Genomic DNA, 45,799 nt, shown 5'->3' on the forward strand with positions numbered 1-45,799 from the left:
GCGCCCCTGGGGCGGGGTCCGTCGTCGGGAGCGGCTGCCCTCGCGCGCGCTCGGTGTGGCCTGTGGGTATTGGAAGCAGCCCGCGCAGGAAGTCGGCAGGGTCGACTTTTGGTGCCGTGGCTGGGGTGGCTGTGTGTGTACGGGCTTGCTGCTCCCGGGGGCAGCTGTCTGCGGGTGTTCGACGTGGCTGGCATGGGAAGTCGGGCGGGCCGACTTCTGGTGGCTGCCTGGGGGTGCTTGCGTGGGAAGTCGAGTGGGTCGACTTTCTGTGCAGGCGGTGGTGCTGGTTGATGCCCGGGTGGGGGAGCACCAGAAGTCGGCCTGGTCGACTTCTGTGGGGCAGTCCTCTGGGTGGGGTTTCGCGGGGGAGCGGAGTTGTGCAGGGGCTTTTGGGGTGGCTGGGGCTCGGGTGGGGAGCGCGAGAAGTCGGGCGGGTCGACTTCTGGGGTGGGCGGGGGACCGGGGGCGAGGGTGGAGCGGGCGGATTCGCTTGAGCCGGTATCTGACGAACTATCAGATGATCAAGGAATCGGGGTAGATTGCTGTCGGTCGCCCCCGTGGCGGTGCGCCTCCCCTCCCGCAATCCTGGCCCGGGTCGTCCGGCCCGGGTGTCGTGCGGAGGTGAGAGGAGACCGGGATGGAAGGCGACGAGCCGGTCCGAACGCGGACGTCGGAGAAGGTCGGGCGGTGGCTGCGGCGCAATGCCGGGGTCATCGCGGCCCTGGCGGCGGCGGTCGGGACGGTGATCACGGCGGTGAAGTAGGGCCGGTGCCCTGCCGAGGCGCCGGGCGGGGCCCGAAGGGGCGCCGGGTTTCCGGTCCCGGGCCAGTCCCGTCCGAGGTGAAGGCCCCCGACCAGTCGCAGTGGTCGGGGGCCGTTCGCTCTCACGGTAGCGCACCGGGGCGCGTCGCGGAGGCGGGCCGGGCCGCCAAGTACCGTACGGGCCAAGGCGCGTGTGTCGCGCGGCCGCCCCCCGCGGGGTCGCGAGCGCCGCGTCGGCGGGTGGACCCGGGGGCCGGGACCGCCAGCGGCACGATCGGATGAAGGCGGCCCCGGCCCCGGGTACGGTTCCGTACGGGCGGGGCATCGACCGCGGTGCCCGTACAGCTGCGGTCGGGTGCCATTCGACAACTTCAACAGGACTTGAAGTCAAGCGGGGTCCTCGCGCAGCCCGTCCCCGGGCCGCCCGTCCCCGCCGTCCCCGGCCGCCCCCGCAGTCCGTCCCCGGCCCGCCCCCGCGCGGCGGCGCCACCCCGGCGCGGGGTAGCCTCGCTCACGGCGTGGGCCTGCGGACGGGCACGGACGAGGCGGGCACGAACGAGGCAGACAGGGGCGGTCGGATGGCGGAGCAGCAGCGCGGCTACTGGCGGGTGTCGGACGGTGTGGTGGTCGGCGCCACCCAGGCGCACATCGTGTGGACCAGAGCCGCCTACCCGGCCCTGGTGGAGGTGGCAAGCCGCTACCACGCGGTGATCACCTACGCGGAGCTGGCCGAGGCGGTCCAGGAGGCGTCCGGCGTGCGCACCCGGGTCAACCAGCGGCACTGGATCGGCAAGGTGCTGTCGCTGGTGATCCTGGAGGCGCACCGGCGCGGGGATCCGCCGCTGACCTCCCTGGTGGTGAATGCGGCGGACGGCAAGGTCGGCGCCGGCTACCAGGAGGTGCTGGCGGTCGCCGGGCAGCCGCCGCTGGCCGACGAGATGGACCGCGAGCAGCACGCGGCCGCCGCCCGTCTGGCCTGCTACCGGCACTTCGGCGCGGACCTGCCCGCCGACGGCGGCACCCCCGCCCTGGCCCCGCGCCTGCGCGCCTCGGTGCAGCGCAAGGCCACCTCCTCCTCCGCCACCGCGACCAGCACCACCGTCGCCGCGGCCGCGCCGCGCCCGCCGGCGATCTGTCCGACCTGCTTCCTGGAGCTGCCGGCAACGCGGGTGTGCGACTCCTGCGGGGAGACCATCGCCCCGTGAGGCCGTGAGGCCGTGAGGCCGTGAGCGGTGCGCCCGGCAGTCGGGGCCGGGGCGATCGGGTGTCGGCTGCCTCGGCGGACGTCGTCCCGTGACCGGCCCCGGTGTCGGGAGTCGGCTCCGGGGCCCGAGGCCGTCGCGAGAACGGCGTGACACTCCCGGAGCCCTGCCGGAGGGGCCGAGGGCGAACCGTTTCCCCTTGGAAGCTGCCCGGACGTCGGCGCGGTCCCGGTGCCCGGCGCGGCAGCACGGGACCGAGCGGCCGTCACACGGCGGTGGCGGCCGGCGTCCGGCCGGGCAGTCGACCGGGCAGCCGGCCGGGCATCTGCCAGCCCTCGGCGAGGCGGGAGGGGGCCAGCCGCCGACCGTCGCCGAAGAACTCGCAGAACTTCATGATCAGCGGGTCCCAGCCGACCGGGTCGACGTAGTGGCCGCTGCCCGGCACGATCAGCTGCTCCTCGACGTGGGCGCGCACCACCTTCACCTCGAAGGCGGTGCACCGCTCGTTTCCCGCCAGCGGCGTCGCCGCCTCCAGCCGGCACTCCAGCTGCACCGGGCACTCGGCGGCGCGCGGCGCCCGGACCAGTTCGCCCGCCAGCTCCGTCATCCCGGCCGCCTCGAACTTGCGCCGCTCGTGGCGGTAGCCCTGCTCCCGCCGCATCTCGGAGATGTGCGGGTTGGCCGTCAGCAGCGCGAGGGCGTCCACGGCGTCGACCTGCGCCGAGGAGGGCAGGTTGAGCACGCACTCGCCCTCGCGCCGCAGGTTGGCGGAGGTCTGGGAGGCGTTGCCCAGGCCCAGCATGCAGGACTGCCCCAGCCACCACGCCGAGGAGATCGGCGCGAGGTTGGCGCTGCCGTCCTCGTTGCGCGAGCCGATCAGCACCACCGGGGTGCCGAAGTACAGAACCTTGAGGTCGATGACCTTGTGCACGGGATTGCCGTCCTCGGGATGGGGAACCGTTGTCGATCACCGACTCTGCCCCCGCCCGTACGGGGGCGCTGGCGGTGATCGGACATCCAGTTCCCGCAGGTCACACCGGCCCTGCCGGTCACACAGGTCCCGAGGACGGCGCTCCGCAGCGCGTCAGGCGACCGGCCCGCGGGCGGCCACCTGACGGGCCTGGCCGTCGTGCAGCCGGTAGGACAGGCCCACCACGGCCACCGAGCCCTCGGCGACCTTGGAGGCGAGCAGCTGGGAACGCTCCACCAGCAGGTCCACGGTCTGGCGGATGTGCTCGTCCACGATCGCGTCCCGGTCCTCGATGCCCGCCGCCTTGGCGGACAGCACGCTCGGGGTCACCCGCTCCACCACGTCCCGCACGAAGCCGCCCGGCAGCTGCCCCTGCTCCAGGGAGTCCAGCGCCGCCGCCACCGCACCGCAGGAGTCGTGCCCCAGCACGACCACCAGCGGGCACTCCAGCACGCTCACGCCGTACTCGATGCTGCCCAGCGCCTCCGCGCCGGTGACGTGCCCGGCGGTGCGCACCACGAACAGGTCGCCCAGGCCCTGGTCGAAGATGATCTCGGCGGCCAGGCGGGAGTCCGAGCAGCCGAACAGCACCGCGAAGGGCCGCTGCGCCGGGGCGAGCGCGGCGCGGCGCCCGGCGTCCTGGTTGGGGTGCTCGGGACTGCCCGCGACGAACCGGGCATTGCCCTCCAGCAGCACCCGCAGGGCCTCGCCGGGGTCGGATATCGGGTCGGACATCGGGTCGGACATCGGTGTGGGGATCATGCCAGCACCCTAGATCGCCGCAGGTGGGCCCCGCAGCCGGGGGTGACGGGTCTCACTGGGGCACGGCGCCCGCCGCCCGGTGCTGCGACACGCCGTCACCCGCCCTGCTGCGCCGGCGCCCGTGCCGTCCTAGGCTCGCCGGACGGAGCAATGACGGAGCAATGGGGGACGAAGCGGCCGGGCCGGAGCGGACAGGGGTGGGGCACATGTGGACGAAGCGCAACGGAGCGTCACAGGTCCGAGCGTTGCGGGTCGGAGCGTCACGGGTCCGAGCGTTACGGGCCGGAGCGTCACGGGTCGGAGCGGCCCGCCCGGCAGCGGATCGACCGGCGGCGGCCCGCCTGGCGGCGGCCCGGTCGGTGGCAGCCCGGCTGGACACCCTCGACCGCGCCCTGTTCGACCGGATCGCTGCCGCGCCGCTGCCCGGCACCCGCTCCTGGCCGCGCCTCCTGAGCCGGGCCGCCGACCACGGCCTGCTGTGGACGGGCACCGCCGCGCTCCTCGGCGCCGTCGGCGGACGCACCGGGCGGCGTGCCGCGCTGCGCGGCCTCGGCGCGCTCGCCCTCGCCTCCGCCACCGCCAACACCGTCGCCAAGCACGCCACCCGGCGCCCCCGCCCACTGCTGGACTCCGTCCCGCACGCGCGCCGGCTGCTGCGCCAGCCCGTCACCACCTCCTTCCCGTCCGGTCACTCCGCCTCCGCGGCCGCCTTCGCCACCGGTGTGGCGATCGAGTCCCCGCTGCTGGGCGCGGCCGTCGCGCCGCTCGCCGCCGCGGTGGCGTTCTCCCGCGTCCACACCGGCGTGCACTACCCCGGCGACGTGCTGGCGGGCACGGCCCTGGGTGCGGCGGCGGCCGCCGCCACCCTGCACTGGTGGCCTCGCTCCTCCACCGCGCCGGCACCGGCCGCCCCCGCCCGACGCCCGGCCCCCGCCCTGCCGCGCGGACGGGGACTGTCGGTCGTGGTCAACGCGGGCTCCGGCAACGGCTCCCCGATCGCCCCCGGGCCCGAGGACACGGCCGAGACGCTGCGCACCCTGCTGCCCGAGGCGGACGTGCGGGTGTGCGGGCCCGGGGACGACCTGACCGAACTGCTGACCGGGGCCGCCGACCGAGCCGCCCGGGCCGGCGGCGCGCTCGGGGTGTGCGGCGGCGACGGCAGCGTCAACCTGGCCGCCGCCCTCGCCGTCGAACGCGCCGTGCCGCTGGCGGTCTTCCCCGGCGGCACCCTCAACCACTTCGCCCTCGACCTCGGCACCGCCACCCACCAGGACACCGCCGAGGCCGTCGAGTCCGGCAACGCCGTCGGCGTCGACCTCGCCCTGGCCACCGACGGCACCGGACAGCGAGTCTTCGTCAACACCTTCAGCCTCGGCATCTACCCCGAACTCGTCCACCAGCGCGAGAAGTTGGAGAAGCGCCTCGGCAAGTGGCCGGCCCTCGCCGTCGCCCTCGCCACCCTCCTGCCCACGGCCGAACCCGTCACCGTCCACGCCGACGGCCGCACCCACCGGCTGTGGCTGCTGTTCGCCGGCAACGGCGTCTACGAACCGGCCGGCGTCGCCCCCACCCGCCGCGCCGCCCTGGCCGACGGCCGGCTCGACGTCCGGGTCGTCGACGGCGCCGCGCCCCTCGCCCGCACCCGCCTGGTCGCCGCCCTCCTGACCGGCACCCTGCACCGCTCCCGGGTCTACCGCACCGCCCACCTGCGCGCCCTGCACCTGGACTCCCTCGGCGACGCCGACCGCATCGCCGTCGACGGCGAATCCGTCCCCGCCCGCGGAACCCTGCGACTGTCCAAGGCCCACGCCGCGCTCACCGTCTACCGGCCGCAGGGCCCCCAATCCGTTTCCTGAACCGCTCCGAACCACCGGGGAACCGTCCGCCCGACCGCCCCTGCCGCCCTGCCGCCGCCTTGCCGCCCCCGCCCCCGCCTGCCGCCCCGCCGCCCGCCCTTCCAGACACACCGTACGAGGCCCCGATGAGCACCGCCGTCGTCCTGTTCACCCAGGACCTGCGCCTGCACGACAACCCCGCCCTGCACGCCGCCCGCACCGGCGCCGACCGGGTCCTGCCGCTGTTCGTCCTCGACCCCGCCGTCGACAAGGCCGACTTCGCCCCGCCCAACCGGCGCGCCTTCCTCGCCGACTGCCTCGCCGACCTCGACCGGGCCCTGCGCGCGGCCGGCTCCCGCCTGGTCCTGCGACACGGCGACCCCGCCGAACAGACCGCCCGCGTCGCCGCCGAATGCGACGCCACCGCCGTCCACACCGCCGCCGGCGTCTCCGCCTTCGCCACCCGCCGCGAAGCCGCCCTGCGCCGGGCCCTGGGGGAGCGGCTGCACCTCCACGACGGCCTCACCGTCGTCCCCGCCGGCACCCTCACCCCGGCCGGACGCGACCACTACGCCGTCTTCACCCCCTACCTGCGCGCCTGGCAGCAGGCCCCGCACCGCCCCGTCCTGCCCGCCCCGCGCACCCTCGCCACCCCCGACCAGCCGCACGGCGACCCGCTGCCCACCGCCCCCGCCGGCACCTCCCCGGGCCTGCCGCCCGGCGGCGAACGCGCCGCCCGGCGACGGCTGCGCGCCTGGAACCCGGCCGACTACGACCACCTGCACGACGACCTCGCCGCCGACGCCACCTCCCGCCTCTCGCCCTACCTGCACTTCGGCTGCCTGTCCGCCACCGAACTCGCCCGGCACGCCGCCGCACACGGCGGACCCGGCGCCGACGCCCTGGTCCGCCAACTCGCCTGGCGCGACTTCCACCACCAGGTCCTGGCCGCCCGCCCCGACGCCGCCCACACCGACTACCGCCCCCGCGACACCCGCTGGCACCACGACGAACAGGAACGGCAGGCCTGGCGCGACGGCCGCACCGGCTACCCGATCGTCGACGCCGGCATGCGCCAACTCGCCCACGAAGGCTGGATGCACAACCGCGCCCGCCTGATCACCGCCTCCTTCCTCACCAAGACCCTGCGCCACGACTGGCGCCCCGGCGCCGCCCACTTCCTCCACCTCCTCGTCGACGGCGACCTCGCCAACAACCAGCTCAACTGGCAGTGGATCGCCGGCACCGGCAACGACACCCGCCCCAACCGCGTCCTCAACCCCCTGCGCCAGGCCGAGCGCTACGACCCCGACGGCACCTACGTACGCCGCTGGCTGCCCGAACTCGCCCACCTCCCCGGCCGGGCCGTCCACCAGCCCTGGACGTGGGACGGGCCGCTCGACTACCCCGACCCCCTGGTGCCCCCGGACGCCCTGACGGCCCGTATGCGGGGGACGGGGTGACGGCTGCCCGGCCGTGCCGTGCGGCGGCCCCGGAAGCGGGGCGGTAGGCGGGGCGGGTGCCGGGCCCGGGCGGGGCAGGGGGCGGGGGCGGGGGCCGGGGCTGGGCTCGGCACGGCAGCCGTGCGGCTGCCGTGCCCCGGGTGCCCGCCCGGCTCCGGCCGACCGGGCCCTCCCCTGTGGGGTCCGGTCGGCCGGGCCGGCTCAGGCGGTGTAGCCGCCGTCGACGGCGAGGGCGGTGCCGGTGACGTAGCGCCCGCCGGGGCCGGCCAGGAAGGCGACGGCGGCGGCGACGTCCTCGGCCCGGCCGTAGTGGCCCAGGGCGGTGAGGGAGCGCTGGAAGTCGGCGCTGTCGCCGTCGGCCGGGTTCATGTCGGTGTCGATCGGGCCCGGGTCCACGACGGTCGCGGTGATGCCGCGCGGGCCGAGCTCGCGCGCCAGGGCCCTGGTCATCCCGGTCAGGGCGGTCTTGGCCGTGGCCTGCAGGACGAAGTTCGCGCCCGGCACCCGCCCGCTGAAGCACGAACCGATGCTGATGATCCGCCCGCCCTCGCCCATGTGCCGGGCGGCGGCCTGGGCGGCCAGGAACACCGAACGGACGTCCACCGCCAGCACCCGGTCCAGGTCCTCGGCCGTGACCTCCTCCAACGGCCCGTAGGCGAGGAAGCCCGCGTTGTTCACCAGGATGTCCAGGCCGCCGAGCTGCGCCACCGTCTGCTCCACCGCCCGCGCCGCCGCGTCCGGCCGGGCCAGGTCCGCCCGGACGACCACGGCCCGCCCGCCGTCCGCCTCGATCCGCTCCGCGACGGCGCGGGCCTCCTCCTGCGCCCGCACGTACGTCAGCGCCACCGCCGCGCCCCGCTCCGCCAGCCGCCTGGCGATCGCCGCGCCGATCCCGCGGCTGCCGCCGGTCACCAGCGCCACCTTGCCGGTCAGCTCGCCCATGGTCTCCTCCTCCGTCGCCGGTGTGTTCGTCACACCGGGACGGTAGGAGCTGACACGGGTGTCAGGTTCAAGCCACGTCGTTGCCGCTACGCCGCCGGGCCGCCGGACCGGCCGCGCCGCTACGCCGTGGCCGCACCGCGCAGGGCCAGGACCGTGACGTCATCACGGCTGCGCCCGCCGCTCCAGCGCCGGGCCCGCAGGTCGAGGGCCCCGGGCAGGGCCTCGGCCGGGGTGGCGGCGAGATCGGCCAGGCCCTGCTCGACCGGGTAGAACGTGCCGGAGGCGTCCTGCGCCTCGGTGATGCCGTCGGTGAGCAGCACCAGCACCCCGTCGGCGGGCACCACGACCCGCCGGACCGTACGCGGCTGCGCCCCGCCGGTCAGCTCCGCGAGCGAGGCCAGGCCCAGCGGGATCCCGGTCGGCAGCGCGACGGGCTCCACCCGGCCGTCGGCGCGCAGCAGGTAGGGGGCGAGGTGGCCGCAGTTGACGGCCTGCAGCTCGGTGCCAGCTCTGACCCCAGCCGTACCGCCCGCGCCGCCGCCGTCCGGGGCCGTGCCGCCGTCCGGGGCCGTGCCCAGGACGGTCGCGGTGACGAAACGTTCCTGCTCCCCGCTCTGCACCACGTACGCGTTGTGCCGCTCCACCGCCGCCTCCAGGGCGTCGGCGACCGCGGTCAGCTCCGCCTCGCGGAAGGCCGCCTCCCGGAAGGCGCTCAGCACCGCGAAGCCCGTACCGATCGCGGGCAGGCCCTTGCCCTGCACGTCGCCCACCAGCACCCGGGTGCCGTGCGGGGTCTCGGCGATGTCGTACAGGTCGCCGCCCACCATGGCGTCCTCCTCCACCGGCCGGTACAGCCCGTCCAGGCGCACGTCCGCCGTGGTCACCGGCAGCGGACGCAGCAACTGGCGCTGCAGCGCCACCGCGCTCTGGCGCATCCGCGACAGCTCCCGCTCGCGCCGCACCCGCCGCGCGCACAGCCCGATCACGGCGGCCTCCGCGCCGACCACCGCCACCAGGGTGCCCACCCGCGCCTCCAGGTCCGGCGGCGGGAACAGCACCGTGCTCACCCCCACCACCGCGGCCACCCACACCGAGACGGCCACCGTCTGCGCCACCGTGCCCCGGCCCGCCAGGAACGCGGGCAGGAACACCAGCAGCAGCACCAGCCGGGCGCTGCTGCCGCTGGCCGCCTGCCCGAGCAGCACGACGGCGGTGGCGGCCAGCACGCCCAGCACCACCGCCCGGTTGCCGGGCGCGCGCGGGACGGTTCCGTCGCTCTCCACCCCGCCACCCTCTCCGTCGTCCGTCTCGCCCGGCCGTCCCCCCAGGGTGGGCGGCACGGCGGCGCGGGCGCCAACGGGCCGCGCCGGACGGGGGAAGCCGGCGGAACCCGCAGCCGGACCGGGGAAAGCCGGGGAAAGCCGGGGGAGTGTCGGGGAAAGCCGGGGGAGTGTCGGCGGCGGTGGGTACGGTGGCTGGTGTGTCCACCCCCGAACCCCGCGAGCCCGGTACGAGCCGCGCGCCCGCCGCCGGCCGCGCCACCCGCGTACCCCTGGCCGACCTCGTCCGGCTGCGCCAGGCCCGCGACCGGATGGACCGCGACTACGACCAGCCCCTCGACGTGCCCGCGCTCGCCCGCACCGCGCTGATGTCCTCCGGCCACTTCTCGCGCAGCTTCCGCACCGCCTACGGCGAGACCCCGTACAGCTACCTCATGACCCGCCGGATCGAACGGGCCAAGGCACTGCTGCGGCGCGGGGACCTCAGCGTCACCGAGGTGTGCATGGCGGTCGGCTGTACCTCGCTGGGCTCCTTCAGCACCCGCTTCACCGAACTCGTCGGCGAGAGCCCCAGCGCCTACCGCGCCCGCGACCACGGCGACGGCGCCGCGATCCCCGCCTGCGTCGCCAAGATCCGCACCCGCCCGGTCCGGCGTACGGGGACCAAGGACGGGCCCTCTCCCGTAGCGTGACGCCATGAGCATCGAACTCGCCCAGTGCTTCATCGCCGTCGACGACCACGACCGGGCCCTCGCCTTCTACCGCGACGTCCTCGGCTTCGAGGTCCGCAACGACGTCGGCTTCGAGGGCATGCGCTGGGTCACCGTCGGCTCGCCCGACCAGCCCGGCGTCGAGATCGTCCTGGAACCCCCGCTGGCCGACCCGCACGCCTCCGAGGACGACCGCCAGGCCGCCGCCGAACTCCTCGCCAAGGGCCTGCTGCGCGGCGTCATCTTCCGCACCGACGACTGCGACGCCACCTTCGAACGCATCCGCGCCGCCGGCGCCGAAGTCCTCCAGGAACCCATGGACCAGCCCTACGGCGTCCGCGACTGCGCCTTCCGCGACCCCTCGGGCAACATGCTCCGCTTCAACCAGCCGCACACGAAGTAACCCGGCGCGCCCCGGCCTTCCGCCGGCGCCCACCGCCCTGCCCGCCCCGGTGTCCCCGGGGCGGGCAGGGCAGCGGTGGCCCCGGGCGGGCCCGGTCCGGTCCACCCCCGTGGGGCCGGGCCGGGGCCGCCCGGGGTCACGGGGTGAGCAGGCAGGCCCGGACCACCAGTGCGGCGGTGATGGCGGGCAGGGCCGGCCAGGGCAGGAGGCCGGCCGTGGCGGCGAGGGTGGCCGGGGAGAGGACGGGCAGGGCGGCGGCCAGGTGGAGGCGCAGCTGCACGTGGTGGGGCAGCCGGTCCGGGCCGGCGGGGTCCGCGGGCGCGGGGTCGGCGGGGTCCGCGGGCGCGGGGTCGGCGGGGTCCGCGGGCGTGGGGTCGGCGGGCGGGGTGGCGGTCATCATGAGCTCCGGCGGGCCTGGTCGAGGTAGGTGCGCAGCGGCGCCCAGGCGTCGGCCGGGGCGTCGGGGACGCCGGACATCGCGGCGGGTTCCTCGCGCCAGGCGGTGCGGACGGCGGCCGCGAGGGTGGTGTCGCCGCCGCTGAAGAGGCGGGAGAGTTCGTCGAGGCGCCCGGCGATGCGGCGGACCCGGGGGTCGGTGGGTTCGACCCCGGCGGTGCGCAGGGCCTCGGCGCTGCGGTAGAGCTGGGGCCATTCGACCTCCAGCAGGTAGTGGGCGGCGGGGCCGAGGGCGGCGGCGTGGTCGGCGAGGGCGTGGACCTGGTCGTCGTCGAGGTGGCGGTGCAGGACCTCCTGGGCGGCGGGGCCGGTGGGTCCGGTGGCGCCGACGGCCTGGACCAGGCGCAGCAGGTCGGCGGTGTCGGGGGTGCGTTCGGCGGTGAGTTCGGTGTGCACGTGGGCGAGGCGTTCGCGCAGCGCCTGCAGGGCGGCGAGGGAGGCCTCGGTGGCGGCCAGGTGCTCGCCCACCAGCCGGACGGGGTCGATGCCGGCGTCCAGGCAGGTGGCGATGGTGTCCAGGCCCAGGCCCAGGCGGCGCAGGGCGAGGATCTGGTAGAGGCGGACGACGTCCGGCTCGGTGTAGGCGCGGTGGCCGGAGGAGGTGCGCAGGGAGGGGCTGAGCAGGCCGATGCCGTCCCAGTGGTGCAGGGTGCGTACGGTCAGGCCGCTGGCCTCGGCGAGGGGGCCGACCTTCCACGTCTGTTCGGTGGTCATGGCACGAGCATTCCTCCTGACGTCGCGTGAGGTGCAAGCCCCCCCGTGCAAGCCCCCCGTGCAAGCCCGGTGTCCTTTCAGGCCGCGGCGGTGCGGGCCCCGGTGTTTCAGGCCGCGGCGGTGCGGGCCGGCAGCGGGTAGTCGGGTAGGTCGATGGCGTCGGCCTTGGTGAACTGGGCGGCGAGCAGGTTGCGCAGCGGTCGGCGGCTCATCCAGCGCATGGAGGCGGCGCGCAGGCGGATCATGAGGGCGCTGTCGGGGGCGTAGCCGCTCAGGCCGCCGGGCGGCAGTTCCTGGGCCCGGGCGACGTAGGGGCGCATCAGCTCCTCGTAGCGGGCGAAGGCGGTGCGGAAGTCGCCGTCGTCGGCGGCGAGTTCGCCGGCGAGCAGGTAGGCGCCGACGAGGGCGAGGCTGGTGCCGAGGCCGGTGAGGGGGCTGGGGCTGTAGCCGGCGTCGCCGAGCAGGACGACGCGGCCGCGGCTGTAGTGGTCGAGGCGGATCTGGCCGAAGGAGTCGAAGGCGAAGTCCTCGGCGGTGCGCATTCCGGCGAGCAGCCGGTCCACCTCCCAGCCGGCGCCGGCGAAGCGGTCGGCGAGCAGGCGCTTGAGGGCGGCGCTGTCGCGGCGGTCGTACGTCAGCGGGGCGGAGCGGAAGCCGAGGGAGGCCTTGACCTCGCCGGGCAGCCGGCCCGGGCGGGCGCCGGCGACCAGGCCGCCGGGGGCGTTGTACATCAGGAACCAGCTGTCGAGGTCGCGGGCGAGCGCGGGGTCGTGGACGGTGAACCAGGCGTGGTAGCCGCCGAGCGGGTGGTAGTGGCTGCCGTCGCCGTTGCCGTTGCTGTTGCTGTTGCTGGGGCCGTCGGGGGCTTCGAAGGCGAGGCGGCGTACGGCGGAGTGCAGGCCGTCCGCGCCGACGACCAGGGCGAAGCGGCGGGCGGGGGCGTTCTCGAAGGTGACGGTGACGCCGTGGGCGTCCTCGGCGAGTGCGGTGACGGTGTCGTCCCACAGGTACTCGACGCCGTCGGTGGCCTCCCGGAGCACGTCGGCGAGGTCGCCGCGCAGGATCTCGACCTCGGAGACGATGCCCTCGCCCTCGAACAGCTCGACGGGGATCCGGGCGGTCCGGCGCCCTCGCCGGTCGACCAGGGCGACGCCGCGCTGGTCGACGCACAGCGCGCGGACGCGTTCCGTCAGGCCCATCCGCTCGACGACGGTGCGCGCGGCGCCGCGCAGGTCGACGGCCTGCCCGCCGGGGCGCGGGCCGGGGGCGCGCTCGACGACGGTGGGGTTGAAGCCGTGGCGGCGCAGCCAGTGGGCGAGGGCGGGCCCGGCGATGCCGCCGCCGGAGACGAGGATGTCGGTGTTGTCCATGGAGGGGCTTCCCGTCGGTGCGTGCGTACGGTGGTGTCCGATGCCGACGAATGTACGCCGTACGCATGGGCTCAACAAGCCCTGTACTGCGGGAACTTGGCTTTGGTGTACTAGTGCAGTAGGGCACCCGGGGCCCGGTTCCGGCGGGCTGTGGCGCCCGGCTCCGGCATCCGCGCAGGCCGGAGGCCGTCAAGGACGGCCGCAGGTGCACTAGTGCGGCACGATGGCGGCATGGAGAACACTCGACAGATGGTCAGTTCCGGCTCCCCCCTCGAACCGCGGATCGGCTTCTCCCGGGCCGTGCGCAAGGGCCCGTACGTCGCGGTCGCGGGCACCGCCCCGCTCGGCGAGAACGGCACCACGGTGGGGCAGGGCGACGTCCACGCCCAGACCGCCCGCTGCCTGGACATCGCCGAAGCCGCCCTCAAGGAGGCCGGCGCCTCGCTCCGGGACGTCGTGCGCACCCGCATCATGCTCACCGACATCACGCGCTGGAAGGAGGCCGCCCGCGCCCACGGCGAACGCTTCGCGACGATCCGCCCGGCCTGCACCTTCGTGGAGGTCTCGCGCTTCCTCGACGAGCAGTGGCTGGTCGAGATCGAGGTCGACGCGGTCATCGGCTGAAGGCGGGGCGGGGCCCGGGGAGGCCAGGGCTCCCGGCCGGGGAGGGCGGGCCGGGCCTCCCGGCCGGTGGCGGGGTGCGGACCCGCCACCGGCCGTACGGCGCCCGGGACTTCGGGCCCTACCCCCGCCGCAGGGCGCCCACCACCGCCGACAGGTCCTCCTCGGCGATCGACGGGTCCGCCAGCAGCACCTCCCGGGCCGCCGCCAGGACCGGGCCGCCGCCCGCCAGGGCCAGGTCCTTCGCGGCCAGGCGCACCGGGAAGTCCGAGTCCGTGCTGTGCGCCCGGGCCACCACCCCCGCGAGCGGCCCGGCCGCCAGCACCTCCCGCGCCACCTCCGGTGGCACGCCCAACTCCCCGGCCACCGCCAGCACTTCGCCGACCACCGTGACCGAGGCCACGATCGCGCCGATCGCCACCACCTTCAGCGCCGCACCCGCCCCCGGGCCGCCGCAGCGCCGCACCCGCCCCAGCTGCTCCAGGACGGGCTGCGCGCGGTCGAGGTCGGCGTCCTCGCCGCCCGCGAGGACGGTCAGGCCGCCGGTGGCCGCCGGGCCCACACTGCCGAGCACCGGGGCGTCCACCAGGGCGACGCCGTCCGGGAGTTGCTCGCGCAGGCCGGCGGTGGCGGCCGGGCCGATCGAGGACATGTCGATCCACAGCGTGCCCGGCGTCAGCTCCGGCGTGAAGCGCCCGGCCACCTCGGCGACCGCCGCCGGGTCGGAGAGCATGGTGACGACGACGTCCGCGCCCCGCACCGCCTCCGCCGGGGTGGCGGCCTCGGTGAGGCCTCCGGCGCGGCCGGGGGAGCGGTTCCAGACGGTCAACGGGTGGCCGGCGGCGGCGAGGCGACGGGCCATCGGCAGGCCCATGCGGCCCAGCCCCAGAAAGGCGATCTTCTCCATGGCCACCACGCTAGGCAGCCCCGAGTCAGGCGACAAGCGAATGTCCGGCATGGTAACCATGCGGAATGGACATGGCTTGGCTGGACGTCTTCCGCACCGTCGCACACCTCGGCTCCTTCACCGCCGCCGGAGAGCGGCTGGGCTTCACCCAGTCCGCGATCTCCCGCCAGATCGCCACCCTGGAAAGCGAGTTGGGCACCCCGCTGTTCGACCGCCTGGCCCGCGGCGTACGGCTGACCGAGCACGGCCGCGCCCTGCTGCCGCACGCCGAAGCCATGCTCGAACGCCTCGACACCACCCGGCGCGACCTCGCCGCACTCACCGAACTCACCGCCGGACAGCTGCGGGTGGGCGCCTTCGACAGCGCCAACGCGGCCCTCGTCCCCGGCGCGCTCGCCGCCTTCCGCACCGCGCACCCCCAGGTGGCGATCAGCCTCACCGAAGGCCTCTCCGCCCACCTGCTGGAACTACTCGGCGACGGCACGATCGACCTGGCCGTCGTCGCCTCCTACGACCAGGACGCCTACGACGCGGACCAGTTCGACGTGCGGCCGCTGCTGGAGGACCCGGTGCTGGTCGCCCTGCCACGCGGACACCGCCTGGCCGGCCGGCGCCGCCTGCGGCTGGCCGAACTCGCCGACGAACCCTGGATCGCCGCCCGCCGCCACGCCGAGACCACCCTCCTCGCCGCCTGCCTGCGCAGCGGCTTCCAGCCCCGGATCGAGTACGCGGTCGCCGCCTGGACGGCCAAACTCGGCCTGGTCGCCGCCGGCCTGGGCCCCACCCTGATCCCCTCGCTGGCCGCCCGCGCCGCCCGCCCCGACATCGCCCTCATCCCGCTCCACCCCGACGACACCCCCGTCCGGCACGTCCACACGGTGACGCGCCGCGGGCAGCGGGTGGCGCCGGCGGTGGCGGCGTTCGCGGGGTTCCTGCGGGAGGGGGCGGGGGCGGGGGAGTAGGGGTGGTGGAGGGTAGGGGGTGGTGGGGGTGCGGTCCGGCACGTCCGCACGGTGACCCGCCGCGGGCAGCGGGTGGACGCCGCCGACGCTCAGCAGACGGCGTCCGCCGGCGGCAGCGCGCCCGTCGACAGGTAGGTGTCGACGGCCCGGGCGGCGCAGGGGCTGTAGCCGGTGAGGTAGACGGTGTGGACGCGGCCGGGGACGGTGAGCAGGCGGGAGGCGGGCATGCGGGCGTGGAGGGCGAGGGCGCCCTGGTAGGGGGCGTGGGTGTCGCCGGTGGCGTGCAACTGCAGGGCGGGGACGGCGGGGTGGACGTCGACGGGCGGCTCCGCCGGGGTGCGGCGCCAGGAGGCGCACGGGGTGGGGGAGTTGTAGACCGGGCCGAAGACGGGCTGGGTGGGGCGGGCGCGTTCGACGGCGTCGCGGTACCACTGCGGTGAGTGCGGCACGGTGACGTCGTCGCACAGGATGCCGATCGCGGCCGCGAGGTCGGCGCCGGCCTCCGGACTCGGGGTGAGGACGGCGGACAGCAGTTCGTGCAGGAGCGGGCCCGCCTGCACCGGCTTGCCGTCGGCGGCGTCGAGGAGGCGGCGCAGCACGTCCGCGTAGTCGGCGTCGTCGCGGTCGTCGCCCTGGCAGACGGCGAGCAGGAAGGGCAGCATCCGGTCGTCGAGGAGGAAGCCGTCGATGGCGATCGGCGCCGCCTGTGCCCGGCGGACCAGGCCCTCGACGGTGGCCCGGACGGCCGCCGGCGTGGCGCCCAGGCCGTACGTGGCGTGGCGCGGGGCGGCCCAGGCGGCGAAGTCGTCCAGGGCGCGTTCGTTGGCGCCGCCCATGTCCTGGAACAGCCGGACGCCGTAGCGGGCCGGGTCTGGGGTGCTGTCGAGGACGAGGCGGTCGACGCGCCCGGGGTACAGCTGCGCGTACACGGCGCCCAGCAGTGCGCCGTAGGACTGGCCGAAGAAGGAGGTCCGCTGCTCGCCGAGGGCGGCGCGCAGCACGTCGACGTCGCGGGCGGTGTTGCGGGTGGTCAGGTGGGGCAGGAGGTCGGGGTAGCGGGCCCAGCAGGCGTCGGCGTCGGCCTCGGCGAGGGTCCAGGCCTGCTCGAAGCCGGCCCGGTCGGTGCCCACCGAGCGCAGCCAACTGCCCCTGGTGAGGCCGCAGTCGAGGCCTCCGCTGGCGCCGACCCCGCGGGGGTCCATGCCGATGATGTCGTACGCGGCGGCCGTCGCGGGCGCCATCGCGGCCCGGACCGCCACGGGCATGTCCAGTCCGCGGTTGCCGGGGCCGCCCGGGTTGGTCTGCAGGATGCCGCGGCGCGCGGCCGGGTCGGCGGCCCTGATCCGGGAGACGGCGAGGGACAGTGTGCGGCCCCGCGGCTCGCGGTAGTCCAGCGGGACGGTCAGGCTCGCGCACTCGGCGCCGGCGGCGGCCAGTTGCCCGTCCTGGCAGGCGGCCCAGGCGAGCGGCTGGCGGCGGTAGCTCTCCAGCGGGTCGGCGGAGGCGGACGCGGGGGAGGACGCGGCCTCGGAGGAGGAGGCGGACGCCGGCGCGGCGAGGCCGACGACGGCGGTCGCGGACAGGGCGAGTGCGGCGGCGAGGGTGGCGGCGAGAGCCGGTACGGGCTTCATGTCGCCCACACTAGGCGGCAGTTGGCGAACCTCAGGCTCGGCCCCGCCCGCCCGGCGGGCGGGGAGGAAGGCCAGCCCGGCCGCGACGCCCACGGCCGCCATGACCGGCAGGCGGACCCCCGGGCAGGCGCGCCGGGCAGCCGCGCCAGGTTCGAGCCGTACGGCCGATTCGTTCAAGACCGCCGGGCCGTTCCCGGCCTACCGTCGTAGGCATGACCTGGGTGAACGACAGCATGCTCGAACGCGCCGGCCGGTACCTGTGGACCTCGGGACGCGTCCTGGAACAGCGGCGCTTCGCCTTCCACTTCGGCGCCGGCCCCGCCGCGGAGGGCCCCGCCGGGCTGCTCGCCGCCCTGGACGCCTACGCCACCGCCGACGGCGGCTACGCCTTCGGCCTCGAACCCGACGTCCGCGGCCCCGCCCCCCAGCCCATCGCGGTGCCCGCCGCCCTGCGGGTGCTGCAGGAGGCCGGCGCCCTGCACGGCGAACGGGCCCGGCGGATCTGCGACTGGCTGAGCGCCCACAGCAGCGCCGAGGGCGGCGTGCCCGCCGTCCTGCCCACCCTGCGCCCCTACCCGCACCCGCCGTTCCTGCCCGTCCCCGACGACCCCGCCGCCGACCTGCTGGCCACCGGACAGATCGCCGCCCCGCTGCTGCACGCCGGCATCGACCACCCCTGGGTGACGGCCGCCGCCGACTTCTGCCGCCGCGCCGTCGAACGGCTGGAGCACACCCACCCGTACGAGGCCGGCGCCGCCGTCACCTTCCTCGCCGCCGCCCCGGACCGCGACTGGGCCCGCCGCCAGGCCCGCCGCCTGGGCGAGCTGGTCCGCGGGCAGCGCATCGTCCTGCTCGACCCCGACCACCCCGAACAGGCCCGCACCGCCCCCGGCTACGCCCTGGGCGAGCACCACCTGCCGCACGACTACGCGCCCACCCCGGACAGCCCGGCCCGGCCCTGGTTCACCGACGCCGAGCTGCACCGCGGCCTGGCACACCTGGCCGCCCAGCAGCAGGACGACGGCGGCTGGCCGATCCGCTGGGCCCGCTGGTCGCCCACCATCGAGACCCAGGCCCGCCCCGGCGTCACCCTCGCCGCCCTGCTCACCCTGCGCGCCTACGACCGCGCCGCCGGGTAGGGCCCGAGCCGAGCAGGGCCCCGGGGCCGGGAGCGGTGAGCGATCGGGCGAGCGCTTCGGGAGGTCGGGCGGCTCGTGCACCGGGCGTGAGAGGATCGCGTCGTGACCACCCGCCTGCATGACATCGCCGGCGAGTACTCGTTGACGTTGGATGCCGGCGGCCTGGCTGCCGATGCCGCAGTAGCTGCCGCCGGGCACGAGCCGAACGGGTACTTCTGGGAAGGTCTCGTGCAGTTCGCCTGGCCTGACATCGCCGAGCGCCTGGAATTCGACAGCGAGGCCGGCATGTTCTGCGCGGTGGGTGGTCCGAGCGACCTCGCGCGGCTCAAGGCCGCCGTCGAATCCGTCATCGCCGACCCCGAAGCGGTGCGCGACCTCATCGCCCGTGCAGAGGCTTCGGGCTTCGAGTTCGACGACTGACACCGTGACCCCGCCGGGTCGGGCGAGGTCACGGCGTCAGTCGGTCAGTCGGTCAGTCGGTCAGTCGGTCAGTCGGTCGGTCAGTCGGTCCGGCGGGCGTTACAGCGGGGCCAGGCGGGTCCTGAGCAGGCAGAACTCGTTGCCCTCCGGGTCCATCAGGACGTGCCAGTGCTCGTCCCCGGTCTGGCCGATGTCGGCCGGGCGGGCACCGAGCTTCAGCAGGCGCTCCAGCTCGGCGTCCTGATCGCGATCGGTGGCGTTGACGTCGATGTGCAGCCGGGACTTGCCCGGCTCCGGCGCGTCCCGGCGGCTGAGGAAGAGCGTCGGCTGCGCACCGCCGAAGCCCTCGCGCGGCCCGATCTCCATCGAGCCGTCGTCCTCGCGGCCGAGCACGACGAAGTCCAGGACCTCGCACCAGAACCGCGCCAGCACCTCGGGTTCGCGGCAACCCAGCACGAGCTCACTGATCCGACACGCCATGTAGACAACCTGCTTTCGGTACGACATCGAGAACGGCTCGGCGACCGTACCGGACACGGCTGACCAGCGGCGACCCGATTTCCGGGCCCGCCCGCATTGACCTCAAGGAGGCTTGAAGTCCTACGGTCGGTCGCATCCTGACGATCCATGACCGGACGCGTGGAAGGACCGCGGAACATGACGATCAAGACGTACGCACCGGAGGTCATCGCCACCCAGCCCATCGGGGCGTGGAGCGGCGAGGCCTACCGCCGGGTGGTCGGCGGCCTGCGCGAGCAGCTGGCCGTGGAGGGCCTCACCCAGCCGCACTGGTGGACGCTCAACCACGTCGCCGGCAGGCCCGGCGGCTGGCACCGGACCACCCTGATCGAACGGCTCACCCCCTACGACGACCAGGACACCGCCTTCGACGCCGTCCTCGACGACCTGATCGCCCGCGGCTGGCTGACCGAGGACGCCGACACCGCCCTCACCCTCACCGACGACGGCGAAGCCGCCCGCCTGCGCGCCCGCGAACGCAACCTGCGCATCCACGAACGCACCCACGAGGGCATCGCCCCCGAGGACTTCGTGACCACCATCAACGTGCTGCGCCGCATGGTGGCCAACCTGGGCGGCAACGGGAACCTCCCCGACTGAACCGCTCCCCGACGCTCCCCGACTCTCCCCGGCCGGCCGCTCTCCGGCGGAGATCGTTTGCTGACGGAGGGTCAAATGCTGGACGTGGCGGGCACCCTGAGGAGTGAGACCGTGCCCGACCGTCCAGGGGGAGACCACCATGGGGCTGATCCACGCATGGCGCATGCAGAAGCTCGTCGCGGACGCCAGGACCGCGTTCAACGAGGGCGACGCCACCTTCGTCGCCGTCCTGGACATCGACTTCCGCCACCCCGGCGCGACGATGAAGAAGATCCGCAAGGAGCTCGACGTGATGATCCGCAACGTGGAGGCGGTCGGCTGGCAGTGCGTCGGCGTCCAGCCGTTCCTCTCCTCCGTCGAGATCGGCTTCATCCGCAGGAACTGAGCCCCCCGCCCTGCTCAGCCCCGCCCCGCGTCGGTCGTCCGGCGCGGGGCGGTGCCGTGCGGCGGCGGAAGAGCGGCTGAATTGACCCATGAAAGTCGGCTTAAATTGCCACATGATCATGGGTCGATCAGGCCGTAGATTGATCACATGACGACGACGAAGAACACCAACGCCGCGACCGCCACCGCCGCCCCGATCCTGACCCGCTGCGCCCAGGCCGAGACCTGCGCCGACCCGAGCGCCACCATGACCCTGCTCGCCGAGACCGACCCGGGCCAGGGCGGCTTCACCGTCTACCGCTCCACCTTCTCCGCGGGCGCCGCCGGAGCCCCCTCGCACTTCCACACCCGGGCCTGGGAGCTGTTCTTCGTGATCAGCGGCTCCCTGGAGGTGCTGGTCGGCGAGGACGTCACCGTCCTCGGCGCGGGCGACTTCCTCGCCGTGCCCCCGAACACCCCGCACGCCTTCGCCGCCGCACAGGGCTCCGAGGCCGACGTGCTCTTCATGTTCACCCCCGGCATGGACCGCTTCGACTACCTGCGCCTGCTGGGCAGCGTCATGCGCGGCGAGACCCCGCCGGCGGCCATCGCCGCCTCCTCCGAGCGCTTCGACAACCACTACGTCGACAGCCCCGCCTGGCGCGCCGCCCTGGAGACCCGCGCCTGAGCGGCGGGCCCGGTGGCCGGCCTGCCTGGCCGACCTGCGCCGTCGGCCCGTCGAGCGGCGGCGGGCCGGGTGTGGAACGGTGGAAGACCGGGGGTCCCCGGTTGCGAGAGGAGTGGCCATGTCGTCGAAGCGCCGCCGCAAGAAGAAGGCCAGGGCCAGGCGCGGGGCCAACCACGGCCGTCGCCCCCAGTGCTGAGCCGCGACTGAGCGCGGCCGTCGGCGGGCTCCCCGCCGGCGGCCGCGATCGCGCTCGGAACCGCAGAAGTCCGCTCGGAGCCTCCCGCTCAGGGCCTCCAGCTCAGAGCCGCCCGCGCCCCGCGAAGCCGCCGCGCGGCACCACGTGGTACGTCGCGTGGTCGCGCCCGTCCGCGCCGAGGACCAGCTCCAGGATCACGCCCCGCCCGTCCGCGCGGGCCTCGCGCAGCAGCTGCGCAGGGTCGCCGTCCGGCGGGGTCCGGTCCAGGACGTGGCGCGGGTCGTCCACGACCGGGTACGGCCGCGCCGGGTCGTGGATGCCGACGCCGGGCCGCTCCCAGTGCAGCCGGGCCCCCGGGCTGAACAGCGCGGGGGAGTCCATCGCCCAGCCCTCCGCGGTCCTGCCGCCGTCGCGGTACCAGCGCAGCGCGTGCTCGACCGTCCCGCCCGCGCTCGTCCGCTGCCCGGCGGGGGACCACGCGGCCACGTTCGCCGCCCCGATCCTGGGCAGGACGGCGGTGATGTCCTCCCGGATCACGAAGTAGGCGCGGGCGTACATCCGGCAGACCATCAGCGCGCGGCCGTCGGACGTGGTGCGGAACAGGCCGAAGGCGGACGGGGCGAGGGAGTAGTCCGAGACCAGGGTCAGCACGTGCTCGACCCCCTCCACCGCGCCCAGCGCGTCCACCACCCCCTGGATCCGCTCCCGTTCCGCGGCCCGGGCCGCCCGCGCCCGCGGCGAGGAGGCGAGGGCGCGCATCCGCCGCTCGGTGGGCCAGTGCCCGCGCGCGCCCTGCAGGGCGTCGAAGAGCTTGATCAGCGGATAGAGGAGGAGCTGCAGGAAGCCTTCCACCGGCCGGGTGTCCTCTCGGGTCGCACGCACGTTTGCCCCCACACCCTGTCCGGTCGCAGCCGTGGCCCGCAATCCGCCCCGGTACTCAACTCCCCGCCGGGCCGGGCCCCCGACGCGAGCGGGCCGCCCGGAAGAAGGCGTTCGCGGCGGGCAGGAACATCAGCACGACGGCGGAGAGCACCGAACCCACGTGCAGGGCCCGGCTGGCGCCGAAGACGAGGTCCAGCGGCCCGGCCTGCGCCAGCTCCCAGCTCAGGGAACGCCCCTGGGCCAGGGCCTGGATCGGCTGGAGCACCATCGACGCCGTGCCCAGGACACCCAGGCCCAGCGCGAGCGCGATCCGGGCCCAGTTACGGCCCCGGCGCATCTGCCGGGCAGCCAGCAGCGCGGCGGTGAAGACCGGCAGACGGATCGCGAGGCCCGCGACGATGCCGCCCCCGGAGCCGGAGGAGTCGGCGAGCATCCTGCCGACCGCCAGGACCGTCTCGAACGCGCCGGCGGCAACGGCCGTCACCCACAAGGCGAATGCGGTACGCACTGGAGCCGGCGGTAAGGCGGCGCCGAGCGGCGCGGCGGCGGTACGGGGGCGGTCGGGGTCCAGACGTGCGGAGGGGGAGTGGGGCATCGCGGGGCCTCGGTTCGGTGACGTGGGGTCAGGGACGGTCCGTTCGGACGCCCTTGATCCTCCTCGCACGACACCGCCGGGCCCCTCCGGCAGCCCGGCGGATTCCCCGGGGGGTTGTCCCTACCTCGTCTGGGTTTTGTTGAGGTGCCGGGTCAGCCCTCGACCGGGAACTCGCCCTCCCGGACGGCGGCGATGAAGGAACCCCACGCGGCCACCGGGAAGGCGAGGACGGGGCCGTCAGGGTCCTTGGAGTCACGCACGGGAACGAGGTTGGGGAGCCCGGGGGCTACCTCGATGCAGTTGCCGCCGTTGGTGCCGCTGTGGCTGCTCTTGCGCCAGGTCGGCATGCTGGCTCCTCGGGGCGGTCAGGCCGGAAGGTCGCCCGTGCGGACGGCTGTGATGAAGGCTTCCCAGGCCGCAGTAGGGAAAACGAGGACGGGGCCGTCGGGGTCCTTGGAGTCACGCACGGGGATCGCGCCGGGCAGGAATCCGGGGGCCACCTCGATGCACTCGCCCCCGTTGTCCCCGCTGTAGCTGCTCTTGCGCCAGGTCGGCATGCCGGCTCCTCGGTGGGTCCTACGCGGGAAGGTCGCCCGTGCGGACGGCCGTGAGGAAGGCTTCCCAGGCCGCGGCCGTGAAAACGAGGGCCGGGCCGTCGGGGTCCTTGGAGTCGCGCACAGGAACGAGGTTGGGGAATCCGGGGGCCACTTCGATGCAGTCGCCGCCGTCTGGGCCGCTGTGGCTGCTCTTGTGCCAGGTCGGCATGGCTGGCTCCCCGGGGCTGTTAGGCCGGAAGGTCGCCCGTGCGGACGGCTGTGAGGAAGGCTTCCCAGGCCGTGGCCGTGAAAACGAGGGCCGGGCCGTTGGGGTCCTTGGAGTCACGGACGGGGACGAGGTTGGGGAATCCGGGGGCTACCTCGATGCAGTCGCCGCCGTTGCCGCCGCTGTAGCTGCTCTTGCGCCAGGCAGTCGCGTTGAACTCGGTCCTCGTCATCTCTGAAACCCTCCAGCGCATCGGCGATCAGCGCGCGCGAGTCGGCTACCGGCAGTGCCTCCCCGAGAAGCAGATCATAGCTGCGACGATGACCTGCCACGATCACCGGATCATCGCTGGAATGCCCTCGGTCGAGACTCTCGGAGTAGACGCTGGTCCGCCCGTCCGGCATCTCCAGCAGCACCATGGACTTGTCGACGATGACTGGACGACGTGTGAACGGGACGACCTGGATGACGACGTTCGGAAGCTTCGAGATAGACAGCAGATGTTGCATCTGGCGCATCATCACCCCAGGGCCGCCGAAGACGGTCCTGATGGCGCTCTCGTCCAGAATCACCAGGAGTAGCGGTCCCTCCGGCTCCAGGAACCGCTTCTGCCTCGCCAGCCGAGCTACTGTCCGCTCCCGGATTACGTCACGTTTCCCGGCCGCATCACTGATGGCGAATACTGCTTCCGCGTATTCGCGACACTGTAGAAGCCCGTGCACCACAGCCAGCTGAAAGATCCTGGCAGCGGCAGCTTCGGACTCCATGTCGACGTGGCTCTGGAACCAATCCGGATGTTCGGCCTGTGCGTTCCAGTCGACCCGACCCCAGAGCCGGATCAGCGCCCCACCCGCGCCGAGCAGCTCATCAGCCTTCGCCACCAGCTCCGGTGGCATGCGTCGCTGGCCGCTCTCATAGCGGGTGATGATCGTTCGGCTGCAGTGCAGCAGCTTGCCCATCTCTTCCTGCGTGACCTCGGCCTGCTCCCGGTAGAACCGCAGCTCCTCGCCGAACAGTTGAGCCGAACTGGCTGTCAATTCCCGCTTGATTCGCCGGTGTGCCACAGCAGCCCCCTGACGTACCAACATGTGCCTGGTACCTGATTTCGGCCATCACCGTACCTCCGGGCGCCGATCATTGATACCGGAACGCGATCTTTTGCTTGCACAGCGTGACACCGCGCTCCTTTCGCACGCCCCCCTTCCGCCCCCCGAGGTACTTCGCCATGCCCGTGTCCCACCGCCCCCGCACGTTTGCCGCCCGGCTGGACTCCCGTACGGACTCCACCCCGTTCGCCCGCCACTTCCTGCGCGCCTACCTCGCCGCGCTGCCCCTCGGCGACTGCTACGCCGGCACCGCCGAACTGCTGCTCGGCGAGCTGTTCGCCAACGCCGTCCGGCACTCCGACGCGCCCGCCGACCGGCTGGTCGAGGTCCGCTTCTCCGTCGTCGGGGACCGGCTGCGCATCGAGGTCCACGACGCCGGCTCGGGCCGCCCCTCCCTCCGTGCCGCTTCGCCGGACGACGAGTGCGGGCGGGGCCTGTTCCTCGTCAACGAGCTGGCCGAGCGCTGGGGTTGCTGTCCGCGCTCGGGCGGGATCGGCAAGTTCGTCTGGGTGCTCGTCGCCCCCGATCCCGATCCCGGGCCCGATCCCGCCCCCGCCCTCGCGCCCGCCGCCGTCGCGGTCTGAACCGGAGGCACCCCCATGCGACTCGCCGTCACCGCCCGGCACCTCCTCACCGCCGGCCGTACCCCCGCCGAGGCCTACGCCGCCCTCGCCCGCCGCACCGGCGAGCCCGAGCGCTGCGCCCGCGCGGTCTGCGCCGCGCTCGACATCCCGGCCGTCGAAACGGCCCGCCGGCTCGACGAGTGCCGCGACGCCCTGTTCGCCCCGCCCCACCCCCGCCCGAACGCCGAGGCCGACACGGGTGAACTCCTCGAAGCCCTGGGCGTGTTCGACGTGCCCGTCGTCCTCGACTCCCGGGACCGGGCCGTCATCGACCTCTTCCTCGCCGCAATCGACGCCATGGGCGGCATCCGCAGCGGCCACCGGCACGGCCTGGCCCGCTGGTTCACCACCGGCAACCTGACCGCCGCCTACCTCTCCCTTACCGCCGCCCACCCGCTGCCCCGCACCGGCGACCCGGCCCGCTACTGGACCGTCCTGGTCTCCGCCGGTGAACTCCTCACCGCCGTTCCCCGCCCGGACACCCGCCTCAAGCTCGCCCTCTCCCACTGCCGCACCCGCGCGGCCCACGCCACCCGCCCGTGAGCCGAACCGGCCGTACGGGATTCCCAACGCGCCCCAGGTGGTAGGCACTTCCACGATCATTCCGGATCGGGAACGGGGGCCGTGGCGTGCGGTGGGTCGAGTCGCTGGTGCTGGTGTCGGTCCCGCCCTTCGTGGCGGGGGTGCTCTACCGGCCCGCCATGGGGGTGTTGGACGTCCTCGACCTGTGGAAGGGGTGGTGGATCCCGCCGCAGATCGCCGGCCGGCTGCCGCGTGCCGTCATCCCGAGCGCGGCCGACGTCGACGGGTACGGACGCGACCTGCACGCGCCGGTGGGCACGGCCCCGGCGACGCTGCAGGAGCACTGGCGTCGGGGGATCCGGCGGTCCTGGGGCATCGAGGCCTGGCTCCTGGTCTTCGTCATGCTCCCCGCAGCGCTGGTCGCGACATTCGCGCTGACCGGCCTCTTCCTCACCGTCCACCCGAGCAGTTCGGAGGACCCGGAGTTCCTCCAGAGGAACACGCTGCTGACCTTCTCCCTCTGCGCCGGCTTGGGCAGTGCGGCCGTGCTGTGGGTCTACCGTTCGATGCATCTTTACCGGCGGCGGGTCGGCGAGAGCCTTCCGCTCACCTCGGCCGTCGACCTCGCGCGGCTCCTCAGGAAGTGCCAGGAGGCCGCCGACGGGACGATCCCGCTGCTGGAACTCGACCGGCACGTCACCCGCCACACCAACCGCCTGGGCTGGTTCGCCGAGTACGGCGTGGACCGCGAGCAGCGGCGCAAGGCCCTGCGCCCGCACATCGCCGGTGTGCAGCAGGCCCTGGAGCGGGAGATGTCGAACGCCCTGCGGGACGGGCCGGAGGCGGTGCCCCGACTGGCCCGGCTGGTCGCCACCCTGCTCGACCGGTCCGTGCAGGGCCGGTGGATGGGCCTGCTGGACGAGGCGGACCTGCCCGAGACGCCGGCCGACCTGGTCACCGCCCGGGAGAGCCGGCACGACCGCGCGGTCGTCCTGGCGGGCAGCGTCGCGGCGGTGCTCATCGTCGGCGCGGCGACGGCCGCCGACCTGCCCGCCTCGGTGGTCGCGCCGGCCGCGCTGACCGCCCTCATCGGCCCCGCCGTGATGTGGGGCAGCGAGAAGCTCGGCACCCCGCGCGAACACCACGGCGCCCTACGGGCCGCGCTCGCCCCGGCCGCGGAACCGGCCGGGAGCACCGGCGAGCCGCCCGCCCCGGCCCCTGCTCCCTGACGGCCCGTTGCACGGGAAGTCGACCCCGCCGACTTCCCGTGCAAACAGCCGCCGGGAATGCAGAGAGACCGCCTCGGGCCACCAGGGGCCGGGCGGTCTCTGCTGTCCGGGCGGGCCCATGCGCCAACACGGCCCGTTGCCGATGTTCCCGAGATGTTGGAGTGAACAGCGCCCCCCGGGTTCCGGACCCGCAGGTCCGGGTGACGCCGCTGCAAATCGTCACATCCGGCCAGGACGGCTTACAAGGGGATGCTGCACGAACGCACATCAATATCCGGTTTCAAATCGCTGAACTGCCCCTTTCTGGTAGGCCGTTCCGAAGATTGCGGGCGGGGGCCGGGACCCCGGCGCATCAATCCGCGCGATGTTCACCGAACCGATTGGGAATCACCCGTATGCCTGACAGAGTGTTACGCCACCGGGCACCCCGAGCGACGCCAACCGCGCGAAGTGCCCGTCCGTTGGAGTGGACAGTGATATAGGAGGATCCTCGATGACGAGGAAACGGAACCGGCGTGCCCGCATCCACTGCGCGGCCGGCGCCCCGAAACCCGCGCGCCGCCCCCGCCCCCGCCTGCCCCGGCCGTCCGCGCTCGGCGAGCCGGCCGCGGTCGTCGTCGTGGTCGTGGTGACGGTCGTCCTGGCGGCTGCGCTGGTGGCGACCGGCATGTCCGCCGGAGCGGCGCTCGAACTGGCCACCGGAGGCTGGCTGCTGGCCGCCGGACGGCGACGGGAGCGGGCCTAGCGGAAAGCGCCCGCCTGCGATGGGACGCCCAGAGAAACCGATCGAGGCGACCGAACCGGCCCTGGGCCGGCTCGCCGCCTGGCTCCGCGAACAGCGCGAACGAGCCGACCTGACGTACCGTCAACTCGCCGATCGGACCAACTACCACGCCACCACCCTGCAGCGGGCCGCCGGCGGGCACTCCGTGCCGAGCTGGAAGGTCGTCGAGGCCGTCACCCGCGAATGCGGCGGCGACCTCAAGACCGCCCGGCGCAAGTGGGCCCAGGCCAACTACTGGGCCCACGTGCCCCGCCCCTCGGGGAGCCGCCGGCTGCGGGCACCGCGGCGGGTCGACCCCGAGCAGGTCGACACCTTCGCCGACCTGCGCCAGGCCATGCACGAGATGCGGCGCAAGGCCGACTGGCCCTCCCTGCGGGAACTGGACCGCCGGGCCCGCGGCAGGGGCAGACGCCTGCCCGCCAGCACGCTCGCCCTGGTCCTCAAGGGCGAGGCCCCGCTGCACAAACCCGTGTTCCTCGCCTACATGGAGGCCTGCGAGGTCAGGGAGGTCCGCCGCGTGCTGTGGGCGGCGGCCTGGGAGCGGACCAACAACGCCCGCACGCCCGTCCCGGTCAACTCCCGCATGCACCACAGCGAGTTCGCCCGGGCCATGCAGTCCTCCAGCGGCGGCACCTCGACGGAGATCCTGTTCCGGCTGTGGGTGACGCTGCGCAACAGCCTCGCCGCCGAACGGCCCGACGACCCCGGCCCCCGCACCGCGGCGGGCCGCGAAGGCACCGACGACAGCCCGCCGGTGCCCGTGTGACCGGGCCCGCGGACGGAGCGCGCCAACCGCGCTCCGTCCGCGGGCCCGCACCCACCCGCGCTCCGTGCGCGGGCCGTCCGCCGACCCGCACCCGCCCGCGCCGACCTCGGGACACCTCGGGACACCACCATGCCGACACCACCCCGCACAGCGGCCGCCCGCGGACCGACCCTGGGCCTGTGGGCGCTGCACGACCTCCACCTGCGCCACTACCTCGACTACACCGCCCTGATCCTGCCGGCCGCCGACGCACAACTCGTCGTGCGCGACGCCTTCGAGGAACTCGGCGGGCACTGGCTCGACGCCCTGGCCACCGCCAGCCCGGCCGCGTGCGCCTGGCAGGCGGTGCGCCGCCGGGTCCGCACCCTGGCCGGACCCCGGCCGTTCGGGCCGGTCGCCCACCTCACCGCCGCGCAGCAGGACGTCCTGCTGCTGCACCTGGTCCTCGACCTGACCGCCGTACAGGTCGCCGCCCTCACCGGCACCGAACCCGCCGCCGTCCACGTCCAGCTCCGCGCCCTCGCCGCCCGGGCGACGGCGTGACCGGGGCCGGGTGCGCACGGGGGCGGTCGGCCGCGGGACCGCGCCGGCGCCCGGTGCCTGCCCCCGGCGTCCGGCCCCGGAAACGCGGACGGGGCCCGGCACCCCGATGGGTGCCGGACCCCGTCCGACGATGGAGCGCCAGGCCCGGATCGCACGGACTCTCCCTACTGAAAGTAGGGCGTGCTCTGGTAGCACCGCTGACGCCTGGCGAGAGGTCAGTCCCCCTCGCAACAAGAGGAACACTAGCAGCTCACGACAGGTGTACGAGCCGCGGGGCCATGGCCGGCGGCCCGGCCGCCGAGGGGGCCGGAAGACCGGAGCGCGCCCGGGTGAGCCGGGCGGCGGCCCCGGGCCGTAGACGTGGACGGGCGCCACCCGCCGGAGGAGGCGCCCGACCCGGCGTCAGGAGGCGGGCATGCTCAGGTACCACGGCGCGTGGCGGATCACCGTCATCGGGCGCAACGCCGACTTCGACCAGCGGGCAGTCGTACGCGGCCCGCACGGCTCCCGGGTGCTGGCCGGGCGCGTCGGCGCGGCACTGCAGGTCGACGGGGAGAGCTGGACGCTGTCCCTGGAACACCACTCGTGGGAGCGCGGCTGGCGGCCGAACCTGCGCACCACCCCCGGGCCGGTCACCGAACGCGACGGCGTCCGCAGTCAGCTGCTCATCAGCAACGACTGCCACTGGCCGGGCAAGCCGCTGGACTACGTCAACTTCGTGCTGCGCCTGGACCAGCCGCTCGGCCCGGCAGCCGGGTCGGCAGCCGGGTCGGCAGCCGGGTCGGCAGCCGGTTCGGCGTCCGGTTCGGTGCCTGGTCTGGGGCCCGGTTCGGCGTCCGGCCCCGTGCCCGGTCTGGGGCCCGGGCGCGTCTCCTCCCCGTGGCACCCCGTGCGGTGGGCGATCTGACGGCCGACCGGACGTGGCCGCCGGCGGATGGCGACCCGACGTGATCGCCGGCGGATGATCGGGCACGACTAAAGTCCCAGGTGAGAACCCGTCGCGCCCGAGGAGACCACGCCATGCCGACCGACCCCACCGCCGGAGCCCCCGCCCGCCCGCAGGCCGCCCGTCCGCAGCCCGCGCGCCTGGGACTGGGCACCGCCGCCGTCGGCCGGCCCGGCTACATCACCCTCGGGCGCGACACGGACCTGCCCGCCGACCGCACCGTCGAGGCACTGCGCGAGCGCACCCACGCCCTGCTCGACGCCGCGTACGCCGCCGGAGTGCGCTACCTTGACACCGCCCGCTCCTACGGCCGCGGCGAGGAGTTCCTCGCCCAGTGGCTGGACGAACACCCCGAGGCGGCGGCCGAGGTGACGGTCGGCAGCAAGTGGGGCTACACCTACACGGCCGGCTGGCAGGTCGGCGGGGTGGCCGCGCACGAGGTCAAGGAGCACTCGGCGGCGGTCTTCGACCGCCAGGTCCGCGAAACCCGCGCCCTGCTCGGCGACCGCCTCGACGTCTACCTCGTCCACTCCGTCGTCCCCGGCAGCCCCGCCCTCACCGACCCCGCCCTGCACGAACGGCTGGCCGCGCTCGCCGCCGACGGCGTGCGGGTGGGCCTGTCCACCAGCGGCCCCGCCCAGGGCGACACCATCCGCGAGGCCCTCGCCGTCACCGTGGCCGGCCGCCCGCTGTTCACCGCCGTCCAGGCCACCTGGAATCTGCTGGAGACCTCCGCCGCCCCCGCCCTCGCCGAGGCCCACGCGGCCGGCTGGCTCGTCGTGGTCAAGGAAGGCATGGCCAACGGCCGCCTGGCCGGCCGCAACGCCACCGGCCCCGACACCGCCGCCCTGCGCACCCTCGCCGACCGCACCGCCGCCGCCCCCGACGCCCTCGCCCTGGCCGCGGCCGCCGCCCAGCCCTGGGCCGACGTCGTCCTGTCCGGCGCCGCCACCCTCGACCAGCTCGCCTCCAACCTCACCGCCGCCGAGGCCCGGCTGACCCCGCAGGACCTCGCGGCCCTCGACGGCATGGCCGAGCCGGCCGAGGCGTACTGGCGCACCCGCTCCGAACTGCCCTGGGCCTGATCAGCGGCCGGCGACGGCAACTGCCCGTAACGGCAGGGCGTTTCGGCCGACCGGCCTTCCCCCCTTCCCGGGACGGGGGGAAGGCCGGTCGGCCGTGCGGGGGTCAGGCCTGCGGCGCGGGCGCCCGCCCGCACCCGCCCGGATTGTCGGTGCCCGCTCCTACGGTGGGCGCCATGACGCAGCACCCGGACCTCGCCGCCGCCCTCGCCGACCTGACCGTCCCCCTGCCGCCCGGCCGCCTCGTCGGCGCCGACGACGGCCGGGAGCCGCTGCTGTGGATCAGCGACGCCCCCGCCCCCGCCGGGCTGTGGGCGCAGCTGCACCGCGCGCACCCGCAGAGCGGGCTGTGGCCGCTGCTGCTCAGCCCGCTGGACCGCGGCGACGCCGACTACCGGCCCTGGCTGTCCGGCGAGCTGTACCCCACCGACGCCGCGATACCCGGGCTGTACGACCCGGCCGCGCTGCTGCGCAGCTGGTGGGAGACCGGCGAGGCGGGCGGCTACGAGGAGGACGGGGAACTGGCCGAGGCCCTGGCCCCCTACGGGTTCACCTGGCCCGGCACCGCGCCCGCGGCCGACGTGCCCGAGGGGGCGGCGGGCGGCGAAGCTCAAGAGCTTGCCGACGTGCTGCAGTCCGTCAAGGACGTCCGCCTGGGCCTGGTGCGGGCCGGCGGCGGCGCCGAGGCGCTGGCGGTGTGCGGCTGGGGCGGGCCGGTGAACCACGTGGACGACATCGCCCAGGTCGCCGCCGTGCTCGCCGACTGGGAGCGCCGCTTCGGCGCCCGGGTCGTCGAGGTCGGCTTCGACACCCTGGAGCTGAGCGTCCCCGTACCGCCCGCCACGCTCGCCGAGGCGCTCCCGCTGGCCGCCGAGCACACCTCGCTCTGCCCCGACCTGGTCTTCCAGGGCTCCGGCAGCCTCACCGAGTACGCCGAGCAGCTGGTGGGCGCCCACCAGTGGTCCTTCTGGTGGGACTGACCCGGCCCGCGCGGGCCGGGTCCGGTGGGCGCCGCTCCGGTGGGCGCCGCGGGCTTCAGTACTCGGCGCTGGGGGCCGCCGCGGTCGGCCCGAGGTCCGGGTGGTCGCGCAACTCCATTGCCTCGCCGTGGTGTTCGAGCTCCAGCACGACCAGCTCGTTGCCGCCCGCCCGCCACAGCGGCGCCGGGGCGTAGAGGGTGCGCTGGGGGCCGGCGGCGCTGTAGCGGCCGAGCAGGAAGCCGTTGAGCCACAGCAGTCCGCGGCCCCAGCCGGGCAGGGCGACGAACGCGTCGGCGGGGGAGGGCAGCTCGGCGGTGAAGCGGTGGAACACCGGCTCGCCGTCCCGGGCCGGGGTGTCGGGCGTGCCCGGGGCCAAGCGCAGCGCGGACAGGTCCGTCAGCGGCAGCGGCCGGATCTGCCAGCCGAACAGCCGCTGGCCGCCGTGCGAGACGCCGCGCGTGATGCCCTTGCGGTCGTCCATGTTCGGGCCGTAGTTCACCCGGCCCAGCGCCTCGACCAGGATGTCCAGGGTGACCCCGTCCTCCCCGGTAGCCAGTTCCAGCGTCGTGCCGGGGGAGTTGCGGTCGAGGGTGCCCAGCGGGCGCCCGTCCGCGAAGACCTGCGCCCGGTCGGCCAACCCGTCGATGCGCAGCGGCAGTTCGGGCCGCGGGCCGGGCACCCGGGTGCGGTAGTGGATCAGGCCCAGGGACTGCCCGAGCAGCTCCATGGGCAGCGGCGCGGCCCGCTCCACCGGCTGGGACAGCGCGTCCAGCTCCGCCAGCAGCGCCGCCCGCCCCTGCGGACGCTCCAGGCGCTGCGGCGCCACCCGGGGTGCGGGGGAGGGCAGTTCGCCCTCCGGCAGCCGGACGTAGCGGCCGATGACCTCGCGTAGCGCGTGGAACTTCTCGGTCAGCTCGCCGGCCTCGCCGATCGGCGCGTCGTAGTCGTAGCTGGTGACGGTCGGCTCGTAGCCGGCGTCCAGCGGATGCGCGCCGGCGTGGTTGGCGCCGGACCACAGGCCGAAGTTGGTGCCGCCGTGCGCCATGTAGAGACTGACGGAGGCGCCGGTGGCCAGCAGTTCGTCCAGCGAGGCCGCGGTCTCCTCGGCGTCGCGCACGTGGTGGGGCAGGCCCCACTGGTCGAACCAGCCGATCCAGAACTCCATGGCGGTCAGCGGCCCTTCGGGCTGGTGGCGGCGCAGCACCGCCAGGCGCTCGGGGGCGCGAGAGCCGAAGGTCACGGTGGCCAGGTGCCCGGGCAGGGCGCCGCCCTGCTGCATGGTGTCGTGGGCGCCGTCGGTGGTGAACAGCAGGCAGTCCACGCCGCGCCGCACCAACCCGTCGCGCAGGTGCCGCAGGTACGCGGTGTCGTCGCCGTAGCTGCCGTACTCGTTCTCCACCTGCACCGCCACCACCGGCCCGCCCCGGCTCGACAGCAGCGGCAGCACCTCGGGCACCAGCGCGTCGAACCAGCCGTCCACCGCGGCCAGGTACGCCGGGTCCGCGCAGCGCAGCCGCAGCCCGTCCACCGCCAGCAGCCGGGCCGGCAGCCCGCCGAACTCCCACTCCGCGCAGATGTACGGGCCGGGGCGCAGGATCACGTCCAGCCCCATGTCCCCGGCCAGCCGCACGAACCGCGCCACGTCCCGCCAGCCGGTGAAGTCCACCCGGCCGCCGGGCAGTTCGTGGAAGTTCCACGGCACGTAGGTGTCCACGGTGTTCACCCCCAGGGCCCGCACCCGCCGCAGCCGGTCCTCCCACAGGTCGGGGTGGATGCGGAAGTAGTGCACCGCCCCGGCCACCACCCGGTGCGCCACCCCGTCCCGCACGAACCCGTCCGCGTCGTACCCGAGCATGCGCACACCCCGTTTCCCAGAAGGAGACCCCGGCCCACCCGAGCCTAGCGAGGAACCCGCCTCCCCGGCCGACCATCCCCCGGCACGTCCGGCACGTCCGGCAGGGTGGGGCTCGGCGGGTGATCGAGTCGCAGCGGTGGGGTTCAGCGGGGTGTGGGGGGCGGGTTGGTCGGGCCGAGGGGGATGGCCGGGCCGAGTGGGTGGCAGCCGTCCCAGGAGGCGGCCTGTCCGGGCGGGCAGGAGGTGGGCACGGGCGGCAGGGTGAGCACCGGTCTGGGCGGGATGGTCGAGCCGAACGGGGGTTTGGCGGCGGGGGCCGCCGGCTGCTTCCGGGTGGGCGATGGCGGGGCCGGGGCCTCGGGCGCCGGGGCGGCCGTGGTTCGGGGCCGGGCCGGCTGGGTGGCCGGGGCCTCGGGCGGGGCGGTGGCTTCGGCCACGGCCCCGGGTCCGTCCGTCGTCGGCGCGGCCGCGGGCGTCTCGGTGGGTGCCGGTGCCGCTGCCGGTGCCGCTGCCGGTGCCTCGGCCGACGGGGAAGCGGAGGGGGAGGGGACCGAGGTGGCCGCGGAGCCGGGCGCCGCCGGGGCCGGCGACTCCGTCAGCAGGAGCGTCCCGCCGATCCCGGCCGCGCCCAGTACGCACACCCCGGCCGCCAGGGCGAGGGTTCGCCGACGCCGCGTCGTCCTGTCGTTCTCGGCCCTGCCCTCGGGGCCGCCGTCGGCTGTCCTCTGCACTCTTCCTCATCCGTCCGCATGGTCACGCCTGTGAGCTGCGCGGATGCTACACGAGGCGTCAGGACCGGCAGGTACGTCACCCCTACCGATACGTGACTGATTCGGCCCCCGCCCGCCGCGGCCTACTGTCGGAGACGTCAGACGCAGACGCAGACGCGGCCCGGTGCCGCGACGAACCCCTCAGGAGCACGCCATGACCGCCTACGCGATCGCCCAGGTCCACTCGGTCGAGTTCGGCCCCGACATCGTCGAGTACCTGGAGCGCATCGACGCCACCCTCGACCCGTTCGACGGCCGCTTCATCGTCCACGGCGGCACGTACGAGACGGTGGAGGGGCGTTGGGGGACGGGCGGGACGATCGTCATCGAGTTCCCCGACTTCGAGCGGGCCCGTGCCTGGTGGGACTCGCCCGCCTACCGGGAGATCCTGCCGCTGCGCACCCGGCACATGGCCGCCGACATCATCCTCGTCGAGGGCGTGCCGGTCGGCTACCGCGGGGCGGAGGCGCTCAAGCACTGACCTGCCGTCAGGATCCCAGCCGTTCGCGCCACCACGCGACCGTGGCCTCGACCTGCTCCTTCAGCGGCGTCGCCCGGACGGTGAAGTGCGCCTCGTAGTCGGCGGAGTCCATGACGAAGGGGCGGTCGAACTGGTAGCGGGTCTCGCGCAGTTCGCGCAGCAGGGGGGAGAACAGGCCGGCCGCGCCCAGCAGGACGGGGGACAGTCGGCGTACCGCGACGGGGGCGGTGCCGGCCTCGGCGGCCAGGTGTCCGACCATCGCGCGGATCGACGCGGCGGGGGCGGTGGGCACGTGCCAGGCCCGGCCCCAGGCCCGTTCGTCGCCCGCGACCTCGGCCAGCGCCCGTGCCACGTCCGGCAGGTAGGTCCAGCTGTGCGGGGCGTCCGGGTCGCCGAGGACGGCGACGGGGCGGCCCTTGAGCAGGCCCGGCATCGCGCGCGCCGCCAGGTGGCCGCCGTCGGTGACGCCGGGGCCGAAGAAGTCGGAGGCGCGGACCTCCACCGCCCGGATCCGCCCGGCCTCGTGCAGTGCCCGTGCCTGCTCCCAGGCGGCCGCCCGCACCCGGCCCTTGGGGCCGGTCGCGGCGAGCGGCAGGTCCTCGGTCAGGGGGCGGGTGGGGTCGGGCTGCGGTCCGTAGCCGTACAGGTTGCCGAGCATGACGAGGACCGCGCCGCTGTCCTCGGCCGCCGCGCACAGCGAGGCGGACAGGGCGGGCCAGCGCGCGGCCCACTGCGGCAGCGGCGGCGCGGCGCAGCCGTGGATGGCGACGGCGCCGTGCGCGGCCCGGGCGAGCGCGGCGGGGTCGCTCGCGTCGAGGGCGAGGTGCCGGACGCCCCCGTCGCCCGTGCTGCCGGGGGCGGCCTGGGCGGGGCGTCCGGAGCGGGTGACGACCCGGACCTCGTGGCCCTGTTCGGCCAGCAGGCGGGTGGTGGCGGCCCCGGCGGGCCCGTGTCCGACGACGAGATGGAAGCTCACCGGCCCCACCCTATCCGTGCCCCCGGCGGCAGGAGACGGCGCGTCAGGTGTCCGGGGTCGTCCCTCCGTCCCGCCTCAGTCGCCGCTGTCGCCGCTGTTCTTGTTCTTCCGGCCCCAGCTGCGCAGGAGGACGGGCAGCACCTCGCCGGCGCGGACCGTGATGGTCGCGACCACGCGCGTCCACGCCGGTCCGCCCCGGTCGGCCCACACCACGCACCCGCACCCGGCGATGGCCACCACCAGGATCCCGATCAGCACCGCACCGACCATCTCGGCCACCTGCCCTTCACTCCGTACGACCGTCGTACCCTCCGATACGTCCCACGTGCGGATCCTTCCACCCGGTTCGGTCGCGAACCCCGAGGCTGTGCCAGGATGCCGTAGCCGATCCGCCCGATCGCCCCACGCGTCCACCGCACCCGAGGAGTCACCCGTGGCCACCGCCCGCTTCGCCACCCTGCACACGACGGCGGGCCCGATCCGCCTGGAGCTGTTCCCGTTCCACGCGCCGAAGACGGTCCGCAACTTCGCCGAGCTGGCCGAGGGCACCCGCGAGTACACCGACCCGCGCACCGGCGAGCCGGGCAGCGGCCCGTACTACGACGGCACGCTCTTCCACCGGGTGATCGCGGGCTTCATGATCCAGGGCGGCGACCCGACCGGCACGGGCACCGGCGGCCCGGGCTACGCCTTCGCCGACGAGTTCCACCCGGAGCTGTTCTTCACCAAGCCGTACCTGCTGGCCATGGCCAACTCCGGCCCGGGCACCAACGGTTCGCAGTTCTTCGTCACGGTGGGCACCCCCACCCACCTCAACCGCAAGCACACCATCTTCGGCCAGGTCGCCGACGCGGCGTCCAAGGCCGTGGTGGACGCGATCGCCGCCGCCCCCACCGAGGGCGAGCGCCCGGTGCAGGACGTGGTGGTCGAGTCCGTCGAGATCACCTGGTCCTGAGCCCGAGGACACCCGAGGACCCGAGGACCCGAGGACCCCGATGAGCGTCGCACCGCAGAGCTTCCCGTCGCACCCGATCCGCGGGGTGCAGGCCCGCTACGTCCGCCAGACCGGCTGCCCCTGCGACGTGGCCGTCGTCACCGTGGACTTCGAGCCGTGGGAGGAGGGCGTGCGCCTGGAGGTGGCGCCGGACGCCACGGTGCGCGGCGACTCCGACCCGCACTACCTGGCGCTGTTCCACGCGGCGCTGGCCGAGGGGGTGCGCGAGGAACTGGCCGAGCGGGCGCCGGGACGGACCGTGGCGCTGGCGGTGGTGGTGCACTTCACCGTCGTGCACGAGATCGACTCGCGTGAGCACTCCTTCCGGGTGGCCGGACGCCTGGCCGCGCGCGAGGCCCTGGCCCGGGAGGGCGGCGGTCCCGGGGAGGACGCGGACGGCCGCCGCCCGTAGTGCGGGCGGCGGCCGACGGAGGACGGGTGCGGGTCAGCTGCAGCTGGTGAACGTCGGGCTGGTGTTGGCGACGTAGAGGGTCGGCCCGGCGTTGGGGTCGGAGGTCACCGGGATGGTGATGGTGTCGTCGGCGGTCCACGGGATGCCGTGGGCGTCGAAGGTCCAGGAGCCGGTCACCTTGCGGGCGACCTCGGCGAGCGTCACCCAGCCGTACTGCTGCGTCGGGACGGTGACGTTGACGGCGTTGTTGACGCTGCGCGAGCCGTTCCAGACGTTGGTGAAGGTGATGGCGGACGTGACGGCCGCGGTGAACACGCCCGGGGTGCCGCCGGAGATGGTGGAGCTCAGCGTGCTGCCGATGGTGCTCGACCAGCCGCTGGTGTCGTTCACGGCGAAGGTCTGCTGGACGGTGCCGCTGGTGTTGTTGAACCAGACCGCGGAGGAGCACACCCGGGGCAGCGGCGCGGCCGGGGCCTCGCTCTGGACGGCCCAGGAGCAGGTGGAGGCGTCCTTCTGGCACTGCTTGGCGGCGTGGTCGACGGCCAGGGCGCGGGCGGCCTGCGGGAAGCCGGTGGCCCACTGCTGGTTGACGGTGCCGTTGCAGGCGTACTGGTCGGTCCAGGCGTCGTCGTACTGGGCGCCGCTGAGCAGGTCCAGGCAGGTGCTGTCGCCCGCGTGGCGGATGAAGAACGCGTCGCCGCCGCCGGGCGCGGGCTGCAGGAACCAGCGCTGGCTGGCCTGCCCGCCGCAGGTCTGCTGGCGCAGGACCGGGACGAACCAGGAGGCCAGGTCGATGCACTTGCCGGTGTCGTTGTTGACGATGGTGAAGGTGTAGTCGGAGGTGTCGACGTTCAGCCGCCAGGACTGGTGGTAGCCGGGCGCGGAGTTGGTGACGACGTAGACGCCGTCACCGGTGTTGCCGTTCTGGACGTCGAGCTGGCGGCCGTTGCTGAGCGACTTGATGGTCAGGCACTGCTGAGGCGTGGCACACGCGGCGGCCGGGGCCGCGGCGGGCGCGGGGGCCGGCGCGGCGGCGTGGGCGGGCGCGGCGGCCAGGCCCAGGGCGGCGCAGCAGGTCACCAGGAAGGCCGCGAGCAGGCGCAGCCAGGGCGCCGTACGGCCGGGGGTCGTGGTGGCGGGCAAGGAGGGTGTCCTTTCGTCGGGCGTGGAGACGCGGATGGAGACGCGGATGGAGACGTGAGGGGAGAAGGGGAGGGACGGGCCGGGCCTCAGGGCGCGGCGGCGAAGGCCGCCTCCAGGCGCGGGACGTAGTCCACGAGGTCCTGCGCCCAGCAGCCCGCGGTGTGGCCGCCGTGGCAGTCGGCGCCCCAGCCGGTGCCGTCGCCGTAGTCGACGTAGTGGTACGGCAGCTTGAGGGCGTCCAGGCGGTCCTTGACGCGCTTGGCGGTGCCCTCGGCCCAGAACTCCATGTCGGCGGGGTTGCCGTTGCCGTTGCCGGTGTAGACGGCGATGCCGGTGTGGGCGAGCAGGGCCAGCCGGGAGGCCGGGTCGGCGGCGTTCCAGCGCCAGTCGGCGTTGAACACCGGGTACGGGGTGCCGAAGATCGCGTCGCTGGAGACGGTGGGCCCGTAGTCGAAGCCGCAGGGGTGGCCGTCGCTGGGGCCGCACAGCACGGTGCCGGCGTTGGTCAGCATGGCGACGACGGCGCCGCGCAGGATCATCTCGTCGGTGGACAGGTCGTTGGCGCCGGACATGGTGAGGACCTGGCCGAACAGCTCGGGGCGGTCCTGGGCGTAGTGCAGGGCGCCGAAGCCGCCCATGGACAGGCCGCCGACGGCCCGGTGGGCGCGGTCGGTGCGGGTGCGCAGGTTGGCGTCGACGAAGGGGAGGACCTGGTTCAGGTGAAAGGTCTCCCAGTTCTGCGCGCCGGCGGCGGTGCCCTGGTCGAGCCAGTCGGTGTACCAGCCGCGCAGGCCGCCGTCCGGGATGACCGTGATCATGGACTGTGCGGCGGTCAGCGCGGGGTAGGCCAGCGCCGGGTCGTTCGGGCCGTCCGAGGCGCCGTGCAGGAAGTACAGCACGGGGTAGCGTCGCTCGGGGTGCTGCGCGTAGTCGGCGGGCAGCAGGATCCGGATGGCGTGCTGCCCGGAGACCTGGGGCGTGGTGACGGTGATGACGAAGTCGGTGGCGCTGCCGGTGGCGGTGCCGACCTGGGTCAGCCCGAAGCCGTCCGTCAGCGGCGGTGGCCCGGCGGGGTCCGCGGCCTGCGAGCGGGCGGCGGGATCGGCAGCACTCGGCACGGCGGCTGCCGAGGGCGCGGCGAGCAGCAGCAGGCCGGCGGCCAGGGCGGCGACGGCCGTCCGGGCGCGGTGCCGCCGGGCGGGCAGGAGCCGGGCTGGGGTCATGGGTCGTCCTCGGCCTTCGACGGTCGGTGGTGGCGGGCTGTCCTGACGGGGCGTGCCGGAGGTCGTCCTGACGGTCCGCCTCACAGGGGATGTCTGAACATCGACAACTCTCGCCACGCGGGCCGCCTCCGCGCCAGATCCCCCGGCGGCGCACCTGGGCCACTGGCGCATGTGGGCCACCCGCCCGGTAGGCTCCTCCGGCCACCCGGTACGGCCGGGCGGCAGGACACGACGACCGGGGGGTGGATCGTGCACGACGTCCTGGAACCGGACACCGAACGCGGCCGCGTCTACCGCTGCCTGGTCGGACGCCCGCGCGCCCGCGTCGCCGACCTGGCGCACGGCACCGGCCTGGACGAGGACACCGTCCTCGCCGTCCTGCGCGACCTCGCGGACGAAGGCGTCGCGGTCGCCTTCGACACCGCCGGGAGCGCCGACGACCGCGACCACGCCTGGGAGGCGCTGCCGCCCGGCCGGGTCGTCGAGACGGTGCTGCAGCGCGACGCGCTGCGCCAGGCCACCGCCCGCCGGGCCGGCGCCGAACTGGAACGCCTCTACCGCTTCGCCCGGCGCGACACCGGCAGCTACGGCGCACTGGAGGTCGTCGAGGACCCCGCCGAGGTGCTCGCCGCCAGCCGCCGCCTGCAGCTGGTGGCCCGTCACCAGGTGCGGGTCATCGACGTGCCGCCGTACTCCGGCAACAGCGCCCACTACGCCGACCAGGAGGTGCTGCAGCGCCGCCGGATGGCCGCGGGCGTCGTCTACCGCGCCATCTACCAGGGCTGCGCGTTCGAGGACCCGGTGGCCGGGCCCAACATGGCGCGCATGGTGGAGGCGGGGGAGCAGGCCCGCACCCTGGACGAGCCGCCGCTCAAGCTCGCCATCGCCGACGACGACCTCGCCATCGTCACCCTGCCCGCCGACGACCGCCCCGGCGTGGTCTCCCTGCTGATCCGCCCCTCCGGCCTGCTGCACGCCATGGCCGGCGTCTTCGAGACCCTGTGGCGCCTGGCGGTGCCGGCCAGCGTGGCCGGCGTCGACCTGCGCATCGACGAACGCGACCGGCGCATCCTCACCCTGATGGCGAGCGGCGCCACCGACGACGCCATCGCCCGCCGCCTGGGCCTGGGCCGGCGCACCGTGGTGCGCCGGGTGTCCACCCTCCTCGCCCACCTGGGCGCCACCACCCGCTTCCAGGCCGGCGTCCAGGCGGCCCGCCGGGGGTGGCTGTGAGCCGGGGCTGCAGTTCAGGCGGTTCGGTCGGATGGTTCGGGTGGTTCGGCCGGCGCGGTGGTCAACTCCGCTGCCCGCCGCGGCTCATGGGGTCGAGGAGGGTCCCGTCCGCGATCGGGGCCGCGGCCCGCCGTTCGCCCCACAGGTCCGCGTCCCTCGCCCACGCGGCCAGGTGGACGGCGAAGGCGCGCGCGGCGGCCAGGCCGGCCAGGGCCAGGACGATCCAGAACGGGACCGACAGCAGGCTCGGCCGGCCGGTGACCATCCGCCCGTCGTCCTCCAGCCGGACCCGGGTCTCGTGGCCGTCCGGGAAGGGGGCGTCGACCGGGCGCTCCTCGCCGAACTCCCGCCCGTCCGCGCTCCACCGGTAGGTGCAGCCGTACGTCCGGTCGCCCAGGCCGCCGCCCTCCACCGGCTTCTGGCCGGTGACCCGGCAGTGCGTCACCACGGCCGGCACGCTGCGCGGCTCGTGCAGCCGGGTGCGGACGGTGTCGACGGCCTGGGCCGTCGCGAACACCACGCCCCACAGCGCCAGTAGGAGCAGCACCGCGAACGCGCGGACCGGCCCGAGGCCCCGGCCCGCCGCCCGGTGCCGCAGTGGGACGGAGGCGGCCACCGCCACCGCCGACGCGACGGCGCACACCCACGGCAGGGCGGCGCCCACCGGTTCGTCCTGCGACCAGGCCCACACCGCCGCCGCGCCCGCGACGGCCGGCACCGCCAGGGCCGCCGCGGCCAGCGCCGTCCACCCGCGCCCGGGTCCGCGTTCCCCGTCCGTCATCGCGGCGTCCTCCCCCCCTCGTGCGGTCCGCCCGAGGATGCTCCTACCGCCGGGGAACCCGGCCACACCCCCGGGCCGGCTTCCGTGCCGAGCGGTGACGCGGCCGCGACATCGTCACACGCCCCGCGGCCCGTTGCGGTTGGATCACGACGTGTCCGGTTCGTCGGCCATTGGGGGAGAGTGCGGTGATTGATTGTGTTGGCAGCGCTGTCAGGTGACTCTCATAATTCCTGCTGACACGCGTGACGGACGGTCCGGAGAACCCACTGGGGGAGCGGTTCCCACGAGGGACCCCGCGCGTGGGAATCCGCATTCTTTCCCTGGGGGAGTCCCTTGTCCGAGCCCGAGAACGAGAGCGCCGCCGCCGAACCTCCGGCACCGGCCCAGCCGCCCGTGCCCGCTGAGGCGCCGGCCACTGCGCCCGCCGAGCCGCAGCCGTACGCGCCCGCCGAGGCGCAGCCGTCCGCGCGCCGGCTGCCGCGTGCCGTCGGCGTCGCGCTGGCCACCGCCGGCCTGCTCGCCGTCACCGCGGCCAGCGCCGCGGTGACCGTCGCCGTCGGCAAGCCCGACAGCCACCCGGCCGCCGCCCCCGCCGTCACCGCCGCCCCGACGGCGAGCGCGAGCGCCACCGCGAGCCCGTCGCCCACCGCCGAGCCCGTCCCGGTGCCGACCGCCGTCCCCTCGGTGCCGGCCCCGGTCAGCACCGTCAAGGGCACGGTCAGCGGCGGCAAGCACGCCGGCGACCTGCGCTACTTCCTGCTCCCGATCCCCGCCGGCGGCGAGTCGTACGGGCCCGCGGACGGGATGACCATGACCGACGAGGACGTCGCCGACATCTTCGGCAAGCAGGACGGCATCAAGGACATCCTCGCCTCCTACGGCTACAAGGAGGGCGCGACCCGGATGTACCGGACGGCCGACGGCAAGGTCGAGGTGACCGTCACCCTGCTGCACTTCGGTTCGAGCGCGATGGCGACCGACTTCGTCAAGGGCTACACGGTCAAGTCCCAGGACCCGATCGACATCGACGGCGTCCCCGACGCCCGCGGCTACCTGAAGAAGCCCAAGCAGCAGGCGTACACCGGCTCGATGACCGGCATCGCCAGCCAGGGCGACGTCCAGTACACGGTGGACGTCGACGTGAAGGGCACGCCGGACAAGGCGCTGCTGAGCGAGCTGATGAAGCGCCAGCGCGACTGGCTCGCCTCGGGCGGCTGAGCCCCGCGCGCCCCGCGCGCCACGCGCGTGCCGCCGCCCGACCTCCGACGCCACCCTCCCCTCCTCCTCTGGAGCCACTTCCGTGACCACCGAACCCGCGGAGCCGGTACCCGCCGCGCCCGCCGCGCCGCCCGTCCCGCCCGCGCCGCCCGCACCCGCGCCCGCCGTCCCGCCCGCGCCCGCCGCCGACCCGTGGGCCGCCGCGCCGCCCGCCGCCGGGCCGTTCGCCGACGATCCGTCCATGGCCGGGCCGGGCGACCTGCTGGAGACCGGCCCCGCGCGCGCACCCCGCACCCCGCGCCGCCCCCGCCCGGTGCTGCTGGCGACCTGCGCCCTGGTGCTCGGCACCCTGGCCGGCGGCGGCGTCGGCTACGCCGTGCAGGCCCAGCGCCCGCCCACGCCGCTGCCGCCGCTGCAGGTCGCGCGCCCGTCCTACCCGGCCGGGACGGTCGACCCGGCCGCCCTCGCCGCCGAGCAGCCCGCGCCGCTGGCCATCGACGGCGACCTGACCAAGCTGCTGATCACCGCCCCCGAGGGCAGCGTCCCCTGGGGCGACTACCCGGACAAGCCCAGCTGGACCTCGATCGGCGAGATCGCCGAGCACAGCGGCAACGCGGCCTTCGCGTTCCGGGACCTCGCCTCGCGCGGCTTCCGGCGCGCGGCCGAGGTGGACTGGAAGAAGGACGACGTCCGCTACCGCGTCGCGCTGATCCAGTACACGGCGGACCACGCCGACGAGGCGAAGTCCGCCAGCTGGGTGCCGTTCGCCGACGGCGCCAACGGCGGCTACAAGGTGGAGACCGCACCCCGCCACTGGGCCGAGAGCACCGACCAGTACTACTACGGCGAGGCCGTCGCCAAGCGCGGCTCCTTGCAGATGACGATCGAGGTCTTCGGCACCCAGCAGGTGAGCGCCGACGTCCTCAAGGACCTCGCCAAGCGGCAGTGGGAGCGCCTCGCATGAACGACGACACCGTGACCGCGAACCCGGCCGAGCCCGAGCAGCCGCCCGCGGCCGGGCGGCCGCCCGCCGCTGCGCCGACCGCTGAGGCCCCGAGCCCCGCCGCCGCGCCGACTGACGAAGCGCCGGCCGCCGAAGTGCCGGCCCCCGCCGCTGCGCCGGCCCCCGCCGCCCGTCTGCTGCTGCGCGCCGGCGCCGCGACGGTCGCGGCCGCGCTGGTCGGCGTGGCCATCGGCGTCGGCATCATCAAGACCCAGTACGACGACCCGGCCCCGGCCACCGCCGCCGCGCCGTCCACCGCTCCCACCCCGAGCGCGACCGCCACCCCGTACGGCGCCAAGTCCAACGGCAGCCACTTCGGCTCGCTGCGCGACCTGCTGCTGCCCGTCCCGGCCGGCTACGAACCCGGGCCGGACGACGGCGTCTACGGCAACGACACCGAGCTGAACGGCGAGCAGCTGGCCGCCCAGCTGGACGCCGAGCTCCAGCAGGTCCCCAAGGAGAAGCGCGACAAGCTGCGCTCCTACTGGGAGGGGCTGCACGTCAAGGCCACCGGCGTGCGCTCCTACCTCGCCCACGGGGACGACCTGGTGATCGGCCTGAAGCTGCGCCAGTTCAACCAGCAGGAAGTGCAGCGGATCAACGAGTACACCGCGGTCTTCACCGGGGACACCGGCCTGTTCCGGATCGGCCCGTCCATCCCGGGCCACCCCGAGGCGCACTGCTACCTGATGCCGGCGCCGCCGTCCGCGCCGATCGACTACCTGGAGTGCTCGGCCGCCGAGGGCGACCTGCTGGTCGTCATGAACGCCGAGGGCGTGGCACCGCTGCCCAAGGACAAGATCGTCGCCCTCTTCACCCTGCAGCTCGACCGCCTCGCCCGCCCCGGAGCCGCCGTATGACCGACCACGCCACTCCGCCGCAGCCCGCCTCGGATCCGCTCCCGCCGTCCGGGACGCCCGCGCCGCCGGTCCCCTCCGCGCCGCCGATGCCCGCGTACGGCGCCGAAACCGCCATCGGGGCCGTCGAGTTCACCCGGCCCGCGCTGACCCCGGAAGCCGTCGCGGAAGAGCGTGCCCACCGGGCCCGCCGCCGCAAGGCCGCGGTGCGCTGGGGCTGCGCCGCCCTGGTGTTCGCCCTCGCCGGCACCGGCACCGCCCTGGCCGTCACCGCCCCCGAGCGCACCGACATCCCGGGCCTGGCCACCGCGGGCGACGGCCGCTACACCTTCCCTCCGCCGGCCCTGCCGCCGCTGCCCTCCGGCAAGGCGGCACCGGACGGCAAGGGCAAGTCCCTCCACTACGCGGACCTGCGCCACCTGCTGCTGCCGGCTCCCAAGGAGGCCGGCGGCTCGGTGACCGCGCCGACCTTCCCGGCCCCGGCGGCGACCCCCACCGCCCCGGCATCCCCGTCGGCGTCGGCGTCCGAGCCCGCGACCCCCGCGACCCCCGCGACCCCCGCCGCCACGGCCACCCCGGCCGCCACGGCCGTCGCGGGCTGGGTGCCCTGCGACGCGATCCTCGCCGAGCAGCAGGACCCGGCCAAGCTGCGCGAACTGCTCCTGCAGAACGCCTGCCGCGCGGCCACCGTCCGGGAGTGGACGGCCTCCGACGGCACCCGCACCCAGATCCGGCTGCTGCGCTTCGGCTCCGCCGGCGAGTCCTGGGACACCTACACCTCGCTGCGTTCCAAGGGCCGTCCCAAGGCGGCCGCCGACACGAAGTCCACCGACCACCACGACTGGGCCGACGTCCCCGGCGTCGAGCTGACCGCCCTGGAGTCCACCGCGACCGCCGCCAAGGGCAACCCCACCGCCCGCGTCGCCTACCTCTCGGCCGCCGACATCCTGGCCGTCGTCACCATGACCAACCCCGGCGGCATCCCCAGCGCGCCCTTCCGCCAGGTCGTCACCCTCCAGTCCGACCTGCTGGCCTGACCGTCGGGCAGGCCGTGCCCGGGCCCGGCGCGGGCCCGGCGTGCGCGGGAAGTCGGCCCGTCCGGAAGCTCCGCCGCAGAG

55 protein-coding genes are annotated in these 45,799 nt (G+C 75.1%); 31 read left to right on the forward strand and 24 right to left on the reverse strand.

Annotated elements, in window-relative coordinates:
* Nucleotides 1–637 precede the first annotated feature (637 nt).
* Both ABT048_RS02530 and ABT048_RS02535 read left to right on the forward strand, forming a co-directional pair.
* Entirely contained in the window at nucleotides 638–763 is a 126-nt protein-coding gene (locus ABT048_RS02530; protein WP_350519450.1) for a hypothetical protein, read from the forward strand.
* 577 nt (nucleotides 764–1,340) lie between these two features.
* Complete coding sequence (locus ABT048_RS02535) at nucleotides 1,341–1,967, forward strand: hypothetical protein (RefSeq protein WP_350519451.1); 627 nt, start codon at nucleotides 1,341–1,343, stop codon at nucleotides 1,965–1,967.
* A gap of 262 nt (nucleotides 1,968–2,229) precedes the next feature.
* Here ABT048_RS02535 and ABT048_RS02540 read toward each other — a convergent pair whose 3' ends face one another.
* Nucleotides 2,230–2,895: a flavin reductase family protein gene (locus tag ABT048_RS02540; RefSeq protein WP_350519452.1), complete on the reverse strand. Its 666-nt coding sequence runs from the start codon at nucleotides 2,893–2,895 to the stop codon at nucleotides 2,230–2,232.
* A 153-nt stretch (nucleotides 2,896–3,048) separates the two neighbouring features.
* Nucleotides 3,049–3,669, reverse strand: a complete 621-nt coding sequence (locus ABT048_RS02545) for a carbonic anhydrase (RefSeq protein ID WP_350519602.1) — start codon at nucleotides 3,667–3,669, stop codon at nucleotides 3,049–3,051.
* A 386-nt stretch (nucleotides 3,670–4,055) separates the two neighbouring features.
* Here ABT048_RS02545 and ABT048_RS02550 point away from each other — a divergent pair, with 386 nt between their 5' ends.
* The gene (locus tag ABT048_RS02550; RefSeq protein WP_350519453.1) at nucleotides 4,056–5,552 is read left to right on the forward strand and encodes a bifunctional phosphatase PAP2/diacylglycerol kinase family protein; all 1,497 of its coding nucleotides are present in this window, start codon (nucleotides 4,056–4,058) and stop codon (nucleotides 5,550–5,552) included.
* 125 nt (nucleotides 5,553–5,677) lie between these two features.
* Nucleotides 5,678–6,994 (forward strand): cryptochrome/photolyase family protein, encoded by a 1,317-nt coding sequence (locus ABT048_RS02555; RefSeq protein WP_350519454.1) that lies wholly within the window; start codon nucleotides 5,678–5,680, stop codon nucleotides 6,992–6,994.
* 201 nt (nucleotides 6,995–7,195) lie between these two features.
* Here the strand turns inward: ABT048_RS02555 and ABT048_RS02560 are convergent, their stop codons facing one another.
* Entirely contained in the window at nucleotides 7,196–7,936 is a 741-nt protein-coding gene (locus ABT048_RS02560; protein ID WP_350519603.1) for an SDR family NAD(P)-dependent oxidoreductase, read from the reverse strand.
* A gap of 119 nt (nucleotides 7,937–8,055) precedes the next feature.
* Nucleotides 8,056–9,219, reverse strand: coding sequence for a PP2C family protein-serine/threonine phosphatase (locus ABT048_RS02565; RefSeq protein WP_350519455.1), 1,164 nt, complete (start codon nucleotides 9,217–9,219; stop codon nucleotides 8,056–8,058).
* Nucleotides 9,220–9,527: 308 nt separating this feature from the next.
* On the opposite strand from ABT048_RS02565, the gene ABT048_RS02570 reads away from it, so the two are divergent.
* Together ABT048_RS02570 and ABT048_RS02575 are read left to right on the forward strand one after the other, a co-directional pair.
* On the forward strand, nucleotides 9,528–9,908 hold the full coding sequence (locus ABT048_RS02570) for a helix-turn-helix transcriptional regulator (protein ID WP_350519604.1): 381 nt from the start codon (nucleotides 9,528–9,530) through the stop codon (nucleotides 9,906–9,908).
* 4 nt (nucleotides 9,909–9,912) lie between these two features.
* Entirely contained in the window at nucleotides 9,913–10,329 is a 417-nt protein-coding gene (locus ABT048_RS02575) for a VOC family protein (protein ID WP_350519456.1), read from the forward strand.
* Between the two features lie 136 nt (nucleotides 10,330–10,465).
* Here the strand turns inward: ABT048_RS02575 and ABT048_RS02580 are convergent, their stop codons facing one another.
* The 3 genes from ABT048_RS02580 to ABT048_RS02590 all read right to left on the reverse strand — a co-directional run bounded on the left by ABT048_RS02580 (nucleotide 10,466) and on the right by ABT048_RS02590 (nucleotide 12,869).
* The gene (locus ABT048_RS02580; protein ID WP_350519457.1) at nucleotides 10,466–10,726 is read right to left on the reverse strand and encodes a hypothetical protein; all 261 of its coding nucleotides are present in this window, start codon (nucleotides 10,724–10,726) and stop codon (nucleotides 10,466–10,468) included.
* A complete protein-coding gene (locus ABT048_RS02585; protein ID WP_350519458.1) occupies nucleotides 10,726–11,499 on the reverse strand; it encodes a MerR family transcriptional regulator in 774 nt (257 codons plus the stop codon). The genes ABT048_RS02580 and ABT048_RS02585 overlap by 1 nt, the downstream gene beginning before the upstream one ends.
* A gap of 107 nt (nucleotides 11,500–11,606) precedes the next feature.
* Nucleotides 11,607–12,869, reverse strand: coding sequence for an FAD-dependent monooxygenase (locus tag ABT048_RS02590; RefSeq protein ID WP_350519459.1), 1,263 nt, complete (start codon nucleotides 12,867–12,869; stop codon nucleotides 11,607–11,609).
* Nucleotides 12,870–13,100: 231 nt separating this feature from the next.
* Here ABT048_RS02590 and ABT048_RS02595 point away from each other — a divergent pair, with 231 nt between their 5' ends.
* The gene (locus ABT048_RS02595; protein ID WP_350519460.1) at nucleotides 13,101–13,493 is read left to right on the forward strand and encodes a RidA family protein; all 393 of its coding nucleotides are present in this window, start codon (nucleotides 13,101–13,103) and stop codon (nucleotides 13,491–13,493) included.
* 118 nt (nucleotides 13,494–13,611) lie between these two features.
* Here the strand turns inward: ABT048_RS02595 and ABT048_RS02600 are convergent, their stop codons facing one another.
* Nucleotides 13,612–14,397 (reverse strand): NAD(P)-dependent oxidoreductase, encoded by a 786-nt coding sequence (locus ABT048_RS02600; protein ID WP_350519461.1) that lies wholly within the window; start codon nucleotides 14,395–14,397, stop codon nucleotides 13,612–13,614.
* 65 nt (nucleotides 14,398–14,462) lie between these two features.
* On the opposite strand from ABT048_RS02600, the gene ABT048_RS02605 reads away from it, so the two are divergent.
* A complete protein-coding gene (locus tag ABT048_RS02605; RefSeq protein WP_350519462.1) occupies nucleotides 14,463–15,359 on the forward strand; it encodes a LysR family transcriptional regulator in 897 nt (298 codons plus the stop codon).
* An 89-nt stretch (nucleotides 15,360–15,448) separates the two neighbouring features.
* Here ABT048_RS02605 and ABT048_RS02610 read toward each other — a convergent pair whose 3' ends face one another.
* Nucleotides 15,449–16,990, reverse strand: a complete 1,542-nt coding sequence (locus ABT048_RS02610) for an alpha/beta hydrolase (RefSeq protein ID WP_350519463.1) — start codon at nucleotides 16,988–16,990, stop codon at nucleotides 15,449–15,451.
* A gap of 212 nt (nucleotides 16,991–17,202) precedes the next feature.
* Between ABT048_RS02610 and ABT048_RS02615 the strand changes: the two genes are divergently transcribed.
* Both ABT048_RS02615 and ABT048_RS02620 read left to right on the forward strand, forming a co-directional pair.
* On the forward strand, nucleotides 17,203–18,129 hold the full coding sequence (locus ABT048_RS02615; RefSeq protein WP_350519464.1) for a hypothetical protein: 927 nt from the start codon (nucleotides 17,203–17,205) through the stop codon (nucleotides 18,127–18,129).
* 102 nt (nucleotides 18,130–18,231) lie between these two features.
* Nucleotides 18,232–18,549, forward strand: a complete 318-nt coding sequence (locus ABT048_RS02620) for an Imm51 family immunity protein (RefSeq protein ID WP_350519465.1) — start codon at nucleotides 18,232–18,234, stop codon at nucleotides 18,547–18,549.
* A gap of 99 nt (nucleotides 18,550–18,648) precedes the next feature.
* Here the strand turns inward: ABT048_RS02620 and ABT048_RS02625 are convergent, their stop codons facing one another.
* The gene (locus ABT048_RS02625; protein WP_350519466.1) at nucleotides 18,649–19,029 is read right to left on the reverse strand and encodes a VOC family protein; all 381 of its coding nucleotides are present in this window, start codon (nucleotides 19,027–19,029) and stop codon (nucleotides 18,649–18,651) included.
* A 177-nt stretch (nucleotides 19,030–19,206) separates the two neighbouring features.
* Between ABT048_RS02625 and ABT048_RS02630 the strand changes: the two genes are divergently transcribed.
* From ABT048_RS02630 to ABT048_RS41665, 4 genes are all read left to right on the forward strand, one after another.
* Nucleotides 19,207–19,668 carry a MarR family winged helix-turn-helix transcriptional regulator gene (locus tag ABT048_RS02630; protein ID WP_350519467.1) on the forward strand — a complete coding sequence of 154 codons (462 nt, stop codon included), beginning with the start codon at nucleotides 19,207–19,209 and terminating at the stop codon, nucleotides 19,666–19,668.
* Nucleotides 19,669–19,807: 139 nt separating this feature from the next.
* A complete protein-coding gene (locus ABT048_RS02635) occupies nucleotides 19,808–20,053 on the forward strand; it encodes a hypothetical protein (protein WP_350519468.1) in 246 nt (81 codons plus the stop codon).
* A 147-nt stretch (nucleotides 20,054–20,200) separates the two neighbouring features.
* Nucleotides 20,201–20,719: a cupin domain-containing protein gene (locus ABT048_RS02640; protein WP_350519469.1), complete on the forward strand. Its 519-nt coding sequence runs from the start codon at nucleotides 20,201–20,203 to the stop codon at nucleotides 20,717–20,719.
* Nucleotides 20,720–20,837: 118 nt separating this feature from the next.
* Entirely contained in the window at nucleotides 20,838–20,915 is a 78-nt protein-coding gene (locus tag ABT048_RS41665; protein WP_464336931.1) for a hypothetical protein, read from the forward strand.
* A 102-nt stretch (nucleotides 20,916–21,017) separates the two neighbouring features.
* Here ABT048_RS41665 and ABT048_RS02645 read toward each other — a convergent pair whose 3' ends face one another.
* From ABT048_RS02645 to ABT048_RS02675, 7 genes are all read right to left on the reverse strand, one after another.
* Complete coding sequence (locus ABT048_RS02645) at nucleotides 21,018–21,797, reverse strand: hypothetical protein (RefSeq protein WP_350519470.1); 780 nt, start codon at nucleotides 21,795–21,797, stop codon at nucleotides 21,018–21,020.
* A 55-nt stretch (nucleotides 21,798–21,852) separates the two neighbouring features.
* Entirely contained in the window at nucleotides 21,853–22,281 is a 429-nt protein-coding gene (locus tag ABT048_RS02650) for a hypothetical protein (RefSeq protein WP_350519471.1), read from the reverse strand.
* A 263-nt stretch (nucleotides 22,282–22,544) separates the two neighbouring features.
* On the reverse strand, nucleotides 22,545–22,739 hold the full coding sequence (locus ABT048_RS02655; RefSeq protein ID WP_350519472.1) for a DUF397 domain-containing protein: 195 nt from the start codon (nucleotides 22,737–22,739) through the stop codon (nucleotides 22,545–22,547).
* An 18-nt stretch (nucleotides 22,740–22,757) separates the two neighbouring features.
* Nucleotides 22,758–22,949 (reverse strand): DUF397 domain-containing protein, encoded by a 192-nt coding sequence (locus ABT048_RS02660; protein WP_350519473.1) that lies wholly within the window; start codon nucleotides 22,947–22,949, stop codon nucleotides 22,758–22,760.
* 19 nt (nucleotides 22,950–22,968) lie between these two features.
* Nucleotides 22,969–23,157: a DUF397 domain-containing protein gene (locus ABT048_RS02665; RefSeq protein ID WP_350519474.1), complete on the reverse strand. Its 189-nt coding sequence runs from the start codon at nucleotides 23,155–23,157 to the stop codon at nucleotides 22,969–22,971.
* 19 nt (nucleotides 23,158–23,176) lie between these two features.
* Nucleotides 23,177–23,314: a DUF397 domain-containing protein gene (locus ABT048_RS02670; protein ID WP_350519605.1), complete on the reverse strand. Its 138-nt coding sequence runs from the start codon at nucleotides 23,312–23,314 to the stop codon at nucleotides 23,177–23,179.
* On the reverse strand, nucleotides 23,271–24,242 hold the full coding sequence (locus ABT048_RS02675; RefSeq protein ID WP_350519475.1) for a helix-turn-helix domain-containing protein: 972 nt from the start codon (nucleotides 24,240–24,242) through the stop codon (nucleotides 23,271–23,273). Before ABT048_RS02675 ends, ABT048_RS02670 begins: the two co-directional genes overlap by 44 nt.
* Before the next feature lie 137 nt (nucleotides 24,243–24,379).
* Between ABT048_RS02675 and ABT048_RS02680 the strand changes: the two genes are divergently transcribed.
* From ABT048_RS02680 to ABT048_RS02720, 9 genes are all read left to right on the forward strand, one after another.
* The gene (locus tag ABT048_RS02680; RefSeq protein ID WP_350519476.1) at nucleotides 24,380–24,844 is read left to right on the forward strand and encodes an ATP-binding protein; all 465 of its coding nucleotides are present in this window, start codon (nucleotides 24,380–24,382) and stop codon (nucleotides 24,842–24,844) included.
* A 15-nt stretch (nucleotides 24,845–24,859) separates the two neighbouring features.
* Nucleotides 24,860–25,426 carry a hypothetical protein gene (locus ABT048_RS02685; protein WP_350519477.1) on the forward strand — a complete coding sequence of 189 codons (567 nt, stop codon included), beginning with the start codon at nucleotides 24,860–24,862 and terminating at the stop codon, nucleotides 25,424–25,426.
* 86 nt (nucleotides 25,427–25,512) lie between these two features.
* On the forward strand, nucleotides 25,513–26,634 hold the full coding sequence (locus ABT048_RS02690) for a hypothetical protein (RefSeq protein WP_350519478.1): 1,122 nt from the start codon (nucleotides 25,513–25,515) through the stop codon (nucleotides 26,632–26,634).
* Between the two features lie 493 nt (nucleotides 26,635–27,127).
* Entirely contained in the window at nucleotides 27,128–27,379 is a 252-nt protein-coding gene (locus ABT048_RS02695) for a hypothetical protein (protein ID WP_350519479.1), read from the forward strand.
* A gap of 19 nt (nucleotides 27,380–27,398) precedes the next feature.
* The gene (locus ABT048_RS02700) at nucleotides 27,399–28,184 is read left to right on the forward strand and encodes a helix-turn-helix domain-containing protein (RefSeq protein ID WP_350519480.1); all 786 of its coding nucleotides are present in this window, start codon (nucleotides 27,399–27,401) and stop codon (nucleotides 28,182–28,184) included.
* 129 nt (nucleotides 28,185–28,313) lie between these two features.
* Nucleotides 28,314–28,727, forward strand: a complete 414-nt coding sequence (locus ABT048_RS02705) for a hypothetical protein (protein WP_350519481.1) — start codon at nucleotides 28,314–28,316, stop codon at nucleotides 28,725–28,727.
* Nucleotides 28,728–29,142: 415 nt separating this feature from the next.
* On the forward strand, nucleotides 29,143–29,634 hold the full coding sequence (locus ABT048_RS02710; RefSeq protein WP_350519482.1) for a hypothetical protein: 492 nt from the start codon (nucleotides 29,143–29,145) through the stop codon (nucleotides 29,632–29,634).
* A gap of 113 nt (nucleotides 29,635–29,747) precedes the next feature.
* Complete coding sequence (locus ABT048_RS02715; RefSeq protein WP_350519483.1) at nucleotides 29,748–30,758, forward strand: aldo/keto reductase; 1,011 nt, start codon at nucleotides 29,748–29,750, stop codon at nucleotides 30,756–30,758.
* Nucleotides 30,759–30,931: 173 nt separating this feature from the next.
* Nucleotides 30,932–31,735 (forward strand): DUF4253 domain-containing protein, encoded by an 804-nt coding sequence (locus ABT048_RS02720; protein ID WP_350519484.1) that lies wholly within the window; start codon nucleotides 30,932–30,934, stop codon nucleotides 31,733–31,735.
* A gap of 55 nt (nucleotides 31,736–31,790) precedes the next feature.
* Here ABT048_RS02720 and ABT048_RS02725 read toward each other — a convergent pair whose 3' ends face one another.
* Both ABT048_RS02725 and ABT048_RS02730 read right to left on the reverse strand, forming a co-directional pair.
* The gene (locus ABT048_RS02725) at nucleotides 31,791–33,590 is read right to left on the reverse strand and encodes a glycoside hydrolase family 35 protein (protein ID WP_350519485.1); all 1,800 of its coding nucleotides are present in this window, start codon (nucleotides 33,588–33,590) and stop codon (nucleotides 31,791–31,793) included.
* A 143-nt stretch (nucleotides 33,591–33,733) separates the two neighbouring features.
* On the reverse strand, nucleotides 33,734–34,027 hold the full coding sequence (locus ABT048_RS02730) for a hypothetical protein (protein WP_350519486.1): 294 nt from the start codon (nucleotides 34,025–34,027) through the stop codon (nucleotides 33,734–33,736).
* 487 nt (nucleotides 34,028–34,514) lie between these two features.
* Between ABT048_RS02730 and ABT048_RS02735 the strand changes: the two genes are divergently transcribed.
* Nucleotides 34,515–34,841, forward strand: coding sequence for a DUF1330 domain-containing protein (locus tag ABT048_RS02735; protein ID WP_350519487.1), 327 nt, complete (start codon nucleotides 34,515–34,517; stop codon nucleotides 34,839–34,841).
* A 7-nt stretch (nucleotides 34,842–34,848) separates the two neighbouring features.
* Here the strand turns inward: ABT048_RS02735 and ABT048_RS02740 are convergent, their stop codons facing one another.
* Together ABT048_RS02740 and ABT048_RS02745 are read right to left on the reverse strand one after the other, a co-directional pair.
* On the reverse strand, nucleotides 34,849–35,817 hold the full coding sequence (locus tag ABT048_RS02740) for an NAD-dependent epimerase/dehydratase family protein (RefSeq protein WP_350519488.1): 969 nt from the start codon (nucleotides 35,815–35,817) through the stop codon (nucleotides 34,849–34,851).
* Between the two features lie 75 nt (nucleotides 35,818–35,892).
* A complete protein-coding gene (locus ABT048_RS02745) occupies nucleotides 35,893–36,087 on the reverse strand; it encodes a hypothetical protein (protein ID WP_350519606.1) in 195 nt (64 codons plus the stop codon).
* A gap of 163 nt (nucleotides 36,088–36,250) precedes the next feature.
* On the opposite strand from ABT048_RS02745, the gene ABT048_RS02750 reads away from it, so the two are divergent.
* Entirely contained in the window at nucleotides 36,251–36,772 is a 522-nt protein-coding gene (locus ABT048_RS02750; RefSeq protein ID WP_350519489.1) for a peptidylprolyl isomerase, read from the forward strand.
* Nucleotides 36,773–36,812: 40 nt separating this feature from the next.
* A complete protein-coding gene (locus ABT048_RS02755) occupies nucleotides 36,813–37,223 on the forward strand; it encodes a hypothetical protein (protein WP_350519490.1) in 411 nt (136 codons plus the stop codon).
* A gap of 33 nt (nucleotides 37,224–37,256) precedes the next feature.
* On the opposite strand, the gene ABT048_RS02760 is transcribed toward ABT048_RS02755, so the two are convergent.
* On the reverse strand, nucleotides 37,257–38,366 hold the full coding sequence (locus tag ABT048_RS02760) for an RICIN domain-containing protein (RefSeq protein WP_350519491.1): 1,110 nt from the start codon (nucleotides 38,364–38,366) through the stop codon (nucleotides 37,257–37,259).
* Nucleotides 38,367–38,452: 86 nt separating this feature from the next.
* Nucleotides 38,453–39,589 (reverse strand): alpha/beta hydrolase, encoded by a 1,137-nt coding sequence (locus ABT048_RS02765; protein WP_350519492.1) that lies wholly within the window; start codon nucleotides 39,587–39,589, stop codon nucleotides 38,453–38,455.
* A gap of 249 nt (nucleotides 39,590–39,838) precedes the next feature.
* On the opposite strand from ABT048_RS02765, the gene ABT048_RS02770 reads away from it, so the two are divergent.
* Entirely contained in the window at nucleotides 39,839–40,822 is a 984-nt protein-coding gene (locus tag ABT048_RS02770) for a helix-turn-helix transcriptional regulator (protein WP_350519493.1), read from the forward strand.
* A gap of 61 nt (nucleotides 40,823–40,883) precedes the next feature.
* Here the strand turns inward: ABT048_RS02770 and ABT048_RS02775 are convergent, their stop codons facing one another.
* A complete protein-coding gene (locus ABT048_RS02775; RefSeq protein WP_350519494.1) occupies nucleotides 40,884–41,603 on the reverse strand; it encodes a hypothetical protein in 720 nt (239 codons plus the stop codon).
* A gap of 333 nt (nucleotides 41,604–41,936) precedes the next feature.
* On the opposite strand from ABT048_RS02775, the gene ABT048_RS02780 reads away from it, so the two are divergent.
* The 4 genes from ABT048_RS02780 (at nucleotide 41,937) to ABT048_RS02795 (ending at nucleotide 45,718) form a co-directional block, all read left to right on the forward strand.
* Nucleotides 41,937–42,821 carry a hypothetical protein gene (locus tag ABT048_RS02780; protein ID WP_350519495.1) on the forward strand — a complete coding sequence of 295 codons (885 nt, stop codon included), beginning with the start codon at nucleotides 41,937–41,939 and terminating at the stop codon, nucleotides 42,819–42,821.
* 82 nt (nucleotides 42,822–42,903) lie between these two features.
* The gene (locus ABT048_RS02785; protein ID WP_350519496.1) at nucleotides 42,904–43,785 is read left to right on the forward strand and encodes a hypothetical protein; all 882 of its coding nucleotides are present in this window, start codon (nucleotides 42,904–42,906) and stop codon (nucleotides 43,783–43,785) included.
* On the forward strand, nucleotides 43,782–44,684 hold the full coding sequence (locus ABT048_RS02790; RefSeq protein ID WP_350519497.1) for a hypothetical protein: 903 nt from the start codon (nucleotides 43,782–43,784) through the stop codon (nucleotides 44,682–44,684). The genes ABT048_RS02785 and ABT048_RS02790 overlap by 4 nt, the downstream gene beginning before the upstream one ends.
* Nucleotides 44,681–45,718 (forward strand): hypothetical protein, encoded by a 1,038-nt coding sequence (locus ABT048_RS02795; protein ID WP_350519498.1) that lies wholly within the window; start codon nucleotides 44,681–44,683, stop codon nucleotides 45,716–45,718. The genes ABT048_RS02790 and ABT048_RS02795 overlap by 4 nt, the downstream gene beginning before the upstream one ends.
* The last annotated feature ends 81 nt before the right edge of the window (nucleotides 45,719–45,799 follow it).

This window comes from Kitasatospora sp. NPDC096140, assembly GCF_040303045.1.
In the GTDB taxonomy this organism is placed as follows: Bacteria; Actinomycetota; Actinomycetes; order Streptomycetales; family Streptomycetaceae; genus Kitasatospora.

What these genes read in the sequence shown, in the direction of transcription:
- ABT048_RS02530 (WP_350519450.1), top strand. Translation starts at nt 638, where the DNA reads ATGGAAGGCGACGAGCCGGTCCGAACGCGGACGTCGGAGAAGGTCGGG.
- ABT048_RS02535 (WP_350519451.1), top strand. Translation starts at nt 1,341, where the DNA reads ATGGCGGAGCAGCAGCGCGGCTACTGGCGGGTGTCGGACGGTGTGGTG.
- ABT048_RS02545 (WP_350519602.1), bottom strand. Translation starts at nt 3,669, where the DNA reads ATGTCCGACCCGATATCCGACCCCGGCGAGGCCCTGCGGGTGCTGCTG.
- ABT048_RS02555 (WP_350519454.1), top strand. Translation starts at nt 5,678, where the DNA reads ATGAGCACCGCCGTCGTCCTGTTCACCCAGGACCTGCGCCTGCACGAC.
- ABT048_RS02560 (WP_350519603.1), bottom strand. Translation starts at nt 7,936, where the DNA reads ATGGGCGAGCTGACCGGCAAGGTGGCGCTGGTGACCGGCGGCAGCCGC.
- ABT048_RS02570 (WP_350519604.1), top strand. Translation starts at nt 9,528, where the DNA reads ATGGACCGCGACTACGACCAGCCCCTCGACGTGCCCGCGCTCGCCCGC.
- ABT048_RS02575 (WP_350519456.1), top strand. Translation starts at nt 9,913, where the DNA reads ATGAGCATCGAACTCGCCCAGTGCTTCATCGCCGTCGACGACCACGAC.
- ABT048_RS02580 (WP_350519457.1), bottom strand. Translation starts at nt 10,726, where the DNA reads ATGACCGCCACCCCGCCCGCCGACCCCACGCCCGCGGACCCCGCCGAC.
- ABT048_RS02585 (WP_350519458.1), bottom strand. Translation starts at nt 11,499, where the DNA reads ATGACCACCGAACAGACGTGGAAGGTCGGCCCCCTCGCCGAGGCCAGC.
- ABT048_RS02590 (WP_350519459.1), bottom strand. Translation starts at nt 12,869, where the DNA reads ATGGACAACACCGACATCCTCGTCTCCGGCGGCGGCATCGCCGGGCCC.
- ABT048_RS02595 (WP_350519460.1), top strand. Translation starts at nt 13,101, where the DNA reads ATGGAGAACACTCGACAGATGGTCAGTTCCGGCTCCCCCCTCGAACCG.
- ABT048_RS02600 (WP_350519461.1), bottom strand. Translation starts at nt 14,397, where the DNA reads ATGGAGAAGATCGCCTTTCTGGGGCTGGGCCGCATGGGCCTGCCGATG.
- ABT048_RS02605 (WP_350519462.1), top strand. Translation starts at nt 14,463, where the DNA reads ATGGACATGGCTTGGCTGGACGTCTTCCGCACCGTCGCACACCTCGGC.
- ABT048_RS02610 (WP_350519463.1), bottom strand. Translation starts at nt 16,990, where the DNA reads ATGAAGCCCGTACCGGCTCTCGCCGCCACCCTCGCCGCCGCACTCGCC.
- ABT048_RS02615 (WP_350519464.1), top strand. Translation starts at nt 17,203, where the DNA reads ATGACCTGGGTGAACGACAGCATGCTCGAACGCGCCGGCCGGTACCTG.
- ABT048_RS02625 (WP_350519466.1), bottom strand. Translation starts at nt 19,029, where the DNA reads ATGGCGTGTCGGATCAGTGAGCTCGTGCTGGGTTGCCGCGAACCCGAG.
- ABT048_RS02630 (WP_350519467.1), top strand. Translation starts at nt 19,207, where the DNA reads ATGACGATCAAGACGTACGCACCGGAGGTCATCGCCACCCAGCCCATC.
- ABT048_RS02635 (WP_350519468.1), top strand. Translation starts at nt 19,808, where the DNA reads ATGGGGCTGATCCACGCATGGCGCATGCAGAAGCTCGTCGCGGACGCC.
- ABT048_RS02640 (WP_350519469.1), top strand. Translation starts at nt 20,201, where the DNA reads ATGACGACGACGAAGAACACCAACGCCGCGACCGCCACCGCCGCCCCG.
- ABT048_RS41665 (WP_464336931.1), top strand. Translation starts at nt 20,838, where the DNA reads ATGTCGTCGAAGCGCCGCCGCAAGAAGAAGGCCAGGGCCAGGCGCGGG.
- ABT048_RS02655 (WP_350519472.1), bottom strand. Translation starts at nt 22,739, where the DNA reads ATGCCGACCTGGCGCAAGAGCAGCCACAGCGGCACCAACGGCGGCAAC.
- ABT048_RS02660 (WP_350519473.1), bottom strand. Translation starts at nt 22,949, where the DNA reads ATGCCGACCTGGCGCAAGAGCAGCTACAGCGGGGACAACGGGGGCGAG.
- ABT048_RS02665 (WP_350519474.1), bottom strand. Translation starts at nt 23,157, where the DNA reads ATGCCGACCTGGCACAAGAGCAGCCACAGCGGCCCAGACGGCGGCGAC.
- ABT048_RS02675 (WP_350519475.1), bottom strand. Translation starts at nt 24,242, where the DNA reads ATGTTGGTACGTCAGGGGGCTGCTGTGGCACACCGGCGAATCAAGCGG.
- ABT048_RS02680 (WP_350519476.1), top strand. Translation starts at nt 24,380, where the DNA reads ATGCCCGTGTCCCACCGCCCCCGCACGTTTGCCGCCCGGCTGGACTCC.
- ABT048_RS02685 (WP_350519477.1), top strand. Translation starts at nt 24,860, where the DNA reads ATGCGACTCGCCGTCACCGCCCGGCACCTCCTCACCGCCGGCCGTACC.
- ABT048_RS02695 (WP_350519479.1), top strand. Translation starts at nt 27,128, where the DNA reads ATGACGAGGAAACGGAACCGGCGTGCCCGCATCCACTGCGCGGCCGGC.
- ABT048_RS02700 (WP_350519480.1), top strand. Translation starts at nt 27,399, where the DNA reads ATGGGACGCCCAGAGAAACCGATCGAGGCGACCGAACCGGCCCTGGGC.
- ABT048_RS02705 (WP_350519481.1), top strand. Translation starts at nt 28,314, where the DNA reads ATGCCGACACCACCCCGCACAGCGGCCGCCCGCGGACCGACCCTGGGC.
- ABT048_RS02710 (WP_350519482.1), top strand. Translation starts at nt 29,143, where the DNA reads ATGCTCAGGTACCACGGCGCGTGGCGGATCACCGTCATCGGGCGCAAC.
- ABT048_RS02715 (WP_350519483.1), top strand. Translation starts at nt 29,748, where the DNA reads ATGCCGACCGACCCCACCGCCGGAGCCCCCGCCCGCCCGCAGGCCGCC.
- ABT048_RS02720 (WP_350519484.1), top strand. Translation starts at nt 30,932, where the DNA reads ATGACGCAGCACCCGGACCTCGCCGCCGCCCTCGCCGACCTGACCGTC.
- ABT048_RS02725 (WP_350519485.1), bottom strand. Translation starts at nt 33,590, where the DNA reads ATGCTCGGGTACGACGCGGACGGGTTCGTGCGGGACGGGGTGGCGCAC.
- ABT048_RS02735 (WP_350519487.1), top strand. Translation starts at nt 34,515, where the DNA reads ATGACCGCCTACGCGATCGCCCAGGTCCACTCGGTCGAGTTCGGCCCC.
- ABT048_RS02745 (WP_350519606.1), bottom strand. Translation starts at nt 36,087, where the DNA reads ATGGTCGGTGCGGTGCTGATCGGGATCCTGGTGGTGGCCATCGCCGGG.
- ABT048_RS02755 (WP_350519490.1), top strand. Translation starts at nt 36,813, where the DNA reads ATGAGCGTCGCACCGCAGAGCTTCCCGTCGCACCCGATCCGCGGGGTG.
- ABT048_RS02765 (WP_350519492.1), bottom strand. Translation starts at nt 39,589, where the DNA reads ATGACCCCAGCCCGGCTCCTGCCCGCCCGGCGGCACCGCGCCCGGACG.
- ABT048_RS02775 (WP_350519494.1), bottom strand. Translation starts at nt 41,603, where the DNA reads ATGACGGACGGGGAACGCGGACCCGGGCGCGGGTGGACGGCGCTGGCC.
- ABT048_RS02790 (WP_350519497.1), top strand. Translation starts at nt 43,782, where the DNA reads ATGAACGACGACACCGTGACCGCGAACCCGGCCGAGCCCGAGCAGCCG.
- ABT048_RS02795 (WP_350519498.1), top strand. Translation starts at nt 44,681, where the DNA reads ATGACCGACCACGCCACTCCGCCGCAGCCCGCCTCGGATCCGCTCCCG.